62 protein-coding genes (2 of these 62 only partly in view) are annotated in these 53839 nt (G+C 65.5%); 39 read left to right on the top strand and 23 right to left on the bottom strand.

Annotated features, from left to right (window positions below; genetic code table 11):
* The 5 genes in view from ccmA to SCD90_RS08335 are tightly spaced (at most 44 nt apart) and all read left to right on the top strand, a layout consistent with a single transcriptional unit that may run on beyond the window.
* On the top strand, nt 1-79 hold the end of the coding sequence (gene ccmA / locus SCD90_RS08315) for a heme ABC exporter ATP-binding protein CcmA (protein ID WP_319844197.1). 527 nt of this gene lie to the left of the window's left edge; only the last 79 of its 606 coding nucleotides appear in the window; its start codon lies beyond the left edge, outside the window; its stop codon occupies nt 77-79.
* On the top strand, nt 76-744 hold the full coding sequence (gene ccmB, locus SCD90_RS08320) for a heme exporter protein CcmB (protein ID WP_319844198.1): 669 nt from the start codon (nt 76-78) through the stop codon (nt 742-744). Before ccmA ends, ccmB begins: the two co-directional genes overlap by 4 nt.
* A 44-nt stretch (nt 745-788) precedes the next feature.
* Nucleotides 789-1514, top strand: coding sequence for a heme ABC transporter permease (locus tag SCD90_RS08325; RefSeq protein WP_319844397.1), 726 nt, complete (start codon nt 789-791; stop codon nt 1512-1514).
* Complete coding sequence (gene ccmD / locus SCD90_RS08330; protein ID WP_319844199.1) at nt 1511-1660, top strand: heme exporter protein CcmD; 150 nt, start codon at nt 1511-1513, stop codon at nt 1658-1660. The genes SCD90_RS08325 and ccmD overlap by 4 nt, the downstream gene beginning before the upstream one ends.
* Nucleotides 1657-2244, top strand: a complete 588-nt coding sequence (locus SCD90_RS08335; protein ID WP_319844200.1) for a DsbE family thiol:disulfide interchange protein — start codon at nt 1657-1659, stop codon at nt 2242-2244. Before ccmD ends, SCD90_RS08335 begins: the two co-directional genes overlap by 4 nt.
* 268 nt (nt 2245-2512) lie before the next feature.
* On the opposite strand, the gene SCD90_RS08340 is transcribed toward SCD90_RS08335, so the two are convergent.
* The 6 genes from SCD90_RS08340 to SCD90_RS08365 are packed head-to-tail and all read right to left on the bottom strand — an operon-like array spanning nt 2513 to nt 8301.
* Nucleotides 2513-3109: a septation protein A gene (locus SCD90_RS08340; RefSeq protein ID WP_319844201.1), complete on the bottom strand. Its 597-nt coding sequence runs from the start codon at nt 3107-3109 to the stop codon at nt 2513-2515.
* A complete protein-coding gene (ftsY, locus tag SCD90_RS08345) occupies nt 3106-4371 on the bottom strand; it encodes a signal recognition particle-docking protein FtsY (protein ID WP_319844202.1) in 1266 nt (421 codons plus the stop codon). Before ftsY ends, SCD90_RS08340 begins: the two co-directional genes overlap by 4 nt.
* On the bottom strand, nt 4371-5618 hold the full coding sequence (gene mtaB, locus SCD90_RS08350) for a tRNA (N(6)-L-threonylcarbamoyladenosine(37)-C(2))-methylthiotransferase MtaB (RefSeq protein WP_319844203.1): 1248 nt from the start codon (nt 5616-5618) through the stop codon (nt 4371-4373). Before mtaB ends, ftsY begins: the two co-directional genes overlap by 1 nt.
* Entirely contained in the window at nt 5615-6466 is an 852-nt protein-coding gene (gene dapF / locus SCD90_RS08355; RefSeq protein WP_319844204.1) for a diaminopimelate epimerase, read from the bottom strand. The genes mtaB and dapF overlap by 4 nt, the downstream gene beginning before the upstream one ends.
* 33 nt (nt 6467-6499) lie before the next feature.
* Nucleotides 6500-7564: an MBL fold metallo-hydrolase gene (locus SCD90_RS08360; RefSeq protein ID WP_319844205.1), complete on the bottom strand. Its 1065-nt coding sequence runs from the start codon at nt 7562-7564 to the stop codon at nt 6500-6502.
* Between the two features lie 35 nt (nt 7565-7599).
* The gene (locus SCD90_RS08365) at nt 7600-8301 is read right to left on the bottom strand and encodes an alpha/beta hydrolase (protein WP_319844206.1); all 702 of its coding nucleotides are present in this window, start codon (nt 8299-8301) and stop codon (nt 7600-7602) included.
* On the opposite strand from SCD90_RS08365, the gene SCD90_RS08370 reads away from it, so the two are divergent.
* Nucleotides 8300-8455 (top strand): hypothetical protein, encoded by a 156-nt coding sequence (locus tag SCD90_RS08370; protein ID WP_319844409.1) that lies wholly within the window; start codon nt 8300-8302, stop codon nt 8453-8455. The two genes, SCD90_RS08365 and SCD90_RS08370, sit on opposite strands and share 2 nt — an antisense overlap.
* Here SCD90_RS08370 and SCD90_RS08375 read toward each other — a convergent pair.
* Nucleotides 8409-8723, bottom strand: a complete 315-nt coding sequence (locus tag SCD90_RS08375; protein WP_319844207.1) for a GIY-YIG nuclease family protein — start codon at nt 8721-8723, stop codon at nt 8409-8411. The two genes, SCD90_RS08370 and SCD90_RS08375, sit on opposite strands and share 47 nt — an antisense overlap.
* Before the next feature lie 282 nt (nt 8724-9005).
* Between SCD90_RS08375 and ffh the strand changes: the two genes are divergently transcribed.
* The 5 genes from ffh (at nt 9006) to rplS (ending at nt 12834) form a co-directional block, all read left to right on the top strand.
* Nucleotides 9006-10562, top strand: a complete 1557-nt coding sequence (gene ffh, locus SCD90_RS08380; RefSeq protein ID WP_319844208.1) for a signal recognition particle protein — start codon at nt 9006-9008, stop codon at nt 10560-10562.
* Nucleotides 10563-10646: 84 nt separating this feature from the next.
* Nucleotides 10647-11024: a 30S ribosomal protein S16 gene (gene rpsP, locus SCD90_RS08385; RefSeq protein WP_319844209.1), complete on the top strand. Its 378-nt coding sequence runs from the start codon at nt 10647-10649 to the stop codon at nt 11022-11024.
* 69 nt (nt 11025-11093) lie between these two features.
* Nucleotides 11094-11633, top strand: coding sequence for a ribosome maturation factor RimM (gene rimM / locus SCD90_RS08390; protein ID WP_319844210.1), 540 nt, complete (start codon nt 11094-11096; stop codon nt 11631-11633).
* Nucleotides 11630-12352, top strand: coding sequence for a tRNA (guanosine(37)-N1)-methyltransferase TrmD (gene trmD, locus SCD90_RS08395; protein WP_319844211.1), 723 nt, complete (start codon nt 11630-11632; stop codon nt 12350-12352). Before rimM ends, trmD begins: the two co-directional genes overlap by 4 nt.
* An 83-nt stretch (nt 12353-12435) precedes the next feature.
* Nucleotides 12436-12834 carry a 50S ribosomal protein L19 gene (gene rplS / locus SCD90_RS08400; protein WP_319844398.1) on the top strand — a complete coding sequence of 133 codons (399 nt, stop codon included), beginning with the start codon at nt 12436-12438 and terminating at the stop codon, nt 12832-12834.
* Nucleotides 12835-12894: 60 nt separating this feature from the next.
* On the opposite strand, the gene SCD90_RS08405 is transcribed toward rplS, so the two are convergent.
* Nucleotides 12895-13227 (bottom strand): hypothetical protein, encoded by a 333-nt coding sequence (locus SCD90_RS08405; RefSeq protein ID WP_319844212.1) that lies wholly within the window; start codon nt 13225-13227, stop codon nt 12895-12897.
* A gap of 409 nt (nt 13228-13636) precedes the next feature.
* On the opposite strand from SCD90_RS08405, the gene leuC reads away from it, so the two are divergent.
* A complete protein-coding gene (gene leuC, locus SCD90_RS08410) occupies nt 13637-15046 on the top strand; it encodes a 3-isopropylmalate dehydratase large subunit (protein WP_319844213.1) in 1410 nt (469 codons plus the stop codon).
* Between the two features lie 55 nt (nt 15047-15101).
* On the opposite strand, the gene SCD90_RS08415 is transcribed toward leuC, so the two are convergent.
* The gene (locus SCD90_RS08415; RefSeq protein ID WP_319844214.1) at nt 15102-15404 is read right to left on the bottom strand and encodes a hypothetical protein; all 303 of its coding nucleotides are present in this window, start codon (nt 15402-15404) and stop codon (nt 15102-15104) included.
* Nucleotides 15405-15526: 122 nt separating this feature from the next.
* On the opposite strand from SCD90_RS08415, the gene SCD90_RS08420 reads away from it, so the two are divergent.
* Nucleotides 15527-15949: a metallopeptidase family protein gene (locus tag SCD90_RS08420; protein WP_319844215.1), complete on the top strand. Its 423-nt coding sequence runs from the start codon at nt 15527-15529 to the stop codon at nt 15947-15949.
* Nucleotides 15950-16005: 56 nt separating this feature from the next.
* Nucleotides 16006-16611, top strand: coding sequence for a 3-isopropylmalate dehydratase small subunit (gene leuD / locus SCD90_RS08425; protein ID WP_319844216.1), 606 nt, complete (start codon nt 16006-16008; stop codon nt 16609-16611).
* 81 nt (nt 16612-16692) lie between these two features.
* On the opposite strand, the gene SCD90_RS08430 is transcribed toward leuD, so the two are convergent.
* A complete protein-coding gene (locus SCD90_RS08430) occupies nt 16693-16887 on the bottom strand; it encodes a CsbD family protein (RefSeq protein WP_319844217.1) in 195 nt (64 codons plus the stop codon).
* A gap of 87 nt (nt 16888-16974) precedes the next feature.
* Complete coding sequence (locus tag SCD90_RS08435) at nt 16975-17574, bottom strand: GNAT family N-acetyltransferase (RefSeq protein WP_319844218.1); 600 nt, start codon at nt 17572-17574, stop codon at nt 16975-16977.
* 95 nt (nt 17575-17669) lie between these two features.
* Here SCD90_RS08435 and SCD90_RS08440 point away from each other — a divergent pair, with 95 nt between their 5' ends.
* Nucleotides 17670-18056: a RidA family protein gene (locus tag SCD90_RS08440; protein WP_319844219.1), complete on the top strand. Its 387-nt coding sequence runs from the start codon at nt 17670-17672 to the stop codon at nt 18054-18056.
* A gap of 87 nt (nt 18057-18143) precedes the next feature.
* The gene (gene leuB, locus SCD90_RS08445; RefSeq protein ID WP_319844220.1) at nt 18144-19256 is read left to right on the top strand and encodes a 3-isopropylmalate dehydrogenase; all 1113 of its coding nucleotides are present in this window, start codon (nt 18144-18146) and stop codon (nt 19254-19256) included.
* Between the two features lie 70 nt (nt 19257-19326).
* Here leuB and SCD90_RS08450 read toward each other — a convergent pair whose 3' ends face one another.
* Complete coding sequence (locus SCD90_RS08450; protein ID WP_319844221.1) at nt 19327-19638, bottom strand: hypothetical protein; 312 nt, start codon at nt 19636-19638, stop codon at nt 19327-19329.
* Between the two features lie 200 nt (nt 19639-19838).
* Between SCD90_RS08450 and SCD90_RS08455 the strand changes: the two genes are divergently transcribed.
* A complete protein-coding gene (locus SCD90_RS08455; protein WP_319844222.1) occupies nt 19839-20864 on the top strand; it encodes an aspartate-semialdehyde dehydrogenase in 1026 nt (341 codons plus the stop codon).
* Nucleotides 20865-20871: 7 nt separating this feature from the next.
* Here the strand turns inward: SCD90_RS08455 and SCD90_RS08460 are convergent, their stop codons facing one another.
* Complete coding sequence (locus SCD90_RS08460; RefSeq protein ID WP_319844223.1) at nt 20872-21531, bottom strand: carbonic anhydrase; 660 nt, start codon at nt 21529-21531, stop codon at nt 20872-20874.
* A gap of 126 nt (nt 21532-21657) precedes the next feature.
* On the opposite strand from SCD90_RS08460, the gene SCD90_RS08465 reads away from it, so the two are divergent.
* The 6 genes from SCD90_RS08465 to SCD90_RS08490 all read left to right on the top strand — a co-directional run bounded on the left by SCD90_RS08465 (nt 21658) and on the right by SCD90_RS08490 (nt 27027).
* Nucleotides 21658-22545 carry an HpcH/HpaI aldolase/citrate lyase family protein gene (locus SCD90_RS08465; RefSeq protein WP_319844224.1) on the top strand — a complete coding sequence of 296 codons (888 nt, stop codon included), beginning with the start codon at nt 21658-21660 and terminating at the stop codon, nt 22543-22545.
* A 96-nt stretch (nt 22546-22641) separates the two neighbouring features.
* The gene (gene sdhC, locus SCD90_RS08470; RefSeq protein ID WP_425265664.1) at nt 22642-23055 is read left to right on the top strand and encodes a succinate dehydrogenase, cytochrome b556 subunit; all 414 of its coding nucleotides are present in this window, start codon (nt 22642-22644) and stop codon (nt 23053-23055) included.
* A gap of 3 nt (nt 23056-23058) precedes the next feature.
* Entirely contained in the window at nt 23059-23439 is a 381-nt protein-coding gene (sdhD, locus tag SCD90_RS08475) for a succinate dehydrogenase, hydrophobic membrane anchor protein (RefSeq protein WP_319844225.1), read from the top strand.
* A gap of 4 nt (nt 23440-23443) precedes the next feature.
* Nucleotides 23444-25258, top strand: coding sequence for a succinate dehydrogenase flavoprotein subunit (gene sdhA, locus SCD90_RS08480; protein WP_319844226.1), 1815 nt, complete (start codon nt 23444-23446; stop codon nt 25256-25258).
* 31 nt (nt 25259-25289) lie between these two features.
* The gene (locus tag SCD90_RS08485; RefSeq protein WP_319844227.1) at nt 25290-26072 is read left to right on the top strand and encodes a succinate dehydrogenase iron-sulfur subunit; all 783 of its coding nucleotides are present in this window, start codon (nt 25290-25292) and stop codon (nt 26070-26072) included.
* 127 nt (nt 26073-26199) lie between these two features.
* Entirely contained in the window at nt 26200-27027 is an 828-nt protein-coding gene (locus tag SCD90_RS08490) for a hypothetical protein (protein ID WP_319844228.1), read from the top strand.
* Between the two features lie 4 nt (nt 27028-27031).
* Here SCD90_RS08490 and SCD90_RS08495 read toward each other — a convergent pair whose 3' ends face one another.
* Nucleotides 27032-27889 (bottom strand): trypsin-like peptidase domain-containing protein, encoded by an 858-nt coding sequence (locus SCD90_RS08495; protein WP_319844229.1) that lies wholly within the window; start codon nt 27887-27889, stop codon nt 27032-27034.
* 157 nt (nt 27890-28046) lie between these two features.
* On the opposite strand from SCD90_RS08495, the gene zapE reads away from it, so the two are divergent.
* The 6 genes from zapE (at nt 28047) to SCD90_RS08525 (ending at nt 35712) form a co-directional block, all read left to right on the top strand.
* Nucleotides 28047-29153: a cell division protein ZapE gene (gene zapE / locus SCD90_RS08500; RefSeq protein ID WP_319844230.1), complete on the top strand. Its 1107-nt coding sequence runs from the start codon at nt 28047-28049 to the stop codon at nt 29151-29153.
* A 69-nt stretch (nt 29154-29222) separates the two neighbouring features.
* On the top strand, nt 29223-30188 hold the full coding sequence (gene mdh, locus SCD90_RS08505) for a malate dehydrogenase (RefSeq protein WP_319844231.1): 966 nt from the start codon (nt 29223-29225) through the stop codon (nt 30186-30188).
* Between the two features lie 180 nt (nt 30189-30368).
* Nucleotides 30369-33317 (top strand): 2-oxoglutarate dehydrogenase E1 component, encoded by a 2949-nt coding sequence (locus tag SCD90_RS08510; RefSeq protein ID WP_319844232.1) that lies wholly within the window; start codon nt 30369-30371, stop codon nt 33315-33317.
* A gap of 42 nt (nt 33318-33359) precedes the next feature.
* The gene (gene odhB, locus SCD90_RS08515) at nt 33360-34652 is read left to right on the top strand and encodes a 2-oxoglutarate dehydrogenase complex dihydrolipoyllysine-residue succinyltransferase (RefSeq protein WP_319844233.1); all 1293 of its coding nucleotides are present in this window, start codon (nt 33360-33362) and stop codon (nt 34650-34652) included.
* Nucleotides 34653-34671: 19 nt separating this feature from the next.
* Nucleotides 34672-35307, top strand: coding sequence for a LysE family transporter (locus SCD90_RS08520; protein WP_319844234.1), 636 nt, complete (start codon nt 34672-34674; stop codon nt 35305-35307).
* A 12-nt stretch (nt 35308-35319) separates the two neighbouring features.
* Nucleotides 35320-35712, top strand: a complete 393-nt coding sequence (locus SCD90_RS08525) for an MAPEG family protein (protein WP_319844235.1) — start codon at nt 35320-35322, stop codon at nt 35710-35712.
* A gap of 68 nt (nt 35713-35780) precedes the next feature.
* Here SCD90_RS08525 and SCD90_RS08530 read toward each other — a convergent pair whose 3' ends face one another.
* Nucleotides 35781-37448, bottom strand: a complete 1668-nt coding sequence (locus tag SCD90_RS08530; RefSeq protein WP_319844236.1) for an L-lactate permease — start codon at nt 37446-37448, stop codon at nt 35781-35783.
* 213 nt (nt 37449-37661) lie between these two features.
* On the opposite strand from SCD90_RS08530, the gene lpdA reads away from it, so the two are divergent.
* A complete protein-coding gene (lpdA, locus tag SCD90_RS08535) occupies nt 37662-39062 on the top strand; it encodes a dihydrolipoyl dehydrogenase (RefSeq protein ID WP_319844237.1) in 1401 nt (466 codons plus the stop codon).
* A 116-nt stretch (nt 39063-39178) separates the two neighbouring features.
* Here lpdA and SCD90_RS08540 read toward each other — a convergent pair whose 3' ends face one another.
* From SCD90_RS08540 to fsa, 3 genes are all read right to left on the bottom strand, one after another.
* A complete protein-coding gene (locus SCD90_RS08540) occupies nt 39179-39313 on the bottom strand; it encodes a hypothetical protein (protein WP_319844238.1) in 135 nt (44 codons plus the stop codon).
* Between the two features lie 31 nt (nt 39314-39344).
* Nucleotides 39345-40301, bottom strand: coding sequence for a tyrosine recombinase XerC (locus SCD90_RS08545; RefSeq protein ID WP_319844239.1), 957 nt, complete (start codon nt 40299-40301; stop codon nt 39345-39347).
* 91 nt (nt 40302-40392) lie between these two features.
* On the bottom strand, nt 40393-41049 hold the full coding sequence (fsa, locus tag SCD90_RS08550; RefSeq protein WP_319844240.1) for a fructose-6-phosphate aldolase: 657 nt from the start codon (nt 41047-41049) through the stop codon (nt 40393-40395).
* A 156-nt stretch (nt 41050-41205) separates the two neighbouring features.
* On the opposite strand from fsa, the gene SCD90_RS08555 reads away from it, so the two are divergent.
* From SCD90_RS08555 to tenA, 9 genes are all read left to right on the top strand, one after another.
* Complete coding sequence (locus tag SCD90_RS08555) at nt 41206-43374, top strand: primosomal protein N' (protein WP_319844241.1); 2169 nt, start codon at nt 41206-41208, stop codon at nt 43372-43374.
* Nucleotides 43375-43570: 196 nt separating this feature from the next.
* Nucleotides 43571-44131 carry a F0F1 ATP synthase subunit delta gene (locus SCD90_RS08560; protein WP_319844242.1) on the top strand — a complete coding sequence of 187 codons (561 nt, stop codon included), beginning with the start codon at nt 43571-43573 and terminating at the stop codon, nt 44129-44131.
* Nucleotides 44131-45660, top strand: coding sequence for a F0F1 ATP synthase subunit alpha (atpA, locus tag SCD90_RS08565; RefSeq protein ID WP_319844243.1), 1530 nt, complete (start codon nt 44131-44133; stop codon nt 45658-45660). Before SCD90_RS08560 ends, atpA begins: the two co-directional genes overlap by 1 nt.
* 23 nt (nt 45661-45683) lie before the next feature.
* Nucleotides 45684-46559 (top strand): F0F1 ATP synthase subunit gamma, encoded by an 876-nt coding sequence (locus SCD90_RS08570; protein ID WP_319844244.1) that lies wholly within the window; start codon nt 45684-45686, stop codon nt 46557-46559.
* Between the two features lie 22 nt (nt 46560-46581).
* Nucleotides 46582-46983, top strand: a complete 402-nt coding sequence (locus SCD90_RS08575; RefSeq protein ID WP_319844245.1) for an organic hydroperoxide resistance protein — start codon at nt 46582-46584, stop codon at nt 46981-46983.
* Between the two features lie 26 nt (nt 46984-47009).
* Entirely contained in the window at nt 47010-48455 is a 1446-nt protein-coding gene (gene atpD / locus SCD90_RS08580; RefSeq protein WP_319844246.1) for a F0F1 ATP synthase subunit beta, read from the top strand.
* 210 nt (nt 48456-48665) lie between these two features.
* Nucleotides 48666-49085, top strand: a complete 420-nt coding sequence (locus tag SCD90_RS08585) for a F0F1 ATP synthase subunit epsilon (protein ID WP_319844247.1) — start codon at nt 48666-48668, stop codon at nt 49083-49085.
* A gap of 96 nt (nt 49086-49181) precedes the next feature.
* Nucleotides 49182-49889, top strand: coding sequence for a phosphatase PAP2 family protein (locus SCD90_RS08590; RefSeq protein ID WP_319844248.1), 708 nt, complete (start codon nt 49182-49184; stop codon nt 49887-49889).
* Complete coding sequence (tenA, locus tag SCD90_RS08595; RefSeq protein ID WP_319844249.1) at nt 49873-50538, top strand: thiaminase II; 666 nt, start codon at nt 49873-49875, stop codon at nt 50536-50538. Before SCD90_RS08590 ends, tenA begins: the two co-directional genes overlap by 17 nt.
* Here the strand turns inward: tenA and SCD90_RS08600 are convergent.
* The 5 genes from SCD90_RS08600 to SCD90_RS08620 form a co-directional block, all read right to left on the bottom strand.
* Nucleotides 50535-51050, bottom strand: coding sequence for an RNA pyrophosphohydrolase (locus SCD90_RS08600; RefSeq protein WP_319844250.1), 516 nt, complete (start codon nt 51048-51050; stop codon nt 50535-50537). The genes tenA and SCD90_RS08600 overlap by 4 nt on opposite strands.
* Nucleotides 51047-51553, bottom strand: a complete 507-nt coding sequence (locus SCD90_RS08605; RefSeq protein WP_319844251.1) for an RNA pyrophosphohydrolase — start codon at nt 51551-51553, stop codon at nt 51047-51049. The genes SCD90_RS08600 and SCD90_RS08605 overlap by 4 nt, the downstream gene beginning before the upstream one ends.
* Before the next feature lie 77 nt (nt 51554-51630).
* Nucleotides 51631-51885: a hypothetical protein gene (locus tag SCD90_RS08610; protein WP_319844252.1), complete on the bottom strand. Its 255-nt coding sequence runs from the start codon at nt 51883-51885 to the stop codon at nt 51631-51633.
* A gap of 135 nt (nt 51886-52020) precedes the next feature.
* Nucleotides 52021-53451 (bottom strand): S41 family peptidase, encoded by a 1431-nt coding sequence (locus SCD90_RS08615; protein WP_319844401.1) that lies wholly within the window; start codon nt 53449-53451, stop codon nt 52021-52023.
* Nucleotides 53451-53839, bottom strand: partial view of a murein hydrolase activator EnvC family protein gene (locus SCD90_RS08620; RefSeq protein WP_319844253.1) — the 3' portion only. Its footprint extends 913 nt past the window's final position; only the last 389 of its 1302 coding nucleotides appear in the window; the start codon falls outside the window, past its right edge — the gene reads right to left on this strand; the stop codon is at nt 53451-53453. The genes SCD90_RS08615 and SCD90_RS08620 overlap by 1 nt, the downstream gene beginning before the upstream one ends.

Genomic DNA, 53839 nt, shown 5'->3' on the forward strand with positions numbered 1-53839 from the left:
CGGCATTGTGGTGGCCGCGACCCATGCCGATCTTGGCTGGCCGGGCGAGACCCGCATGGTTCTGGGTCAAGCCGTATGACGGGCGTGCTCTTGGCCGTCATGCGGCGCGATTTCCTGCTGCTGCTCCGCTCGGGAGGCGGCTTCGGCCTGCCGCTCGTGTTCTTCCTCAGCGTCGTCGCCGTCACGCCCTTCGCCATCGGCCCGGACCTTGTCCTGCTGGCGCGTATCGGCCCGGCCATCCTGTGGATTGCGGCGCTGCTGTCCACGCTCATCGGGCTCGACCGGCTGTTCGGCGCGGATGCGGAAGACGGCTCCCTCGATCTGCTGTTCGCAGCACCGGCCCCCCTGCCTCTCATCGTGCTGGCCAAGATCGCCGCGCACTGGCTGGCGACCGGCCTGCCGCTCGCGGTTGCGGCGCCGCTGCTCGGCCTGCTGCTGAACCTCCCCGGCCCTACGCTTGGGGCTGTCACCCTGACGCTGTTGATCGGCACGCCGGCGCTGACGCTTCTTGGTGCTGTCGGCGCAGCCCTGACCGTGGGGCTGAAGCGCGGCGGACTGCTGCTGCCCGTGCTGGTGATGCCACTGACCGTGCCGGCCGTCATCTTCGGAGTTGCGGCCACGGAGAACGCCGTCTCCGCAAACCCAGTGTTCGCTCCCATGGCACTCCTGCTCGGCGTGACCCTGGCCAGCCTTGTGCTGGCGCCGATCGCCGCAGCCGCCGCGCTACGGGGGGCGCAGGGGTGAGCGCGCCATTGCCAGCCCCCGGAGGCGCCGCTACACCGCAGGGCATGATCTCGCTCGCCAACCCTGCCCGGTTCGGGGCCATCGCGGCACGGCTGCTGCCCTGGCTGTGGGGCGCGACCGGGCTGCTGCTGGCTGTCGGCATGTGGCAGGCCTTTTTCGTGGCGCCGGCGGACTACCAGCAGGGCGACACCGTCCGCATCATGTTCATCCACGTGCCGGCTGCGTGGCTGTCGCTGATGGCCTGGACCATCATGTCGGCGGCGAGCCTCGGCGTGCTGGTCTGGCGGCATCCGCTGGCCGATGTCGCAGCCGGAGCCGCCGCACCTTTGGGCGCTGCCTTCACCCTGATCGCGCTCGTCACAGGTTCGCTTTGGGGGCGCCCGATGTGGGGAACCTATTGGGTGTGGGACGCGCGGCTGACTTCCGAGCTCGTCCTGTTCCTGATGTATCTCGGCGTCATCGCGCTTCGCGCTGCGATGGACGAGCCGGCCCGCGCCGCACGCCTTGTTGCGATCCTGACCTTGGTCGGGTTCGTCAACATACCCATCGTCAAGTTCTCGGTGGACTGGTGGAACACGCTGCACCAGCCGGCCTCGGTGTTCCGGGCCGGCGGATCGACCATCCACCCGTCCATTCTCGTTCCGCTGCTGGTGAACGCCATCGCCTTCACGCTGCTGTTCTTCAGCCTGCATCTCTCCGGGATGCGGACGGAATTGATCCGGAGGCGGCTGCGCGGCCTGCGGCTGCGCGCGGCAAGGAGCGGCGCGTGACCCATGCCGGCTTCATCGTCGCCGCCTATCTGTTCACCGGCGCGGTGCTGACCGCACTCGTGGTCTGGAGCGTGGTGGAACATCGGCGCCAGCGTTCCGCGCTCGCAAAGCTCGAGGCCCGTCTGGGACGGAGCGACGCGGAATGAGCGGCCGACGGCTTCTGCTCGCCGTGCCGGCGCTGATCGTTCTCGGCCTCTGCGTGCTTTTCTATGTCAGGCTCTTCGCGGGCGATCCCTCGGCCATTCCGTCGGCGCTGATCGGGCGGCCGGCGCCGGAGTTCACGTTGCCCCCGTTGGAGGGGCTGACGGAAAAGGACGGCACGCCCGTTCCCGGCCTGTCCCGCGCAGATCTCGGCAATGGCCGCATCACCATCGTCAATGTGTGGGCCTCATGGTGCGCACCGTGCCGTCAGGAGCATCCCCTGCTGATGCGGCTGTCCGAGCTCGGGCGGGCCCGCATCGTGGGCATCGCCTACAAGGACGAGCCGGACAATGCGCGGGGCTTCCTGCAGGAGCTGGGCAACCCGTTCGCCGCCATCGGCATGGACAAGGCCGGCCGCGCCGCCATCGATTGGGGCGTCTATGGCGTGCCTGAGACCTTCATCATCGGGAAGGACGGCCGCATCGCCTACAAGCATATCGGCCCGTTGAGCGAGGCCGCGCTGACGGAGATCATCCTGCCGGAGATCGAGAAGGCGGAACGCGGCACGGCGCAGGCGGGTCTGCGCTGAAGCGCACCAAGTGAGTGCCTCATCCTGAGCTTGTCGAAGGATGCTCGCCGGGCGCTGCTATGCGCTCTTCCCGAAGATCCTTACAGGCTTACCAATAGCCGCGAGGACACGGCGTATGGGTCCCGGCCTTCGCCGGGACGCGCGGAAGTTCAACATCGGCGTCCCGGCGTAGGCCGGGACCCATACCCTCCGCTTCTCCGCCGGAACTCCGATCCATCATCCTTCGACAAGCTCAGGATGAGGGTGAGAATCCTGTAACCGCGAAACCCTACAGGTGCTCCGGCGCAGTGCCTTCCGGCGCGGCGTGGCGCTGAAGCAGCGGGAACTGCGACGCGGCGAAGATGAAGGTCAGCGGGAACACGCCCCAGACCTTGAAGCCGACCCAAAAATCCGTCGAGAAATTGCGCCAGATGATCTCGTTCAGAATGGCGAGGAAGACGAAGAACAGGCCCCAGCGGAAGGTCAGCTTGCGCCAGCCCTCTTCCGTGAGGTTAAACGCGGAATCGAAGACCACGGCGAGGAACGACTTGCCGAAGAAGAGGCCACCCAGAAGCACCACGGCGAACAGTGTGTTCACGATGGTCGGCTTCAGCTTGATGAACAGCTCGTCGTGCAGATAGAGCGTCAGCCCGCCGAACACGAGAACCACCACGCCCGTGACCAGCGGCATGGTTGGCACGCGGCGGATCAGGATCCACGAGACGATCAGCGAGACTGCCGTCGCGGCCATGAACAGCGCAGTGGCCATGAACAGGCCGGCACGGCCATTGCTGAGGAAGAAGACCGCGAGCGGCCCCAACTCCAGCGCCAGTTTCAGCAGCGGATTGATGTGGCGCGGGGCTGTGGGTGTCACGGGTTCGGTCATGATTCCAGTCCCACAAGGGCGCGCGCAAAATCACGCGGAGCGAAAGGTTCGAGGTCGCCAACGCTCTCGCCGACGCCGATGAAATGGATCGGCAGGCCGAACTTCTCGGCGACCGCCACGAGGATGCCGCCGCGCGCAGTGCCATCCAGCTTGGTCATCACGAGACCGGTGACGCCCGCGGTCTTGCGGAACGCATCCACCTGGCTGAGCGCGTTCTGCCCGACGGTCGCGTCGAGCACGAGCAGAACCGCATGCGGCGCCGTCGCATCGACCTTGCGGATGACGCGGGTGATCTTTTCCAGCTCCTGCATCAGCTCCGTGCGGTTCTGAAGGCGGCCGGCCGTGTCGATCATCAGCACATCGGCCCCCGCCTCGCGCGCGCTCTCCATGGCCTCATAAGCAAGGCCCGAGGCATCGGCTCCGACCGGCTTGGTGACGATGGGCACGCCCGTGCGTTCCGCCCACACCCGCAACTGCTCCACCGCCGCCGCGCGGAAAGTGTCGCCGGCCGCGAGCCACACGCTCTTGCCCTCGGACCTGAATTTCTGCGTCAGCTTGCCGATCGTCGTCGTCTTGCCCGAACCGTTGACGCCCACCATCAGGATCACGAACGGCTTCTGCGCGGCGTCCACCACGAGGGGCTGCGCCACCTTCTGCAACGCCTTCTCGACTTCCGAAGCCACGACCGCGCGCACGCCCTGTGCGTCCAGACCACGCTCATGGCGCTGCCGGCCCACTTCCTCGGTGATGCGCATCGCCGTGTCGACGCCCAGATCGGCCTGGATCAGCAGGTCTTCCAGCTCGTCCAGCGTGGTCGCGTCGAGGCGCGACTTCGTGAATAGGTCCGTGATGCCGGTGCCCAGCCGGTCGGACGTGCGCTGAAGCCCTTCGCGAAGGCGGCCCAGCCAGCCGAACGAGCGCGCCTCAGCCGCAGGATCTTCCTGCAGCGGCTGCGGCGCGACCGCAGGCGCGAACAGTTCCGGCTCGGGCGCTGGGTGGGCCGGCTCAAAGCTCGCGTCGAGAGGCTCGGGCACTGGCTCGGGCTCGAACTCCTCTACCTCCGTTTCGGCAGGCTCCGGCATGGCGACGACATCCGGGATGTCCAGCGGCAGCGGCGTCTCGGGTACGCCGCCGGTCTCCGGGGCGGAGGGCTCCGGCTCGCGTTCGAACCGTTCGTCGATCTGCGGCTCCGGATCGTGCTCCGGCTGGACGGGAATGCCGAGAAGCCGGGAGAAGAAGCCGCGTTTTGGTGTCTCTGCCATCAGGCCGCCAAGAGATGTGCGCCGTCATGCCCGGCGATGGTGATGGGGATAAGGCTTCCGGTTTCCACCGGCCGGGCCAGCTTGACCACCGCAAAGCCCTCCGTGCGGCCGGTGTTCGGGTTCTCCGCGAGCACCCTCCGGCGCTGGCCGATTTCACCCGCAAGATGCCGGTGCAGGGCCTCGGAACCACGAATGCGCAGCCGCGCCGCGCGTTCGCGCGCGAGTTCGGTTGGCAGTTGCGGCATGCGGGCAGCAGGCGTGCCGGGGCGCGCCGAAAACGGGAACACATGCAGATGCGTCAGCCCGCATTCCTCCACGAGGTCCAGCGTTCGGCGGAAGGCCGCGTAGCTTTCGGTCGGGAAGCCGGTGATGAAGTCCGCCCCGAATACCATTCCAGGCCGCAGCCGCCGCAGCTTGGCGCAGAAGGCGATGGCATCCGCACGCAGATGGCGCCGCTTCATGCGCTTGAGAACGAGGTCGTCGCCGGCCTGCAGGGACAGATGGAGATGCGGCATCAGCCGTTCTTCCTCGGCGAAGGCGGCGAGCAGGTCATCGTCTGCTTCCACAGCGTCGATGGAGGAGATGCGCAGGCGCGGCAGTTCCGGCACGAGGCGCAGGATGGTGCGCACAAGGGTGCCGAGCGCAGGCCCGCCCGGCAGGTCAGCGCCATAGCTCGTGAGATCGACACCGGTCAGCACCAGCTCGGCGCAGCCATTGCGGGCGATGTGGCGAACCTGCTCGACCACCGCGCCCATCGGCACGGAGCGCGAAGGGCCGCGGCCATAGGGGATGATGCAGAACGTGCAGCGGTGGTCGCAGCCGTTCTGCACCTGCACGAAGGCGCGCGGCCGCCCTCCCCAGCCGTCGATGAGGTGCAAAGCGGTCTCGCGCACGGACATGATGTCGTCCACGCGCACCCGCTCCACGGCGTCGAGGCCGAAGGGCTGCTCCCACGTCCTGCTTTCGGCCTTGGCCGCGTTGCCCAACACCCCGGAGACTTCCGGCATGGCGGCATAGGTCTGCGGCTCGGTCTGTGCCGCGCAGCCGGTGACGACGATCTCCGAATGCGGGTTCAGCCGGCGCAAACGGCGGATGGCCTGCCGCGCCTGTCGCCCGGCTTCGGCGGTCACGGCGCAGGTGTTGACCACGATGAGGTTCTCGCGCCCGGCCTCTTCCGCCGCACGGCGGATGGCCTCGGACTCGTTCATGTTGAGCCGGCAGCCAAAGGTGACGACTTCAACGCTCACGCGGCGGTGCCCGCGAAGATGGCCGGATCGAAGGTGCCGGTGAACTCCGTCTCGGCCGGCCCCGTCATCAGGATGTGGCCGTCCTCGCGCCAGAGGACGTGCAGCGGGCCGCCGGGTAAAGTCACGGTGACCGAGCGCCCGGTGCGTCCGGTGCGTGCCGCCGAAACCGCCGTAGCGCAGGCGGCTGTGCCGCAGGCGCGCGTCAGGCCCGCACCGCGCTCCCACACCTTCAGGGTGATGGCGTCCGGTGCGGTGACGTGGGCCAGCGAAATGTTCGCCCGCTCGGGAAACAGCGCATCGAACTCGGCCACGGGGCCGAGCGTCAGCAGATCGTGTTCCTCAACGTCATCCACCCAGAAGATGGCGTGGGGATTTCCGACATTCGCCACGGAGGGGTTGTGCAGCGGCCCGATCTCGAGCGGCACCGCTCGGGTGTCCTCCACCTCGTGGGCCAGCGGAATGCTCTGCCAGTCGAAGCGTGGCACCCCCATGTCCACGGTGACGAGGTCGGGCGCGGAGCCGGCCGTCGCGATCAGCGTGCCGCCCGCCGAGCCGATTTCGAGGCGCCTTTTGCCCGTCTCCTGCATCACCAGCAGGGCGATACAGCGCGTGCCGTTGCCGCAAGCGCCCGATTCCGAGCCGTCGAGATTGAGGATTCGGGTGCGGAAGTCCTCGTCGCCGGTCGGCGGCTCCAGCGTCATCAACTGATCGAAGGTCAGGCCGGAGGCATAGATGGCGCGCGTCTCGTCCGGAGTGGGCGCAGGCGCGCCGTCCCGCAGGTCCACGACCAGAATCTCGTTGCCGAGGCCGTTCATCTTGACGAAGGGGCGGTTCGCGAGCGCGCTCATGGTCCGCATATAGGACGTAAGACGCGCAATGCGCTAGATTTTCAGCACCTGCCCGGGCCGGAAGGCCGTGAAGCGCTCATCCTCCACGCCATGCAGCGTGCGGGCTTCGGCAAGCGCCTGTTCCGGCGCATCCACGGCTTCCGCCGTCAGCTGGAACGTACCCCAGTGATGGCCGATGGCCTGCTGCGCTCCCAGCGCGAGGAACGCCCGCACCGCTTCATCGGGATTCATGTGCACATGCTTCATGAACCAGCGCGGCTCGTAGGCGCCGACCGGCAGGATCGCTAGGCGGAACGGACCATGCTCGCGGCCGTGACGCGAGAAGTTTTGGTCGTCGGCGAAGGCCGTGTCCCCAACATGATAGACCTTGCCCGCTGGCGTCTCGAACACGAAGCTGGCCCACAAGGCCTTGCGCCGGTCCCCCAGCCAGCGCGCCGACCAGTGCGCCGTCGGCACGAGCGTCACCGCCAGTCTTGGCGCGATCTCGACGCGGTCACCCCAGTCATAGGCTTCCGCGCTGATGGCCGGGTCATGCGTGCGCATGATCGTGTCATTGCCCAGCGGCGTAATGACACGCGGATTGTCGCGCTTCGCAAGCCGCGAAAGCGTGTTCGTGTCCATGTGGTCGTAGTGGTTGTGCGTCACGAGCACGGCGTGGATCTTGGGCAGGTCGTCGAAGAGGATGCCGGGCGGATTGTGCCGGGTCGGACCCACCACATCGAAGGGCGAGGCCCGGTCCGAGAACACCGGATCGACCAGCATGTTCATGCCGGCTGTCTGGATCAGGAACGAGGCATGGCCGATGAGGGTGACCCGCAGTCCCGCCCCCGTGACGGAAGCGGGCGGCACATCACGGAAGGGGCTGGAGTAAAGTTCCGGCCACTCGGCCTTCGGCGTCAGCACCACCGCCCGGAAGGTCACCCAGGCTGGCCTGTCCGGCGGGTTGCCGGGATTGAAGAACCGCACGCCGTCGAAATGATCGGAGACGGGGCCGGAATAATAGTCGTTGCGGCCTCGCGCCCTCATCGACCAGGCGGTGCCGCCGGCGGCCAGAAGTGCGGGAATGGCGGCGGCTTTCAGAAGGGTGCGGCGCTTCATGCTGGAGCCTAACGCGCGAGCGCGCGTTTCAGCGCCTAGCCCTTCGGCGGATAATTCAGGAAATACCTCACCGCCACCGCGACGATCGGCGGCTGGGACGCATGCGGCCCGTCATATTCCAGGTAGGTGACGTCGTAGCCCGCAGCCTTCAGCTTCTGGGCATGATCGCGCCCTGCCGTCTCCACCGGCGTCTTCTCGTCCTTGGAGCCGTGCGCGATGAAGATGTAGGGCGTGCCTTCCTGATGCAACGCGGCCATGAACCCTGCGGACATCGCCAGGATGTGGGTCACGAAGTCACCGTTGGCGACGCCGTTCGACAGCGAATAGGAGCCGCCATCGGAGTGGCCGGCGAAAGCCAGCTTCGACGGGTCCAAGGTGTAGCGTGCGGCCACGAAGGCCAGCGCCTTTTCCAGCCGCTCGCGGTCCGGCCCGTTGCCGGCGATGACAATATCCCAGGTCGGGAAGGTGGATTGCGGCACCAGCAGCAGGAAGCCGTGCTCGTCGGCATGCTTCTGCATGATGGGGAAGATGCGTTCGAAACTGCCGCCGCCGCCATGGAACAACACCATCAGCGGCGTGGGCCGGCTGGCATCCACGCCCTCGGGCACGTACAGATAGGTGTCGCGCTCTTCCGACTGCCCCAGAGCGTGGCGGCCGGGCGGCAGCGGCTCCTTAGTAGGCGTGGTGTGCTGGAAGGCGATGCGGCCGGTGAGGCTCGTGGTCTCGAAATCGGTCATGCCGGGGTTTTTGCCATCCGCAGTCGTACGGGGCAACCCGTTCTGCCTCATCCTGAGCCTGTCGAAGGATGCTTCTGAAGCAGCACTGCCGCAATCCTTCGACAAGCTCAGGATGAGGTCTGTGGGGATGAAGGGCACGGAGATCGACTTCTAGCGAGTTCCTGCAACAGCGCAAAATCGCCCTTCATCAAGGCTTCCTTCTTCGCTCGGCTCCAGCCCTTGATCTGGCGCTCGGCAGCGATGGCATCCGTGATCCGATCGAATGGCTGGGCAAAGCGCAGTTCCACCGGGCGGCGGAGAAAGGTGTAGCCTCGGAATGTGCCGCTGTTGTGCTGAGCAACGCGCATGTCGAGGCTGTTCCGCGTAGTGCCCGTATAGTAGGAGCCGTCCGAGCACCGAAGGATGTAAAGCCAAGCGTTCACAGCAGCCGATCCATACGCAAAGCCTCATCCTGAGCTTGTCGAAGGATGCTTGTGAAGCACCACCTGCTGCCATCCTTCGACAAGCTCAGGATGAGGCTTGGACAAGCTCCGAAATCAACAAAATGTTGACTTCGCAACCTCTCATGCGTATTCGCCTCGGGTTCTCTCACGCCTAGATACGTGAGCAGCCGACCAGCCCTCGAGGCTGGAGGTCAACGCCCGACAGCGCGATGCGCCCTCGGGCGCACTTCGTGTTGCGTGCTTGAGAGAGTTGGAAAAGCGATGTTCGACAATCTTCAGGACCGCCTAGGCGGCATTCTCGACAAGCTTCGCGGACGCGGCGCCCTCTCAGAGGCCGACGTGGGCGAAGCCATGCGCGAAGTGCGCCGCGCGCTGCTGGAAGCGGACGTGGCGCTGGACGTGGTGCGCGGCTTCACCGACCGGGTGCGCGAGCGCGCCGTCGGCGCCGAGGTCCTGAAATCGGTCAAGCCCGGCCAGATGGTCGTCAAGATCGTCCATGACGAGCTTGTCGCAACGCTCGGTTCGGACGCCCAGTCCATCTCGCTGGCGGCGGCAGCCCCGGTGCCGATCCTGATGGTCGGTCTTCAGGGCTCGGGCAAGACGACGACCACGGCCAAGATCGCCAAGCGCATGCAGGACCGCGACAAGCGCAAGGTCCTGATGGCCTCGCTCGACACCCGCCGTCCGGCCGCGATGGAGCAGCTGGCCATTCTCGGCACGCAGGTGGGCGTCGCCACCCTGCCCATCGTGGCGGGGCAGAGCGCGGTGCAGATCGCGCAGCGCGCCATGCAGGCCGGCCGTCTCGGCGGCTACGATGTCGTGATGCTCGACACCGCGGGCCGCACCACGGTGGACGAGGCCCTGATGGCCGAGGCCGCCGAGGTCAAGCGCGTCGCCAATCCGCACGAGATCCTGCTCGTGGCCGACGCCCTCACCGGCCAGGACGCGGTGCAGACAGCCCGCGCCTTCGATGGCGCACTCGGCGTCACCGGCATCGTGCTGACCCGCGTTGACGGCGATGGCCGTGGCGGTGCGGCGCTCTCCATGCGCGCCGTCACCGGCAAGCCGATCAAGCTTATCGGCGTCGGCGAGAAGATGGACGCGCTGGAGGAGTTCGACCCCTCCCGCATTGCCGGCCGCATCCTCGGCATGGGCGACGTGGTCGCGCTGGTCGAGCGCGCGGCCGAGCAGATGGACGCCGAGAAGGCGGCCAAGACGGCCGAGCGCATGCGCAAGGGCCAGTTCGACCTGAACGATTTGCGCGACCAGCTGATGCAGATGCAGCGCATGGGCGGCATGTCCGGCGTCATGGGCCTGCTGCCCGGCATGGGCAAGATGAAGGCTCAGCTGGAAAACGCCAATCTGGATGACCGCGTGCTGAAGCGGCAGACCGCCATCATCGGCTCCATGACTGCCGCCGAGCGCCGCAATCCGGACCTGCTGAAGAACTCCCGCAAGAAGCGCATTGCCGCCGGTTCCGGCACCAAGGTCGAGGACATCAACCGGCTGCTCAAGATGCACCGGCAGATGGCCGACATGATGAAGCTGATGGGCAAGGGCGGACGCGGTGGCCTTGCCTCCATGGCGGGCAAGCTCGGCATTCCCGGAATGGGCGGCATGGGCGGCGGCATGCCGGGCGGTCTTCCGCCGGGCGTCACGCCCGAAATGCTGGAGAAGATGGGCAAGGGCGCGGGCGGCATGCCGCAACTGCCCCCTGGAGGCATGCCCGGCCTACCCCCGAATTTCCCCGGTGCGCCGGGTGGATTGCCGAAGCTCCCGGGCCTCGGCGGCTTTCCCGGTTTCGGGAAGAAGAAGTGAACACCGCCTCCTCCACGCCGGTCTGCATCGCAGCCGTCGAGGGTGAGGCACCGAGATTTCGATTTGAGTGATTAGGAGAAGACAATGTCCCTGAAGATCCGTCTGTCCCGTGGTGGCGCCAAGAAGCGTCCGTTCTACCGCATCGTCATCGCCGACTCGCGCTCCCCGCGCGATGGCCGCTTCATCGACAAGGTCGGCACCTACAACCCGATGCTGGCCAAGGATGCCGAGCGCGTGACGCTCGACGTCGAAAAGGTGCAGGAGTGGTTGACCAAGGGCGCGACCCCGACCGACCGCGTCGCCCGCTTCCTCGACGAAAAGGGCGTGTCCAAGCGCGACGCCCGCAACAACCCGAACAAGGCAAAGCCGGGCAAGAAGGCCCAGGAGCGTCTCGACGCCGAGGCCGCCAAGGCTGAAGCCGCAGCCGCTGCCGCCGCTGCACCGGCTGAAGCCGAAGCCTGATCGGACCGCGCCCTCCGGCACCACCGGAGGGCATCTGCCCCGACGCGAGCTGGGCATGACGGAGACGGCATGGCTTCTTCCCGCATTCTTGTCGGCGTTTTCGGCGCGCCCCATGGCGTGCGGGGAGAACTGCGCCTGAAGGCCTACACGGCCGATCCTCTGGCGGTGAAAGCCTACAGCCCACTCGAAAGCGAGGACGGCAAGCGGCGCTTTACGCTGACCAGTGCGCGCCTCCAGGGCGACATGGTGGTGGCGAGGGTGGATGGCATTGCCGACCGCGATGCTGCGGCCGCTCTTACCAATCTGAAGCTTTACGTCCCGCGCGAGCGCCTTCCGCAGGCGGCAGACGAGGATGAGTTCTACCAGGCCGACCTGATCGGCCTGCGCGTCGAAAACGCTTCCGGCGAAGAACTCGGCACCATCACTGCGGTGCATGATTTCGGCGCGGGCGACGTGCTGGAGATCAAGCTCCCGGCGTCCGGCACCGCCTACCTGCCCTTTACCAAGGCCATCGTGCCGACGGTCGAGGTCAGTGCCGGCCGCGTGATCGCCGACCCGCCGGCGGATTGGCTGGACGAAGGCACGCCCGAGGACGCAGACGCGCCGTGACCTGGCGCGCAACGATCGTCACCCTTTACCCCGAAATGTTCCCGGGCACGCTCGCCCACAGCCTCGCGGGCCGTGCCGCGGCTGGCGGCCAGTGGTCGCTCGACAGCGTGAACCCGCGCGATTTCGCGACGGACCGACACCGCAGCGTGGATGACACGCCGTTCGGCGGTGGGCCCGGCATGGTTTTGCGGCCCGACGTGCTGGCGGCCGCAATCGAAAGCACGGGGATGGACCGCCCTCGCCTGCTGATGACCCCGCGCGGACGTCCGATCTCTCAGGCCCGCGTGCGAGAACTTGCGGCTGGCCCAGGGCTAGTCGCCATCTGCGGCCGATTCGAAGGCTTCGACGAGCGGCTCATCTCCGGCTGCGATCTTGAGGAAGTCTCTGTTGGGGATGTGATCCTATCGGGCGGCGAACCGGCGGCGCTGCTGATTCTGGACGCCTGCGTGCGCCTGCTGCCCGGCGTGATGGGGCACGACGAATCCGGCAGTGACGAGAGCTTCGAGGGCGGGCTGCTGGAATATCCGCACTACACGAAGCCGTCCGAGTGGCGGGGCGCCGGCGTGCCCCCGGTTCTCACCTCGGGCGATCACCGGGCCATTGCACACTGGCGAAGGATGGAAGGCCTGCGCGCCACGCGCGAACGCCGCCCCGATCTGTTCGCGAAATATGTCGCCGCGCTGTCATCGGGCGTCGACAAGGGCCCCAAGATCGGGTAATAGCCGCCGCTCTACAGCATTTTAAGGTGCGTGTGCGCCCCCGTTTGCTCGGGCGCGGCGCCGCGGAGAAGGTGTCAATGGCCATCAACATCATCGAACAGCTCGATCGCGAGCAGATGGAAGTCGTCGCTGCACAGCGCGTGATCCCGAGCTTCGCTCCGGGCGACACCGTGCAGGTGAACGTGAAGGTTCGCGAAGGCGAGCGTTCGCGCGTTCAGGCCTATGAGGGCGTGGTCATCGCCAAGTCCGGCGGCGGCGTGAACGAGAACTTCACCGTCCGCAAGATCTCCTACGGTGAAGGTGTCGAGCGCGTGTTCCCGCTCTATTCGCCGATCATCGACTCGCTGAAGGTTCTGCGTCGCGGCAAGGTGCGGCGCGCCAAGCTCTATTATCTGCGCGAGCTGCGCGGCAAGAAGGCCCGTATCGCCGAGAAGAAGACCGATCGTTCGTCCGCAGCGGCGGCGCCGGCCGCTACGGCCTGATCGCATCGATCTGCAAGGTTTTGAAAAGCGCGGCCTCGGCCGCGCTTTTTTCGTTGGCTCCTAGAGAATGGTCATGCGCGCCATGACGGCCTGTCCGGTCTGCTCCATCCACCACACCGCGAAGCGACGGCCGGGTGCCAGGTCGACGATGAGCAGCGGCGAGGAGGTCATGGCATCGGCCAGCGCACTGTCCTCGCGGATCGCGTCCGAATTCACCCTCATCGCTATGCTGTGCGCGACCACGGCGGAGTAGCCAAGCGCATCGCACAACGCTCCCGTGCCGAAGATGCCCATCGTGCACCTACTGCTCCCCCGGCTCGTTGGCGCTATCACCGCGCTTCCCAGCAGCAGCACCCCGGCAAGGCCGAGCCAGACCAGATTTCTTGCGGACACCGATGCTCTCCCTTTAGGTGCCCGCACTCTTCCGGTCGGATCACCTGGGCCATCGTGCGCATGTTCGGGGTCACGCGCAATCGCAGCGGTTGATGCCCGCCATCTTGCGCCCGCAATCGCCGCGCTTATTTACCGGGTCGTCTTGGAAATGTTATAAGGCAGCAATGAAGCCGGCCCTGTCACAGCACAGCACATGCGCCCGCCCCTGCCGGGGTGCGATGCCGCGCGTGCGCTCGACGCTGGACTTCGCCTCGCTGCACGATCACGCGCGGATGCCGGCACGGTTCTTCGGCCGGCTGACCGCTGCCAGCGCGGCGCACCTTCTGTCCATCTGATACTCGGCCAATCGGCCGCTCCGCAGCCTTCGCGGCTGCACAGCTCAGATGATGACGACATGCAAGGAAATGTCATGACCCAGGCGCGCACCCTCTACGACAAGATCTTTGACGACCACGTGGTCGAACGGCAGGACGACGGCACATGCCTGCTCTACATCGACCGGCACCTCGTCCATGAAGTGACGAGCCCGCAGGCCTTCGAAGGGCTGCGCGTCGCCGGCCGCAAGGTCCGTGCCCCGCACAAGACGCTCGCGGTGGTGGACCACAACGTCCCGACTTCCGACCGTTCGCTGCCGAACCCGGATCCGCAGAGCTCCGTGCAGATCGCGGCCCTGGCCGAGAACACGCGCGAATTCGGCATCGAGTACTACAACGAGTTCGACTCCCGTCAGGGCATCGTCCACATCGTGGGCCCTGAGCAGGGGTTCACCCTGCCCGGCACCACCATCGTGTGCGGCGACAGCCACACCTCCACGCACGGCGCGTTCGGTGCGCTGGCGCATGGCATCGGCACGTCCGAGGTGGAGCATGTGCTCGCCACCCAGACGCTGATCCAGAAGAAGGCCAAGAACATGCGGGTCACCGTCGACGGCAAGCTGCCGGACGGCGTGACGGCCAAGGACATCATCCTCGCCATCATCGGCGAGATCGGCACCGCCGGCGGCACGGGCTCCGTGCTGGAATATGCCGGCGAGGCGGTGCGCGACCTGTCCATGGAAGGCCGCATGACGATCTGCAACATGTCGATCGAGGGCGGTGCGCGCGCCGGCCTGATCGCGGCGGACGAGAAGACCTTTGAGTACATCAAGGGCCGGCCCCGTGCGCCGAAGGGCGCAGACTGGGATGCGGCACGCCGCTACTGGGACACCTTGGTTTCTGACGAAGGCGCTTATTTCGACCGCGAAGTGCGGCTGGATGCCTCGAAGCTCCCCCCCATCGTCAGCTGGGGCACCAGCCCGGAGGACGTGGCTTCCATCGCCGGCACCGTGCCGGACCCGGACGCCATCGAGGACGAGAACATCCGCGCCGCCAAGTGGCGCGCGCTGCAATATATGGGCCTCGTCCCCGGCACCAAGATCACGGACATCAAGCTCGACCGCATCTTCATCGGCTCCTGCACCAATGGCCGCATCGAGGATCTGCGCGCGGTGGCAAAGGTGGTCGAGGGCAAGGCCGTTCATCCGGACGTCAGCGCGATGATCGTTCCCGGTTCGGGTCTCGTGAAGATGCAGGCCGAGGCCGAGGGCCTGGACCGGATCTTCAAGGCCGCGGGCTTCGACTGGCGTGAGCCGGGCTGCTCCATGTGCCTGGCCATGAACCCGGACAAGCTGCGGCCGGAAGAGCGTTGCGCGTCAACGTCGAACCGCAACTTCGAAGGCCGCCAGGGCTATAAGGGTCGCACGCACCTGGTCTCGCCCGAGATGGCGGCGGCTGCTGCCGTGACCGGCCGGTTCGTCGACATCCGCGACTGGGGCTACTGAACAAGGAAAAGGCCGCCCTCCCCCGGGCGGCCTTCTCCAATGTCAGCCGGTTCGCTTAGCGGCAGGTGCGGATCTTGCGGACGATCCGCTCACCGCCACGGCGGGTAATGACCGTCTTCGTGCGGCAACGCTGCTCGCGGACGACACGCACCGGGCGACGCTCTTCGCGAATGACGCGACGCTCGACGTGACGCTCGCCACGATAGTCGCGACGGTCATAGTCGCGATAGTCACGACGGTCGTAATCGCGAGCGCGCTCGCCCACGCTGATGCTGACGCCCTGAGCCGATGCCGGCACGACGAACGAGCCGACAGCAATAGCTGCGGCAAGAGCTGCGGATGTGAAAATCTTGATCATGGTCCCGTCTCCAAGATGTTATGCAGCTACAACGGCGGCAGCGCGATACGGTTTCATGACGGAGCAAGAATTCCATGGGAACGGCGAATAAATCTCGTGTTAACACTTAACGGGCCCGGTCTATGAACAATCATTCATCCTCAAAGTGGGCCGAGCAGCTTGCGCCGACTCTCGGAGACTTCGAGACATTGGCCCTCGATGCCTTCGCCGCTCTACCCGAGCGGTTCCGTTCCCTGAGCGGAGATGTGCCGATCATCATCGAGGACTTTGCCGAAGAGGACGTGCTGCAGGAGCTCGGCATCGAGCACGAGTTCGATCTCCTGGGGCTGTTCCAGGGCGTTGGCCTCGCTCAGGAAGGCGCAGTGCCGCAGACCGGGCAGATGCCCAATCGCGTGTTCCTCTACCGCCGGCCGATTCTCGAGTACTGGCTGGAGAACGAGGAAGCCCTCGGCGACATCATCACCCACGTCCTCATCCACGAGATCGGCCACCATCTCGGCCTCTCGGACGAGGATATGGAAGCCATCGAAGCCGAAGTGGAATAACCGGCCGATCGACATCACGGCGCAGCAGCGCCCCAGGGAAAAAGCGGAGAAGCAGCATGCAGCCATTCACGAAACTGACCGGGATCGCGGCCCCGCTGCCGCTGGTCAATATCGACACCGATATGATCATCCCCAAGGAGTACCTGAAGACCATCAAGCGGACGGGCCTCGGCGCCGGACTGTTCGCCGAAATGCGCTTCGACCAGCAGGGCAACGAGAACCCGGACTTCGTGCTGAACAAGCCCGCCTACCGGGGTGCGGAAATCCTGGTGACGGGCGAGAACTTCGGCTGCGGGTCATCCCGCGAGCATGCGCCTTGGGCGCTGCTGGACTACGGCATCCGCTGCGTGATCGCGACGTCCTTCGCGGACATCTTCTACAACAATTGCTTCCAGAACGGCATTCTGCCGATCAAGGTCACGCCGGAAGAGCTCGAGAAGCTGATGGACGACGCGGAGCGTGGCTCGAACGCGCGCCTTACCGTGGACCTTGAAGCGCAGGAAATTCGGGGCCCTGACGGCGGCGTGATCCATTTCGATCTCGACCCGTTCAAGAAGCATTGCATGCTGAACGGCTTGGACGGCATCGGCCTCACCATGGTGAAGGCAGACCAGATCACCGACTACGAGACCAAGCTGGCCTCCGAGCGCCCCTGGGCCTGAGCGCTCCACAACAAGAAGCCCGTTCCGGTGGCGCCGGAACGGGCTCTCGATCAGTTGAAATTCCGGGGCATCAGCCAGGCATCAGAGATGCTTGTTTGCTGCGTCCTTGACGGTGTTTTTGGTGTCGCCCACCGCCTGCTGGGCTTCGCCCTTCAGTTCCTGCACCTTGCCGTCCGCCTTCAACTTCTCGTCGCCGGTGACGTTGCCGACGCCCTGCTTGATGTTGCCGGTGGCCTCATTGGCAAGGCCCTTGATCTTGTCGGTCGTGCCGCTCATCGCGAGATCTCCTAAAGGGGACAGGGACGCTCCCTGTTCGTACGATATCAACCGTTCGAGGCCTGACATCGTTCCATCGGACGCCGCTCACCGTGCGGTCGATAAAGCTGCCAGCCTCACATCGAGCCTCTCCCGGACGGCAGGCCATTCGCCATCGAGAATGGAGAAGACAACTGAGTCGCGGCGTACGCCACCGGGCAGGATCATGTGCGAGCGCAGCACGCCCTCCCGGACCCCGCCCAGCTTCGCGACGGCAGCCTGGCTGCGCAGGTTTGCGTGGTGGATCTTGAACTCCACCCGCCGCGCGCCCCAGGCTTCGAAGGCGTGGCCAAGCAGAAGCCGCTTCGCCTCAGGGTTCACGGCGCTGCCCCAGACCTCGGGCACGTACCAGGTGTATCCAAGCTCCAGCCGGCGGTGTTCGGGCGCCATGTCGAACAGGCGCGACATCCCCACCAGACGGTTCTCCGCGAGGAGCCGGACGGCGAAGGGCAGTTGCCGCCCGTTTGCCAGCCCGTCCTGTGCTGCCTTGAGGTAGTCACCGATGTCGCCGCGTACCGAATAGCCCCAGATGCGCTCGTCGCCCGCCGCCTTCGCAAGTTCGGCGATATGGCTGTCCGTCAGGGGCTCGAGCCGCACGAAGCGGCCGGCAAGCGGAAGGATCGGCAGTTTTTCCGGATAGTTTTCCACCGGCGGGGCTTACCACCCGGCAGCGCGCTACAACAAGGCTTGCGCCGGGACGCGGATTGCGCATTTTGCAAGCCGAACCACGCAAGGGACCAATCATGTCGCGCCGCCTCATCTCCTCCGGGTCAGAGTTCGAGAAAGTGGCGGGCTATTCGCGCGCGGTCGTCCAGGGTGATTGGGTGTTCGTGGCCGGCACGACAGGTCCGGACCCGGAGACCAAGACCTTTCCCGCCGATGTGGAGCAGCAGACGCGAAATGCGTTTGCCATCATCGCCAAGGCGCTCGAAGAGGCCGGCAGCAGCCTGGCAGATGCCGTGCGCGTGCAGTATTTCGTGACCAGCCGCGAAGACGCGGAAAAGGTGTTCCCGATCTGTGGTGAGTATCTGGGCGAAGCTCGTCCCGCCGCCGGCATCTACGTGGTTTCGGGGCTTTACCGTCCGGAAATGCTGATCGAAATCGAACTCACCGCCCTCAAGCAGGGCTAGCCGCGTACAAGCCTCCGTCTTCTCTCAGAGCTTGTAGACATACCGGGCGGCTTCCGCCGTCTTTGAACAGCAACAAGGACTTCGCACATGGCCACGCACAAGCTCCTCCTCCTGCCGGGCGACGGCATCGGCGTCGAGGTTATGGAAGAGGTGAAGGGCCTCATGAAATGGCTGGAGGCCCGCGGCCTTGCGAGCTTCGCCATCGAAGAGGATCTGGTTGGCGGCGCGGCGTTCGATGCCCATGGCGAGGCGATCTCCGACGAGACCATGGCGCGCGCGCAGGCCGCCGATGCCATCATCTTCGGCGCGGTCGGCGGTCCGAAGTGGGATAAGGTCTCCTATGACAAGCGCCCTGAAGCAGGCCTTCTGCGGCTGCGCAAGGACCTCGACCTGTTCGCCAATCTGCGGCCCGCGATCTGCTATCCGGCACTGGCGGATTCTTCGTCGCTGAAGCGCGAGATCGTCGAAGGGCTCGACATTCTCATCGTGCGCGAGCTGACCGGCGGCACCTATTTCGGCGAGCCGAAGGAGATCGTGACGCTGGAGAACGGCCAGCGCCGCGCGGTGGATACGCAGGTCTACACGACCAGCGAGATCGAGCGCATCGCCCGCGTCGCCTTCGAGCTTGGCCGCCTGCGCAAGAACCGCGTCCATTCCGCCGAGAAGCGCAATGTGATGAAGAGCGGCCTGCTGTGGAACCAGGTGGTCACCGCCCTGCACGCTGCCGAGTACAGCGACGTGAACCTCGAGCACATCCTGGCGGACAATTGCGCCATGCAGCTCGTGCGCAATCCCAAGCAGTTCGACGTGCTCGTCACCGACAACCTGTTCGGAGACATCCTGTCGGACGCAGCCGCGATGTTGACCGGTTCGCTGGGCATGCTGCCTTCCGCCTCTCTGGGCGCCGAAGACCCCGTGACCGGCAAGCGCAAGGCGCTGTACGAGCCCGTCCATGGCTCCGCTCCGGATATCTCCGGCAAGGGCCTCGCGAACCCGATCGCGGAGCTGGCCAGCTTCGGCATGGCACTCCGCTATTCGCTGGATCTCGGCGACATAGCGGACGCGCTGGACCGCGCGATCGCGCGCGTGCTGTCGCAGGGCTTCCGCACCGGTGACATCGCAGCACCCGGCGAGAAGACGGTCGGCACGGTCGAGATGGGCCAGGCGGTCATCACCGCGCTGGAACACGAACTCGGCTGAGGCGCACGTCTCCAGACAAAGAAAAAGCCCCGCTCAGGCGGGGCTTTTTTATTCAACGTCGGAAGAACGATCAGCGAACCCGGTCAGGCGCGCGCAGCACATAGATCATCGGATTGCTGGGCAGGTCCAGCTGGTCGTGGAACGGGAATCGCTGGAAGCCCTCGACGCCCGAATAGTTCGAGGACAGGAACTGGTTGCCAGTGAGGTTCGACAGCTCGTAATCTCGCGCGGTGCGGGGCGCCTGTGCAGTGCCAGGGTCCATGAAGCTCGGGCCGATGGTGACACGGACGCCCGGAAGGTTGCGATCTTCCTGAGCCGAGGCCGGCAGGGCAGCGCCCGCGAGGACGAGGGCGGCAACGGCCGCGGCGGACAGGATGCGCATGTTGTTTGCTCCGACCGAATAAAAGACTCTTCGGTAGGGCAATGTGCGACGCCGCGCGAAGGTTCCGCAAGCGCATTCCGGCGGCACCGCCTTTAACTTTCCACGGTGTTGCCCTATAGCCAGCCGTCTTGATCACGGGCTGGCTCAACGCCACTTCAGGCCCGGCCGCGCTGAGCAGCGCCGCAACAGAGGAACCCCTTATGGGCTACAGGATCGCCGTTGTCGGCGCCACGGGCAATGTGGGCCGCGAAATGATGAACATCCTCGCCGAGCGGGAGTTTCCCGTCGACGAGCTGGTTCCCCTTGCCTCGCGCCGGTCGCAGGGCACCGAGGTGTCGTTCGGCGACCGCACCCTGAAATGCCAGACGCTCGACAATTTCGACTTCTCGAAGACCGATATCTGCCTGATGTCGGCCGGCGGCGACGTGTCCAAGGAGTGGTCCCCGAAGATCGCGGCACAGGGCGCCATCGTCATCGATAACTCCTCGGCCTGGCGCTACGACGCCGACGTGCCGCTGGTGGTGCCGGAAGTGAACGCGGACGCGGTCGCCGGCTACACCAGGAAGGGCATCATCGCCAACCCGAACTGCTCGACCGCCCAGCTCGTCGTGGCGCTGAAGCCGCTGCACGACGCGGCGACGATCAAGCGCGTCGTGGTCGCCACCTACCAGTCCGTCTCCGGCGCCGGCAAGGATGCCATGGACGAGCTGTGGAACCAGACCAAGGGCATCTTCGTCAACGACGAGCCGACGCCCCAGAAGTTCACCAAGCGCATCGCCTTCAACGTCATTCCCCACATCGATTCCTTCATGGACGATGGCTACACCAAGGAGGAATGGAAGGTGATGGTCGAGACCAAGAAGATCCTCGACCCCAAGATCAAGCTGACCTGCACGGCCGTGCGCGTGCCGGTCTTCGTCAGCCATTCGGAAGCCGTGAACATCGAGTTCGAGCGTCCGATCTCGGCCGACGAGGCGCGCGACATCCTGCGTGAGGCGCCGGGCTGCCTTGTTGTCGACAAGCGTGAGCCGGGTGGCTACGTCACGCCTTACGAGGCGACGGGCGAGGACGCGACCTATATTTCCCGCATCCGCGAGGATTTCACGGTCGAGAACGGCCTGTCGATGTGGATCGTGTCCGACAATCTGCGCAAGGGCGCGGCCCTCAACGCCGTCCAGATCGCGGAGTGCCTGCTCAATCGCGGGCTGCTGAAGAAGGCGGCCTGAGCCGCTTCTACGCGATCAGCTGACTTCCGAGAACGGGCGCGAAAGCGCCCGTTTCTTCATCCAGCACCGTCAGTTGTCCGTTCGCTATGTCGAGATGGGCGCCGTGCACGGTCAGCGTGCCTTCGGCTTCGCGGCGGGAGACTTCCGGGAAAGTGCGAAGGTGGCGGATGGACAGCCGGATGGCCGCCTCCTCGGTCGCCAGTTCCAGCGCACGCCCGAGAAGGCCCGGCTCGCGGGCCAGGGCATCCTCCTTGGCGCCTTCGATCAGGTCCATCCAGTGCCCGATGAAGTCGCCGCGCGAACCGGCGTTCTCGTCGAAGCTGGACTGAAGATAGGCTTTCACGCCTCCGCAATGGGAATGGCCCATCACAACGATATGCGGCACCGCGAGCCCGAGCAGCGCGAACTCGATGGCGGCGGAGGTGCCATGGTGGCGCCCGTCCGGCTGATAAGGCGGCACCACGTTCGCGACATTGCGCATCACGAACAGTTCGCCGGGGCCGGATGAGAACACCGTCTCGGGCGACATCCGGCTGTCACAGCAGGCGATGATGAATGCCTGCGGTGCCTGTCCAAGGGCAGCGAGCTGTGCCAGACGGCCGCGTTCCTGCGGAAGCCGTGCCTCGCGCCACAAACGATATCCGTCGACCAGTCCACTCGGCAGCATGCGTGTTCTCTCCTGCTCGCTGCGTCCTAAGAGTTCGAGGCGTCCGGGTCCAGAGCTTTGACGCAAGGCAGCTGCAGCAACACTGCGCACTTGGCAGCAGCCCTGATGGATGCTTAGGGTCTGGCCATGTCGAACCTCCGCCCGCGCCGCAGCGTCCTCTACATCCCCGGCTCCAACACCCGTGCCCAGGCCAAGGGCCGAACGCTGCCGGTCGATGCGGTGGTTTTCGACCTCGAAGACTCGGTGGCCTCCGAGGTGAAGAAGGCGGCTCGCGAGCAGGTCATCGAGACCATCCGCGAGGGCGGCTACGGAAACCGTGAAGTGGTGATGCGCGTCAACGCCGCCCGCACGGAGTTCTACGAGGACGACATGACGGCCGCCGTCGCGGCGCGGCCGGACGCCGTCCTCCTATCCAAGGTGGAGAGCGTGGCGGAGATCTTTGCGGCGGAGCGGCATCTTCGCGGCCGTCCGGAAACGCACGGTATCGCCCTCTGGGCCATGGTGGAGACGGCGCGTGGCCTGCAGGACATCGCCAACATCGCCGCATCCGTGCGCACGCCGGAGGGCCACCGCCTCGCCGGGCTCGTGCTCGGCACCAACGACATCCTGCGCGAGACCCGCGTAAAGCTGGTCGACGAGAACCGCGGACCTGTCGCGGCCTGGCTCAGCTTTGCCGTGCTTGCCGCACGCGCGGAGGGCCTGTTCATCCTCGACGGCGTCTACAACGACTTCTCGAACACCACCGGCTTCGAGGCCGAGTGCGAGGAGGCGCGCGCCCTTGGCATGGACGGCAAGACCATCATCCACCCCAATCAGGTGGAGCCGGCCAATCGCATCTTCGGACCGTCCGAGGCGGAGCTGGAAGATGCCCGCGCTGTCATCGAGGCCTTTTCACGCCCCGAAAACGCCGCGCGAGGCGTTCTTTCGCTGAACGGCCGCATGATCGAGCGCATGCACATCGAAGTGGCACAGCGTGCCCTGGACATGGCAGCGCAGATCGACGCGCTAAAGTGAATGCAATCATGACAGGGGCGAGGGGCTGACCCGCACCCGGCAGCATTGCCAGCCTGCATGCTGTCTACTACGTTTCCAAAGTCAGCAGGGGAACGCGTGATTTTGGCAGACATTCGCCCGGCCCGAACACTGCCGCAGCGGCCCACTTCGCCGCACCTCGAAATCTACCGGTTCACCTGGACGATGGCCATGTCCATCGCCCATCGCATCAGCGGCATGGCTGCCTATTTCGGCATCATCCTTCTGGTTGTCTGGCTTGGAGCGGCCGCATCCGGCCCGGAGAACTATGCTCTCGTCGCCGGCCTGTTCGGTTCGTGGATCGGCATCCTTGTTCTGGTCCTGCTGAGTTGGGCCATCATCCACCACGCGATCGGAGGCGTCCGGCACATGGTCTGGGACACCGGCCGCAGTCTGGACCGCACAAGCCGTATGCTGTGGGCGCAGGCGACACTTGCCGGATCGGTCTCGCTGACCATCCTTCTGTGGCTCCTGATCTATCTGGGAGCTTGAGGGATGGTTTCACGCACCACGCTTGCCCGGGTACGGGGACACGGCGCGTCCGGCAGCGGCACGCGCGAATACTGGCACATGAAGGTGACGTCGTACGCGCTCTTGCCGCTGACGGTGTTCCTCATCGGCCTGCTGGTCACCCTGGCCGGGGCCGACCATGCCACCGTAGTGGCGACGCTCTCCTCCCCGGTGTTCGGCCTGCCGCTCTTCCTCTTCATCCTGTGCAATGCCGTCCATATGCAGGTGGGCATGCAGAACGTGATCGACGATTACGCGGCACGTGGCCCGTGGCGGAAGCCGGCCGTGCTGGCCAACATCTTCTTTTCCTATGGAGCATCGGCGGCGGCCGCCTATTTCCTCCTCAAGCTCAGCCTGGGACAGTGACCCGATGAACGCTTCGGCACGGCCGACGCCTGCCTACGAGATCCACGACCACACCTATGACGTGGTGGTGGTGGGAGCCGGCGGCGCCGGGATGCGCGCTGTGCTGGGCTGCGCACAGGCCGGGCTCCGCACAGCCTGCATCACCAAGGTGTTCCCCACCCGCTCGCACACCGTGGCGGCGCAGGGCGGCATGTCGGCGGCACTTGGCAATATGTCGTCGGACGAATGGCGCTGGCACATGTTCGACACCATCAAGGGGTCGGACTGGCTGGGCGACCAGGACGCCATCGAATATCTGTGCCGCAACGCGCCCGCCGCCGTCTATGAGCTGGAGCACTGGGGCGTGCCCTTCTCCCGCACCGAAGCCGGCCGCATCTACCAGCGTCCGTTCGGCGGCATGACGACGGAATATGGCGAGGGCGGCCCGGCCCAGCGCACCTGCGCGGCGGCAGACCGCACCGGCCACGCCATCCTGCACACGCTCTACGGCCAGTGCGTGAAGCACAAATCCGAGTTCTTCATCGAGTATTTCGCGCTCGACCTCATCATGGACGAGGAAGGCCAGTGCCGTGGCGTCATCGCCATGCGGATGGACGACGGCACCATCCACCGCTTCCGCGGGCACATGACCATCCTCGCCACCGGCGGCTATGGACGCGCCTATTTCTCCTGCACCTCCGCACATACCTGCACGGGCGATGGCGGCGGCATGGTGCTGCGCGCCGGACTGCCGCTGCAGGACATGGAATTCGTGCAGTTCCACCCCTCCGGCATCTACGGCGCTGGCTGCCTCATCACCGAGGGCGCGCGCGGCGAAGGCGGCTACCTCACGAATTCCGAGGGCGAGCGCTTCATGGAGCGCTATGCCCCCCACGCCAAGGACCTCGCCTCCCGCGACGTGGTGTCCCGCGCCATGACCATCGAGATCCGCGAGGGGCGTGGCGTCGGCAAGCTGAACGACCACATCATGCTGCATCTCGAGCACCTCGATCCCGAAGTGCTTCACGAGCGCCTGCCCGGCATCTCCGAGAGCGCGCGCATCTTCTCGGGCGTCGACGTGACGCGCGAGCCGATCCCGGTGCTGCCGACGGTGCATTACAATATGGGCGGCATCCCTACGAACTATCACGGCGAGGTCGTGACCAAGCGGAACGGCGATCCCGACTTCGTGGTGCCGGGCCTGATGGCGCTGGGCGAAGGCGCCTGCGTCTCCGTGCACGGCGCCAACCGCCTCGGCTCCAATTCGCTGACCGACCTCATCGTCTTCGGCCGCGCCGCAGGGCAGCGCTGCGCGGACATCATCAAACCGGGATCGCCGCAGCCGGAGCTTCCGGCCGGCGCTGTCGAGAAGTCGCTGGGGCGGCTCGATCGCCTGCGCCACGCCAATGGCGGGACGCCGACCGCCGAACTCCGCCTTCGCATGCAGCGCACCATGCAGTCGAACTGCGCCGTGTTCCGCACCGGCGAGGTGCTGAAGGAAGGCCAGGAGTTGATCCACGAGGTTTGGGCCGCAAGCGACGACATCAAGGTCACCGACCGTTCGCTGGTGTGGAATTCCGACCTGATCGAGACGCTGGAATTCGACAACCTGATCGGTCAGGCCGTCGTCACGGTGGAAAGCGCGCTGAACCGCGAGGAAAGCCGCGGCGCCCATGCCCGGGAGGACTTCCCGGATCGCGACGACCTGCACTGGATGAAGCACAGCCTGGCCTCCGCCGACCCAGAGGCGCGCACGGTCAGCATCGACTATCGACCCGTCCATTCCTACACGCTGACGGACGAGGTCCAGTACATCGAGCCGCGCAAGCGGGTTTACTGAGAGAGAAGGCTGCCCGGAGGGCACCAGGTCCATGGCCGAATTCAGACTGCCGAAGAACTCCCGCCTCAAGCCGGGCAAGACCTGGCCGAAGCCGGAGGGTGCCACCAAGACGACCGAATTCCGCGTCTATCGCTGGAACCCGGACGATGGCGAGAACCCGCATGTCGACACCTATCATATCGACCGCGAGCATTGCGGGCCGATGATCCTGGACGGCCTGCACTACATCAAGAACGAGATCGACCCGACCCTGACCTTCCGGCGATCCTGCCGCGAGGGCATCTGCGGCTCGTGCTCCATGAACATCAACGGCGCGAACACGCTCGCCTGCACCAAGGGCATGGACGAGGTGGGCGAGGACGTCATCAAGATCTATCCGCTGCCGCATATGCCGGTGATCAAGGATCTGGTGCCCGACCTCTCGACCTTCTACCAGCAGGTCAACCTCATCGAGCCTTACCTGAAGACCGACACGGCCCTGCCGGACAAGGAATGGCAGCAGACGCCCGAGGACCGCGAGAAACTGGACGGCCTCTACGAGTGCATTCTGTGCGCGTGCTGCACCACGTCCTGTCCGTCGTACTGGTGGAACGGCGACAAATATCTCGGCCCCGCCGCCCTTCTGCAGGCCTATCGCTGGATGATCGACAGCCGCGACGAGGGCCTGGGCGAGCGGCTCGACAATCTCGAGGACCCGTTCCGCCTCTACCGCTGCCACACCATCATGAACTGCGCCAATGTCTGCCCCAAAGGGTTGAACCCGGCTGCGGCCATCGTGGAAATCCGCAAGCTGATGGCGGAGCGGAACGTCTAGAAAGCGCACGCACCGGGCACCCGCAGCGGTTGCCGTCGTTTGGCCGGATTTCACCGCCATAACCTGGGGAAAGGCGGTCCGTCGCGCGGGCCGGCACCTTCACCATGGTCAGCCTCGGGAACCGGATATGCGCCGACGCAATGTCATGCTGCTCGCATGCCTTGGATTGGGGATCAGCTTTGCTGCCGCTCCAGTAACGATCAACGGGCTCTCGCTCGAACAGGCAGAAGCCGCCGCCGCTTCGAAGAAGCCGAAGTCCAAGTCATCGGTGGCAAAGCGCAAGGCGACCACGAAGAAGGCGACTAAGAAGGCCGCCTCGAAGAAGTCCACCAAGTCTGCTGCCGTGAAGACCGGCCGCGCAGCGGTGGTGGCGCTCTCTCCGCGAGACATGATCGACAGCGAGCAACTGGCTCCCGGCCTCGTCGACAGCGCCGCGACTAAAACGCCCGTTGAACTCCTGACGGACTACAAGACCAGCCTTCAGGAAGGCGATCTCGAAACGGCTGCGGCGGTGCTCCGCCTCGCGGTCGGTCATCGTCCGGACCAGGCGACCATGCTGACCGCCAACGAACTCGTGGGCGTCACGCTGGATGCGACGGACACCGAGGTTGTGCTCACCCTGGGCGGATCGGAGAAGGCAAAGGCCGTGGAAGCCATCGCGGGCCGTTCTTCCGGCAGCGCGGACACGGATTCCGGCAGCCGCATCGGCAGCGCACATGCCGCCATTGCCCACGGTCCGCAAATGTCGCCGCTGGCGTGCCTTACATCGTACCGTATCGCGGTTCGGCACAGGGACCCGGAGTCCGCGGCCTTCTCGCTGAACTGCGCGACCGGCGGCAAGGTGGACGAAACGGCCGTGGAGCGAACGAACGCTCTCCTGAACATCACGGCCGACCGCCTGCCCGTGGCCGGCCTCGCGGCATTGGCCAGCGGCACCAGCCTTCCCCTGCGCTGATCGATCAGCGCGTCGTGGACGCGCCCTGGGTGGCCGCCGCCGCAATCGGCTGAGCGGGATCCGGCAGCGAGCTCGCGGCGATCACGGCGTTCCGGAACTCGCCTTCGATCGCGATGCCGAAGTTCATGTGCGTCGACGAATAGGGTCCAGCCGTCTCCGGGTGGGTGCTGCGCCAGCCGACATAAATGCCGACGATGGAGCCCCCGTCTCCCGGTGTCATGATCGCGCTTCCCGACGCTCCCTCACCGGCGCTGCAGTCGATGCCGATCTCGCGGGGATCGCCGCTTGCCGCAGTCCGCTCGGCGCGCACCCGGCAACCCTCGATAGCCTTGCTGCCGTCATGGACCCAGCCGCGATGCCTGTGCGCAAGAAGGACGATCTCCGAGCCTGCGGCGACGTTCTTCCCCAGCATGTAAGGCCGTGCTTCCGGCACTGGCGCTGCGAGCTGCACCACCGCCCAGTCATAGGCCGGTGCAACGGCATAGGGATTGCGAGATCCCACCCGCAGCGAGGTTGCGATCAGCGGCAGGTGGTGGACGACGCCTTCGACATCGATGGCGAAGACGCACGAGGACAGGTTACCGCGCGGATTGCCTTCCGGATCGTAGAAGGCGTGGGCGGCAGTCGTCACCAGATCGTTGCGGATGGTGAGTTGCGCCGTGGAGTACACGCCTGCGCAGATCATCATGCCTGTCGCGGCGTAGCGCTTTTCGAAGGTCGACAGCGGCTGGCCGGTTTTCGCGGCGAATTCCGGAAGCGTCAGGCGGGCATCACCGCCGATGGTGACGGCGCCGGCCTCTCCTCCACCGAACGCAAACCCGCAGATCAGCGCAAGCGCTGCAAAGATCCATCTCTGTCGCACGATCTCTCACCCCCGCACTGCACACAGGATGAGCTCGCCTGAATTTTCGTCAAGCGGGCAAAACGCGTATGTCGCCAACTGGTTCCCCACCGTTACAATTTTGTTGCACTTCCTTTGTGGGGAAGACTTTTGCCCTCCGCGCTCTAAGATGCAGCGCATGAGCAGCGTCTCAGCCGCCTATTGCGAGCGCGTCACGTCCGGCGATATCGAGAGCGATCCCGCGCAAATGCGGATCGTGCAGCGCCTCGACACCTTGGCTGTCGATCTGGCCAGGCCCATTTCCGGGGGAGGATTGCTCGGCCGCCTGTTCGGCCAGCAGCGCGCCGAGCCGGGAGGCGTCTACATCTGGGGGGGCGTCGGGCGGGGCAAGTCCATGATCATGGACCTGTTCTTCGACGCCGTTCCCGGGCTGCAAAAGCAGCGCGTCCATTTCCATGCCTTCATGGTCGACATGCACGCCCGCGTGCATCAGCGCCGGGCCGCAGGAGTCGGTGCCGACGATCCCATCCGGTCCGTGGCCGACGATTTCGCGGCCGAAACACGGCTGCTGTGCCTTGACGAGATGCAGGTCACGGACATCGCGGACGCCATGATGCTGTCTCGCCTGTTCGGCCGCCTGTTCGAACGCGGTCTGGTGCTGGTCACCACGTCCAACGCGCCACCCGACGGTCTTTATGCCGGAGGGCTCAACCGGGACCGGTTCCTACCCTTCGTCCATCTCCTCAACAGCCGCCTGGACGTGATGGAGCTGGACGCTCGCACCGATTACCGTCGCGAGAAGGAGGAAGCGGCCGCACGCGTCTGGCACGTTCCGCTGAACGGAGCATCGGCGGCTGCGCTGGACCGCGCCTTTGCCGCGCATGGTGGCGGCAGCACACCCGAAACGCTGCGGGTTCAAGGTCGGGACGTCGTGGTGCCGAAATCCGGCAAGCGCGTCGCCCGTATCACCTTCGATGAACTTTGCCGAACGGCTCGCGGGCCCGCTGATTTCGGGGCCATCGCCCGGCGATTTCCGGTGCTCGTCATTGACGGCATACCTCGGCTGGAGGGCATAGGAGAGGACGTGATCCGCCGCTTCGTGCTGCTGGTGGACGAGATTTACGACAATCGCGTGCGGCTGATCGCGTCAGCCGAAGCGCAACCTGCGGACCTCCTGAACGGGGGTCGGCAGGCCTGGGTGTTCCAGCGCACGGCATCGCGCCTTGTCGAGATGACCTCGGCTTCATGGCCCGACGCGGAGCGCGCGGACACGCAGGCTTCTTGAACGGGTGCGACCATCCGCGCTAGGTCAGAACCCCTTTTCCAACTTTTGCCCATGCTGAAGGACAACAAGATGGCCCGCAACAAGATCGCACTGCTGGGCGCCGGACAGATCGGCGGCACGCTCGCCCTGCTCACCGGCCTCAAGGAACTCGGCGACATCGTGCTGTTCGACATCGTGGAAGGCACGCCGCAGGGCAAGGCGCTCGACCTCGTCGAGGCGTCTCCCATTGAAGGCTTCGACGCGAAGATGCGGGGCACCAACTCCTACGCCGACATCGAAGGCGCGGATGTGGTCATCGTCACCGCCGGCGTGCCGCGCAAGCCGGGCATGAGTCGCGACGATCTTGTGGGCACCAACCTCAAGGTCATGGAGCAGGTCGGCGCCGGCATCCGCAAATATGCGCCCGATGCCTTTGTGATCTGCATCACCAATCCGCTCGACGCCATGGTCTGGGTGCTCCAGAAGGCCGCGGGCCTGCCGCCGGAGAAGGTGGTCGGCATGGCCGGCGTGCTGGATTCGGCCCGGTTCCGGTATTTTCTGGCCGAAGAGCTCGGCGTTTCGGTGAAAGACGTGTCGGCCTTCGTGCTCGGCGGGCATGGCGACGACATGGTCCCGCTGGTGCGGTACTCGTCCATGGCGGGCATTCCCCTGCCCGACCTCGTGCGCATGGGCTGGACCACGCAGGCAAAGGTGGATGCCATCGTGGACCGCACCCGCAAGGGCGGCGGCGAGATCGTGGGCCTGCTCAAGACCGGCTCGGCCTTCTACGCCCCGGCATCTTCGGCCATTGCGATGGCGGAGAGCTATCTGCGCGACAAGAAGCGGGTCCTGCCCTGCGCGGCCTTCCTCACGGGCCAGTATGGCGTGGACGGGCTCTATGTCGGCGTGCCCGCGGTGATCGGCGCGGCCGGCGTGGAGCGCATCGTCGAGGTGGAGCTGAACTCCTCGGAGCGCGGCATGTTCGAGAAGAGCATCCAATCCGTGCGCGGCCTGGTCGAATCCTGCCAGCAAATCGCACCGCATCTGGGCGCCTGACGTAAGTCTGCCGCAAACAGACACGATAATTCCGGAAAAGGACGCGTGGGGGTGTTGAACTCCGGCGCGTCCTGAATGACCTTAGGCGCCGGGGCCGGATCACTCCGGCGGGGCGCCTTTTTTATCACGTCGGCGGTTCGGCATGGGGCCGGCCTGCCGTCGAACGCGCCGGAACACGACATGTCACGCCAAGCGGCGAACCAAGCCTTCCTGAACACCGCCTTCCTCTACGGCGGAAATGCATCCTACCTCGACGATCTCTACGCGGACTTCCAGCGGGATCCTGAGCTCGTCGCCGCCGAGTGGCGGGAGTTCTTCAGGGGGCTTGGCGACAGCGCGGCCTCGGTCGAAAAGAACGCCAAAGGCGCATCCTGGACACAGGAGAACTGGCCAAAGCCGATGAACGGCGAGCTGGTCTCCGCGCTGGACGGCAATTGGCCCGTTGCCGAAAAGGCAATCCAGACGCAGCTGAAGGCCAAGTCCGCCGCAGCCGGTCACGAGATCACCCCGGAGATCGCAACCCGTGCCACGCGGGACAGCGTGCGCGCCCTGATGATCATCCGTGCCTATCGCATGCGCGGCCACCTGGCGGCCGATCTCGACCCGCTGAACATGCGCGCGACCGGCTCCCTCGAAGAGCTCGACCCCGCGACCTACGGCTTCGGCGACGAGGATCTCGACCGCAAGATATTCCTCGACCACGTGCTCGGCATGGAATTCGCGACCATGCGCGAGATCCTCGCCGTGCTGCGCCGCACCTATTGCTCCACGCTCGGCGTCGAGTTCATGCACATCTCGGAGCCGGCCGAGAAGGCCTGGATCCAGGAGCGCATCGAGGGTCCGGACAAGTCGATCGAGTTCACGCGGGAAGGCAAGCGCGCCATCCTGAACAAGCTTGTGGAGGCCGAGGGCTTCGAGAAGTTCCTCGACGTCAAATACACCGGCACAAAGCGCTTCGGCCTCGACGGCGGCGAAAGCCTGATCCCGGCCCTCGAGCAGATCATCAAGCGCGGCGGGAATCTCGGCGTCAGCGAGATCGTGCTCGGCATGGCTCATCGCGGCCGGCTCAACGTGCTGACGCAGGTGATGGGCAAGCCGCACCGCGCGCTGTTCCACGAGTTCAAGGGCGGTTCCGCCGCGCCCGAGGATGTCGAGGGCTCCGGTGACGTGAAGTACCATCTCGGCGCTTCGTCCGACCGCGAGTTCGACGGCAACAGCGTGCATCTCTCGCTGACCGCCAATCCCTCGCATCTCGAGATCGTCGATCCAGTTGTGCTCGGAAAGGTCCGCGCCAAGCAGGACCAGCTAAACGATGCGGAGCGCACGCGCGTGCTGCCGCTGCTGCTGCACGGCGATGCATCCTTTGCCGGCCAGGGCGTGATCGCAGAGTGCTTCGGGCTTTCGGGCCTGAGTGGTCATCGCACGGGCGGCTCCGTCCATTTCATCATCAACAACCAGATCGGCTTCACGACCAGCCCGCGTTATTCGCGCTCCTCGCCCTACCCGTCCGACGTGGCGAAGATGGTGGAGGCGCCGGTCCTGCACGTGAACGGCGACGACCCGGAAGCTGTCACCTACGCTGCCAAGATCGCGGTCGAGTTCCGGCAGAAATTCAAGAAGCCGGTCGTGGTGGACATGTTCTGCTACCGCCGCTTCGGCCACAACGAGGGCGACGAGCCGTCCTTCACGCAGCCGCAGATGTACAAGATCATCCGGCAGCATCCGAGCACGCTGGAGCTTTACTCCAAGAAGCTGATCGAGGAAGGCGTCGTCACGCAGGACGAGATCGACGCCATGAAGGCGGAATGGCGCGCCCGCCTCGACACCGAGTTCGAGGCCGGCACGGGCTATCTGCCGAACAAGGCGGACTGGCTGGACGGCCGCTGGGCGGGGCTAAAGCCGGCCGGCAAGGACATCGACGACCCGCGCCGTGGCAAGACCGGCATCGAGCTGGACGTCCTCAAGGAAATTGGCGAGCGCATCACGCAGGTGCCGGAGGGCTTCAACCTCCACCGCACCATCGGTCGCTTCATTGAGGCGCGCCGCACAGCGATCGAGACCGGCCAGGGGATCGACTGGGCGACCGGCGAGGCTTTGGCGTTCTGCTCGCTGCTCAAGGAAGGCCACCCGGTTCGCCTGTCTGGCCAGGATGTCGAACGCGGCACCTTCTCGCAGCGCCATTCGGTGCTGACCGACCAGGAAACCGATGGCCGCTACAAGCCCTTCAACCATCTGGGCGAGGGTCAGGCGCGCTACGAGGTCATCAACTCCATGCTCTCGGAAGAGGCGGTGCTCGGCTTCGAGTACGGCTACTCGCTGGCGGAGCCGGACGCCCTGACGCTCTGGGAAGCGCAGTTCGGCGACTTCGCGAACGGCGCGCAGGTGGTGATCGACCAGTTCATCACCGCCGGCGAGAAGAAGTGGCTGCGCATGTCCGGCCTCGTGATGCTGTTGCCGCATGGCTATGAGGGCCAGGGGCCGGAGCATTCCTCGGCACGACTGGAGCGCTATCTGCAGATGTGCGCCGAGGACAACATCCAGGTCTGCAACATCACGACGCCCTCGAACTACTTCCACGTCCTGCGCCGGCAGCTGAACCGCGACTTCCGCAAGCCGCTGGTCGTCATGACGCCGAAGAGCCTGCTGCGGCACAAGCGGGCTGTTTCGCCGATCGACAAGTTCGGTCCCGGCACTTTCTTCCACCGCTGGCTGCACGACGACCTCGACCAGCGCATGGGTGGCTCGGGCCTGGTCTCCGAGGACAAGATCCGCCGCATCATCCTGTGCTCCGGCAAGGTCTATTACGACCTGTTCGAGGAACGGGAGCGCCGCGGCATCGACGACGTGTACATCCTGCGCATCGAGCAGCTGTACCCCTTCCCAGCGCGCTCGCTGGCTCAGGAGCTGTCGCATTTCCGCAATGCGGAGATCGTCTGGTGCCAAGAAGAGCCGCGGAATATGGGCGCCTGGTCGTTCGTGGATCAGTACATCAGCTGGGCGTCTGGCAAGGCGCCGGGTGAACGCCGCGCGCGCTATGTCGGCCGCCCGCCGGCAGCCTCCACGGCCGTGGGCCAGATGCCCAAACATCTGGCCCAGCTCAAGGCCATGATGGACGAAGCCTTCGCCTGAAACAGGACAGCGCCGGAGAGCGGCGCGCAATTGAGGTAGGAAATGGCAACCGAGATCCGCGTTCCGACGCTAGGCGAGTCCGTTACTGAAGCCACGATCGGCAAGTGGTTCAAGAAGGCCGGCGACAGCGTGCGTGCCGACGAGCCGCTGGTGGAGCTGGAGACGGACAAGGTCACCGTCGAGGTGCCTGCCCCGGCTGCGGGCGTGCTCTCCGAGATCACGGTCAAGGAAGGCGAGACGGTCGAGGTCGGTGCCCTGCTCGGCGCCATCGGCGAGGGCAATGGCGCGGCTGCAAAACCTGCTGCCGCTGCCGCTCCTGTGAAGTCGGAAGCGACCGGCACCTCGCAGCCCTCGCAGAAGACCTCGACGGCGCAGCCCATCAACGCCGCCGACGAGGAACCGAAGGAGCGCCCCGTCGAGAAGGCGGAAGCACAGACCCCAAAGGCCGCCCCTGCCGATGCCGGCCTTGCACCTTCCGTGCGGCGAATTTCCGCCGAGAGCGGGATCGATCCCTCGAACGTTCCCGGCACCGGCCGCGACGGCCGCGTGACTAAGGGCGACATGCTGGAGGCGCTTCAGGTGCCCACGGCCAAGCCCGCGCAGCAGACACGCGCTCCATCCGCACCGGAGCAGGCGCAACTGGAAGAGCGCGTGAAGATGACGCGCCTGCGCCAGACCATCGCCCGGCGCCTCAAGGACGCGCAGAACACCGCCGCAATGCTGACCACGTTCAACGATGTGGACATGGGCGCGGTGATGGACCTGCGCGCGCAGTACAAGGACACCTTCGAGAAGAAGCACGGCGTGAAGCTGGGCTTCATGGGCTTCTTCGTGAAGGCCTGCGTACAGGCGCTGAAGGAGATCCCCGCCGTCAATGCCGAGATCGACGGCGATGAGGTGGTCTACAAGAACTACTACAATATCGGCGTGGCCGTCGGCACCGACCGTGGCCTCGTGGTTCCCATCGTCCGCAATGCCGAGACGATGACGATCGCCGCGGTCGAGAAAGCCATCGGCGGCCTCGGCAAGAAAGCGCGCGACGGCCAGCTCGGCATCGAGGATATGCAGGGCGGCACGTTCACCATCACCAATGGCGGCGTCTACGGTTCGCTGATGTCGACGCCGATCCTGAACGCCCCCCAGTCCGGCATTCTCGGCATGCACCGCATCGAGCAGCGCCCCATCGCAAAGAACGGACAGGTCGTCATCCGGCCGATGATGTATCTCGCCCTTTCCTACGACCACCGCATCGTGGACGGCCAGGGCGCGGTTACCTTCCTCGTCCGCGTCAAGGAAGCCCTCGAAGATCCGGCACGCCTGATCCTCGATCTTTGACGCCGTCGGTCTCCCCTCGGTGAACGCGGCCGAACTGGCGACATTGTGGACGGTGTTCACGGTGTCGCTCATCGTGCCCGGCGCGGATTTCTTCTGCGTCGTGCGCGAGAGCGTGGCCTTCGGCCGCCGGGCGGGCATGCTGTCCGCTCTTGGCGTGGCGACGGCGCTGATGATCCACACGGGCTACACCGTGCTGGGGATCGGTCTGCTCGTCTCTCAGTCCATCCTTCTGTTCAACCTGATCAAATGGGCCGGCGTGGCCTATCTGGTCTTCATCGGGTGGAAGTCGCTGCGGTCAGCTACGATTGCCGATGCCGACCTCAGCGAACCGGGCCTAACAGATGCCAAATTCCGGCCGGCCTACCGCTCGTTCGGGATCGGCTTCCTCACCAACCTGCTCAATCCCAAGGCGACCCTTTTCTTCGTCGCGCTGTTCACGGCCATCGTCTCGCATCAGACGCCTCTTGCGTGGCAGGCAGGATATGGGGCGATCCTCGCAGCCTGCGCGGCTTTCTGGTTCACGCTGGTCGCGGTGTTCTTCACCACGCCCGCCATACGTTTGGGCTTCGTGCGATTTGGCCACTGGTTCAGCCGCATCACGGGCCTCATCTTCATCGGGCTCGGCATTCGCCTGGCTCTGCAACGCGCACCCTAGGAAAGCTCGCCCATGCCGCAGGAGATCGTCGTCCTCTGCCTGTCCGTCATCCTGCTGTTCGTCCATATCGGGCTGCAGGGCATATTGGCGACGCAGGAACTCGGAACGAGCTGGAACGCCGGCCCACGCGACGAGGGGCTAGAGCCCAAGGGGGTCATGGCGGGCCGTGCCGACCGGGCGCTCAATAATTACAAGGAGACATGGCCCGCGCTTGGCGTGCTGGCGCTGGCGCTCGTTGTCACCGGGCAGGCTGGCGGATGGGGCGCGGCGGGCGCGTGGATCTGGTTTGCAGGCCGGCTGGCCTACATCCCGCTCTACCTGATGGGCGTGCCCTATATCCGCTCGCTGGCCTGGATCGTGGCGGCGGTCGGCCTCTTCATCATGGTCGTCGACATCCTCGTCTGACTGCTTCTTCGGATGCAAAAAGGCCGCGGCTCCGTTAAGAGCCGCGGCCTTTTTGTTGAAACCCGCCGCTAGTGGATGACCATCAGCGTGAAGGGATAGACATAGGCCTGCAGCATCACGAAGCCGCCGACCATGCAGGCCAGCACGATGGAGTGCCAGAACACGAAGCGCAGGATGGTGCCCTCATGCCCGAACCATCCCGTGGCCGTGGAGGCGACGACTATGGACTGCGCGTCGATCATCTTGCCCATGACGCCGCCGGACGAGTTCGCCGCCCCCATCAGGATGGGTGAAAGCCCCAACTGCTCCGCGGTGATCTTCTGCAGGCCGCCGAACAGCACGTTCGACGCCGTGTCAGAACCTGTCAGTGCCACGCCGAGCCAGCCCAGCAGGGTGCCGAAGAACGGATAGAGCAACCCCGTGCCCGCGAAGGCGAGGCCCAGAGTGGCGTCCACGCCCGAATAGCGGGTGAGCGTGCCGATCGCGAGCATCGCCGCGATGGTCAGGAGCGATGCCCGGAGCAGCACGATGGTGCTGCCGTATTCCTTCAGCATGCGCCAGAGCGAGAACCGGGCCACGATGAGGCCGAAGATCAAAGCGGCGAACAGCATGCCCGTGCCTGTGTAGGACAGGTAGGTGAAGGCGAACACGGCCGCTTCCTTGGCCGGCGCCGCCACCACCGGAGGCACCTTCTCCACCACGTTGTGAAGGCCCGGAATGGGATAGCTCCAGGTGAAGATCGGGTTGACCAGCGACTTGAACCAGCCCGAGCCCCAGACCAGCAGGATGGCGCAGACGATGATCCACGGCGTCAGCGCGCTCCAGACCTCGTCACGCGTTGGCTTGAGTGCATCTTCCACGGAGGACACCGGCACCGTTGCGGCCGAATCGTCCCTCGTCCGAAGCTTCGGCGAGAGCCACAGCTCCTTCGGCTTCCAGACCCGCATGAAGCTGATCAAGGCCGCCATCGAGATCAGCGAGGCGCCGATATCGACGATCCACGGATTGATGAAGTTCGAGATCAGGTATTGCGGCACCGCGAAGCTGACCGCGCACACGAGGATGGCCGGCCACACCTGCACCATGCCGCGCCAGCCGGCGAAGGCCCACACCACCCAGAACGGCACGATCATGGAGAAGACCGGCAATTGCCTCCCGACCATGGCGCCCAGAAGATAGGGATCGAGACCCGTGACGCTGGCAAGACCCGCGATGGGGGTGCCGAGCGCGCCGTAGGCGACCGGCGCGGTGTTGGCGATGAGCGAAAGGCCCGAGGCCGCGAGAGGCGAGAAGCCGAGACCGATGAGGATGGCGCCCGTAACCGCAACGGGAGTGCCGAAGCCCGATGCTCCTTCGAAGAACGCGCCGAACGAGAACGCGATGAGCAGGAGTTGGAGACGCCGGTCGGGCGTCACGCCGCCGATGGCGCGTTCGAGGATCTTGAAGCGGCCCGTCGCGACGGTGAGCCGGTACAGGAAGATGACGTTCAGAACGATCCAGCCGATGGGGAAGAAGCCGGTGACGACGCCAAGAGCCGCCGCGCGCAAGGCCACGCCGGTTGGCATGGTGAACACAAGGATCGAAATGAGAATGGCGGCGATCAGTGCGATGATGGCGGCGATGTGCGCCTTCACCTTGCCCGATGCGATCATCCCCAGCAGCATCACAACGGGAATGGCCGCCGCAAGCGTCGACCAGACCATATTTCCGAACGGGTTGTAGACCTGACTCCACATGACGTTGCCTCCAACATTTCTTGTTTTCGTTGGGCGTAGTCCGTGTCCCTCCCGTGGGAAAGACACTGTAGACGAAAGGCTAATTCGCACAGCTTCGCAAGCGCCTGCACCGGACGCTGGTGACAACCCCGAAGCCGCCGGGCTAGCTTCGGGGATCGAACGTGCCCATCTGTTGCCGGCACACCTCTCCACCACCCTGCGAGTAACCTGCGCATGTCCTACGATCTCATCGTCATCGGCACCGGCCCCGGCGGCTATGTCGCGGCCATCCGTGCGGCACAGCTCGGCCTGAAGGTCGCGGTGGTCGAGAAGCGGGCGACGCATGGCGGCACCTGCCTGAATGTGGGCTGCATCCCTTCGAAGGCGCTCCTCCACACCTCCGAGCTTTTCGAGGAGGCCGGCCACGGCTTCGCCGGCATGGGCATCAGGGTCGGCCAGCCGGAGCTCGACCTCGCAGCCATGCACGCCTTCAAGGACAAGGGCGTCGACGGCAATGTGAAGGGTGTCGAGTTTCTGCTGAAGAAGAACAAGGTGGACGCCTTCCACGGCACGGCCTCGATACCTTCGGCAGGTAGGGTGCTGGTGACGCCAGAAAGCGGCGAACCGCAGACGCTCGAGACGAAGAACATCCTGATCGCCACCGGGTCCGACGTTGCCCGCTTGCGCGGCGTCGAGATCGACGAGCAGCGCGTGGTCTCGTCCACGGGAGCGCTGACACTTCCCGAAGTACCGAAGCGCCTACTGGTCATCGGAGCCGGCGTGATCGGGCTTGAGCTCGGCTCGGTCTGGAAGCGTCTGGGTGCCGAGGTGCTGGTGGTCGAATATCTCGATCGCATCCTGCCCGGGCTGGACGGGGAAACCTCCAACGCCTTCCAGCGCGTGCTGGGCAAGCAGGGCTTCAGCTTCAAGCTTGGCACCAAGGTCACCGGGGTGGACACGTCCGGGCCTGTACTGAAGGTCACCGTTGAGCCATCCGCGGGCGGCGAGGCCGAAGTGCTGGAGGCCGATGTGGTGCTGGTCGCCATCGGCCGTGTGCCCTACACCGCCGGCCTTGGCCTCTCGGAGGTCGGCGTCGAGGTGAACGCGCGCGGGCAGGTCGTCACGGACGGCCACTATAAGACCAATGTGGACGGCATCTACGCCATCGGCGACGTGATCGCCGGCCCGATGCTCGCGCACAAGGCAGAGGACGAGGGCATGGCCGTGGCCGAGATACTTGCCGGCCGCGCCGGGCATGTGAACTACGGCGTCATCCCGAGCGTGGTCTACACCGCCCCCGAATTGGCCTCAGTCGGGCAGAACGAGGAAGAGCTGAAGGCCGCGGGCGTGGATTACGTGGTCGGCAAGTTCCCGTTCACGGCCAATGGACGCGCCAAGGTCAACAACACCACCGACGGCTTCGTGAAGGTGCTTGCCGACGCGAAGACGGACCGGGTTCTCGGCGTCCACATCCTTGGTGCCGACGCCGGCACGCTGATCGCGGAAGCGGCGGTGGCCATGGAGTTCGGCGCGTCGTCGGAGGACATTGCCCGCACCTGCCACGCCCACCCCACACTCTCGGAAGCGGTCAAGGAAGCCGCGCTCGCGGTCGAGAAGCGCGCGATCCACATGTAAAAAAAAGCCCCGCCAGAGGCGGGGCTTAGTGAAATCTCGAGGGTCTCGAGTCCTGGAGATTGAGCAGTCGGCGCCATCTATCGGCTGCGCATGACAGCCGGATGGCGAATGGTAGACTAGTCCTGAGCCTGCGCTTGCGCGACCAGTCCGCTGGAGGTGGAGCCGCCCTCGATGAGGGAGAACGGCAGGGCCATCAGGGTCAGTGCCACAAGGTAGCCGGCGAAAAGATAAAGACTGCGCTTCAGTGACATTGAGCCCCCTCGATGCACCGACTTTCCAAGTTCAAGCTCGCGGATGGGTTGCGGCGTGAACGGCTAGAAGGCGGTCTGCATCAACTTCCGTGTAGATCTGTGTCGTAGAAAGGCTTGAGTGGCCTAAAAGTTCCTGGATCGATCGAAGATCTCCACCACGCGCCAAGAGGTGTGTTGCAAACGAGTGACGCAGGGCATGTGGGGTAGCTGTATCCGACAGGCCGAGCGCGCCCCGCAACTGCTCCATGGCACGCTGGATCATGCGCGGCGACAGCGGCCCTCCCCGGGTTCCCACGAAGAGCGGACCACCGGGCTTCAGGCTCCACGGGCAGAGTTTGAGGTAATCCTCGATGGCCTGCCCCACAACGGGGATGACGGGAACGGTCCTGGCCTTGCCGCCCTTGCCCGTCACGGTAACCGCCCGGCGGCCTTCGATGGGAGCCTCTTCCCGGGTCAGCGAGAGCGCCTCGGCTATGCGCAGCCCGCAGCCGTAAAGCAGGGCCAGCACGGCGGCGTCGCGTGCGAGGACCCAGTCGGGACGCTCGTCGCCGGCACGCGAATCGACATCCACCACCTGACGGGCCAGTGCGGCTGAAATAGGCTTGGGCAGGCTGCGCGGCAGTTTCGGGCCGCGGATCGCCGTCAATGCCGATGCGCCGCCGTGGCCGTTGCGCTCAAGGAACCGGGAGAAGCTTCGGGCGGCAGCCAGAGCGCGCATCAGGGAACGGCTCGAAAGCCCTTCGGTGCGTCGCCGCGCGAGGAATGCCCGGACGTCTCGCGGGCCGAGCCCGGCGAGATCCACCAAAGTCGGTGGCGCGCCGAGATGCCCCATCATGAAGCGAAGAAAGAAACGGACATCGCGGCCATAGGCCTCGACGGACTTTGGAGACAGGCGTCGCTCATGCGCCAGATGGGACAGCCATTCGCGATAGGCGGCCTGCACATCGGCGGCGGCAGGCAGGATGATGGCGTCGAGCGGCTCCGTCATGCCCCTGATCCTGCACCAGCAGGCGTTAAGCCGTCGTAAGCCATGCGGCCGGAAAGCCCCTCCCCCGAGGCGAAGGAGGAGGGGCGAAGCATCAGGCGATGGTCTGGCCGGTCTTCTTCCAGTCCTCGACAAAGGTCGCGAGACCCTTGTCGGTCAGCGGATGCTTGATCAGGCCCTTGATGACAGAGGCCGGGCAGGTGCAGACATCGGCGCCGATGAGGGCCGCCTGCTTGACGTGGTTGGCCGTGCGGATGGATGCCGCGAGGATCTCGGTTTCGATGCCGGGATAGTTGTCATAGATCTGGCGGATCTCCTCGATCAGGTCCATGCCGTCGAGGTTGATGTCGTCGAGCCGACCCACGAAGGGCGAGATGAAGGTTGCGCCGGCCTTTGCGGCCATCAGCGCCTGGTTCGCCGAGAAGCACAGCGTGACGTTGACCATGGTGCCTTCCTCGCGGAAAGTGCGGCAAGCCTTGAGGCCTTCGAGCGTCAGCGGCACCTTGATGACGATGTTCTCGGCGATCTTCGCGAGATAACGGCCTTCCTTCAGCATGCCGTCGACATCAATGGATGCGACCTCGGCTGAAACCGGGCCCGACGTTACCTTGCAGATGTCCTCGAGAATTTCGCTGTAAGGACGGTTGGCCTTCAGCACCAGCGAAGGATTCGTGGTCACGCCGTCGATCAGGCCGGCCTCGGCCAGTTCGCGAATTTCGCCGATATCGGCGGTGTCAGCGAAGAACTTCATGGATAGATATCTCGCGCGTTGTGCCGCGTCGTCCCGCTGGATGGCGCAGCTGTTCCTGAGGGAAACCGATGTTCTCCGAATATATAGGGGATGTGGATTGCGATTGTGACGGTCGGCTCGGATTTTCTACGGCTGTCCGCCGCCCCGGATTTGCCCATGCCCGCTGAGAGCGTTGAAGTCCTGTTGCCGGTCGCCCTGGATCGCAGCTTCACCTACAGCCTGCCCGAAGACATCATTGCCCCGCCGGGATCCTTCGTCGAAGTGCCCCTCGGCCCACGGGCGGTCGCGGGTGTTGTGTGGGGACCCGGCGATCCCGAGGTTCCGGCTGGGAAGCTGAAGGCCGTCCGCCAAAAGCTGGAACTGCCGCCTCTCGGCGACGAACTGCGCGCCTTCGTGGACTGGGTTGCGCGCTACACTTTGGCGCCTCGTGGCATGGTGCTGCGCATCGCGGTCAGGGGCGCGCGCAATCCGGGCGACGAAACACCGAGGTCTGCCGTGATCGCCACCGGCAGCGCACCCGGCCGTGCCACGCCGGCAAGGACACGCGTGCTGGCGACCGCGTCGGACGGGGTTCCGCGCAGCAAATCGGACCTGGCACGCGCCGCCGCTGTGTCTCCGGGCGTGATCGACGGCCTTGTCGCCGACGGCGCCCTGCGCATCGTCGAGGTGATCGCGGAGCCCATCGGCAGCGGCCTCCAACCCGACCTCGGCAGGCCGGAGTTGAGCGAGGCGCAGGCGGACATCGCAGCCCTGCTCCAGGCTGCTGTGCGCGACAGGACTGGATCTACGCATCTGGTGGAGGGCGTCACCGGCTCCGGCAAGACGGAGGTGTATCTGGAGGCTGTGGCGGAGGCGCTGCGCACGGGCCGGCAGGCTCTCATCCTCCTCCCGGAAATCGCGCTGACACAGGCGGTGCTCGACCGCGTCACCCGCCGTTTCGGCGGTGCTCCCGGTGAATGGCATTCTACCGTATCGGCCAAACGTCGCGCGCGGATCTGGACGGGCACCGCCAGCGGTGAGACGCGAATCGTCGTCGGCGCGCGTTCGGCGCTGTTCCTGCCCTTCCGCGATCTCGGAATCATCGTCGTCGACGAGGAGCACGACGCCGGCTTCAAGCAGGAGGATGTGCCCGTCTACCACGCCCGCGACATGGCTGTGGTGCGCGGGAAGCTGGCCGAGGCGCCGGTCGTCCTCGTATCGGCGACGCCGTCGCTGGAGAGCCGGGTCAATGCCGATGCGGGGCGTTATCGCCATCACCTGCTGCCGGAGCGCTTCGGTGGGCGCACCATGCCCGAAATCGAACTGCTGGACCTGCGCGCCGATCCGCCGCCGCCCGGCCGCTGGATTGCACCGCGCCTGGAAGAGCAGGTTCGCGACACCCTCGCCCGCGGCGAGCAGGCGCTGCTCTTCCTTAACCGCCGGGGTTTCGCGCCGCTGACTTTGTGCCGGGCCTGCGGGCACCGCTTCGCCTGCCCCAATTGCTCGGCCTGGCTGGTGGAGCACCGATTCCGCCGCCAGCTTGCCTGCCACCATTGCGGCCACCACGAACCCGTGCCGCCCGCCTGCCCCAAATGCAGCACTACGGACAAGCTGGCGGCCGTCGGCCCGGGCGTTGAACGCATCCGCGACGAGGCGGCAGCCTTGTTCCCGGAGGCGCGGCTGGCCGTGCTGTCCAGCGACCTCGTGATCGGAGCCGACAGTATCCGGGCCGAACTGAAAGCCGTCGAGGACCACGCGGTGGACCTCGTGATCGGCACACAGCTCGTCACCAAGGGGCACAACTTCCCGCACCTGACCCTTGTTGGCGTCGTGGATGGCGATCTTGGGCTCGGCACCTCGGATCCGCGCGCCGCCGAACGCACCTTCCAATTGCTGGAGCAGGTGACGGGACGCGCCGGACGCGGCGCGATCGCCGGAAGGGGCATCGTGCAGACCACCGACCCCCTCCACCCCGTTATGCAGGCGCTGAAGAATCATGACGCCGCAGCCTTCTACGCCGCCGAGATCGATGCCCGTGCCGATGCGATGCTGCCCCCCTTCGGCCGGCTGGCAAGCCTCGTGGTCTCGGCGCCCGTCCGCAACGACGCCGAAGCATATGCCCGGGCCTTGGCACAAAGCTTCCCGGCGTCCGCTCCGGCGCGGCTGCTCGGACCTGCCGAGGCGCCTATCTCTCTTCTGCGAGGGCGGCATCGTTTCCGGCTGCTCCTGCGCGCGGACCGTACGGTGGACGTGCCGGGCCTCATCCGCGCATGGCTGGCCGAGGCTCCGCGTGCGCCAGCGAGCATCGGGCTACACACCGACGTCGACCCGGTGAGCTTTCTGTGAATTGGGACAGAAAAGTGTTCATTCCGCCGCATGCTGTCTCGTTGCACCGCTGATATACCTGTGTTAGTCAACGCCCGGCTTGGGGGGGTCACTCTCACGGGCCGGCCTTTCACGGCAACAATCACCCGATTTCTGAAGATTTGCAGGCGCTTGCCGCCTCCGGATCTGACAGAAGACAGACGAGAGACCGCTACCGGTGGCAGCAGACGACCAGACGCCGACGGGAATGGCCGGACGCTATGCGACGGCCCTTTTCGAACTCGCCAGCGAGTCGAACGCCGTGGACACGGTGCTCGGAGACCTGGACCGCTTCGGCGCCCTGCTGGACGAGAGCGAGGATCTCCGCCGGCTCGTCAACAGCCCCGTCTTCTCCTCCGAAGACCAGTTGGCGGCTGTCACGGCTGTGCTGGAACGGGCCGGGATCACCGGCATCTCCGCTAACTTCATCCGCCTCGTGGCGAAGAACCGCCGCCTGTTCGCGATCAAGCGCATCATCATCGGCTTCCGTGCCCTGGTCGCCCAGTCCCGCGGCGAGTTGACCGCTGAAGTGACGGTGGCCGAGCCGCTGTCCGAGGCACGCATGCAGGACGTGAAGTCCACGCTCCGCGAAATCACGTCCAAGGACGTGAAGATCGACGTCAAGGTCGATCCCAAGATCATCGGTGGCATCATCGTGCAGCTCGGCAGCCGCATGGTGGACGCCTCCGTTCGTACTAAACTTTCCGCCATCCAACATGCCATGAAAGAGGTGCGCTGATGGACATCCGCGCCGCTGAGATCTCCGCGATCCTCAAGGACCAGATCAAGAATTTCGGCCAGGAGGCCGAGGTCTCCGAAGTCGGACAGGTGCTGTCGGTCGGTGACGGCATCGCCCGCATCTACGGCCTCGACCAGGTTCAGGCCGGTGAGATGGTCGAATTCCCGGGCGGCATCCGGGGCATGGCGCTGAACCTCGAAACCGACAATGTCGGCGTCGTGATCTTCGGCTCCGACCGCGACATCAAGGAAGGCGACACGGTCAAGCGCACCGGCGCCATCGTGGATGTTCCCGTCGGCCGTGGCCTGCTCGGCCGCGTCGTGGACGCTCTCGGCAACCCGATCGATGGCAAGGGCCCGATCGAGTACACCGAGCGCCGCCGCGTCGACGTCAAGGCGCCGGGCATCATCCCGCGCAAGTCCGTGCATGAGCCGATGCAGACCGGCCTCAAGGCCATCGACGCCCTGATCCCTGTCGGCCGCGGACAGCGCGAGCTCGTCATCGGCGACCGCCAGACCGGCAAGACCGCCGTCATCCTGGACACCATTCTCAACCAGAAGCCCATCAATCAGGGCACGGACGAGAAGGCCAAGCTGTACTGCGTCTACGTTGCCATCGGCCAGAAGCGCTCGACGGTCGCGCAGTTCGTGAAGACGCTCGAAGAGAACGGCGCGATGGAATATTCCATCGTCGTGGCCGCCACCGCGTCCGATCCGGCCCCCATGCAGTTCCTGGCGCCGTTCGCCGGCTGCGCGATGGGCGAATTCTTCCGCGACAACGGCCTGCACGCCCTCATCACCTATGATGACCTGTCCAAGCAGGCCGTGGCGTACCGCCAGATGTCGCTGCTGCTGCGCCGCCCGCCGGGCCGCGAAGCCTATCCGGGCGACGTGTTCTACCTCCACTCGCGCCTTCTGGAGCGTTCGGCGAAGCTGAACGACGAGAACGGCTCGGGCTCGCTGACGGCTCTGCCGGTCATCGAGACGCAGGCGAACGACGTGTCGGCCTACATCCCGACCAACGTGATCTCGATCACCGACGGCCAGATCTTCCTTGAGACGGACCTGTTCTACCAGGGCATCCGCCCGGCGGTGAACGTCGGCCTCTCGGTGTCGCGCGTCGGCTCCTCCGCCCAGATCAAGGCGATGAAGCAGGTGGCTGGCAAGATCAAGGGCGAGCTCGCGCAGTACCGCGAGATGGCGGCCTTCGCACAGTTCGGCTCGGATCTCGACGCCTCGACGCAGCGCCTCCTGAACCGCGGCGCGCGTCTCACCGAGCTCCTGAAGCAGGCGCAGTTCTCGCCGCTGAAGGTCGAGGAGCAGGTCGCGGTGATCTATGCCGGCACCAACGGCTATCTCGACAGCCTTCCGCTGGATCGGGTTCGCCCGTTCGAGCAGGGCCTGCTGTCCTATCTGCGGACGCAGGCGGCGGAGGTGCTCGACACCATCCGCACGTCTAAGGAACTGTCGAAGGACACGACCGAGAAGCTGAAGGCAGCAGTCGACGCCTTCGCGAAGAACTTCGCCTGATCAGGCGCTGAAGGCGGTACGGCATGGCCTCTCTTAAAGATCTGCGCAATCGCATCGCCTCTGTGAAGGCGACGCAGAAGATCACCAAGGCGATGCAGATGGTCGCCGCGGCGAAGCTGCGTCGCGCCCAGATGGCGGCAGAGGCCGCCCGTCCCTATGCCGAGCGCATGGAGCGGGTTCTTGCCAATCTCGCCAGCGGACTGGCCAACCAGCCCGATGCGCCCCTGCTGCTCAGCGGCACGGGATCGACGCAGCGCCACCTGCTGATCGTGGCGACAGCGGAGCGCGGCCTTGCGGGCGCGTTCAACTCCTCCATTGCCCGACTGGCGCGCGACCATGCCAACCGCCTCATCGCGGAAGGCAAGGACGTCACCATTCTTCCGGTGGGCCGCAAGGGCGCCGACGTGCTGCGTCGCCAGTTCGCGAACCGGCTGGAGGGCAATGTCGACCTGCGCGATGTCAAGCAGCTCGGCTTCGTGAATGCCGAAGCCATTGCGACGCAGGTGATCTCCCGGTTTGAAGCCGGCGAGTTCGATGTCGCGACCCTGTTCTTCTCCCGCTTCCGCTCGGTGATCCAGCAGGTCCCGACCGCGCAGCAGATCATCCCGGCGGTGATCCCGCAGGTTGCCGACACCGGCGCCTCGGCCCTGTACGAATTCGAGCCCGGCGAGGCGGAGATCCTCCAGGATCTTCTGCCGCGCAACATCGCCATCCAGATCTTCCGCGCGCTGCTGGAAAACGCGGCGTCCGAGCAGGGCGCGCGCATGAGCGCCATGGACAATGCCACCCGCAATGCGGGCGACATGATCAAGAAGCTGACGATGAACTACAACCGGACGCGTCAGGCGCAGATCACCAAGGAGCTGATCGAGATCATCTCCGGCGCCGAAGCGCTCTGATAACGGATAAGAGGAGTCGATCATGGCCTACAAGACCACCGCGACGACCACTGGCGGCCGCAATGGCCGCGCCATACTTGCCGATGGCGGCCTCGCGCTCGCCATGGCGGCTCCGAAGGAAATTCGCGGCGACGGCAACGGCCACAATCCCGAGCAGCTGTTCGCTCTCGGCTACTCGTCCTGCTTCGGCCAGGCCCTGCTCGGCCTCGGCAAGAAGCACAACGTGGATTCCAAGGAAGCCAGCGTCACCGCTGAGGTCACGCTCAACACCGATGGCGGCTTCTCGCTTGCCGTCGACCTGAAGGTGTCCATTCCCGGTGCCGACCGCGCTGCGGTCGAGGCGCTGGTCGAGGAAGCCCATCAGGTTTGCCCCTATTCCAAGGCGATCCGGAACAATGTTCCGGTGACCCTGACCGTCGTTTGACGGAACCGGTTCTCAAGGAGATCACTATGGCCACCACCACCGCGACCACGGGGCGCATTGCCCAGGTCATCGGCGCCGTCGTCGACGTCCAGTTCGACGGTGAGCTGCCGGAAATCCTGAATGCGCTCGAGACCATGAACAACGGCAACCGCCTTGTTCTGGAAGTGGCCCAGCATCTCGGCGAGAACACCGTCCGCACCATCTCGATGGACACCACCGAGGGCCTGACCCGCGGCCAGCCGGTGCGCAACACCGGCGGCCCGATCATGGTCCCGGTGGGTGAGGCTACCCTCGGCCGTATCATGAACGTCATCGGCGAGCCGGTCGACGAGCTTGGACCGGTGGTCGGCGAGACCACCCGCTCGATCCATCAGCCCGCGCCGTCCTACGCGGAGCAGGCGACCGAGTCGGAGATCCTCGTCACCGGCATCAAGGTGGTCGATCTGCTGGCTCCCTATTCCAAGGGCGGCAAGATCGGCCTGTTCGGCGGCGCAGGCGTCGGCAAGACCGTTCTGATCATGGAGCTGATCAACAACGTCGCGAAGGCACATGGCGGCTATTCGGTGTTCGCCGGCGTTGGCGAGCGTACCCGCGAGGGCAACGATCTCTACCACGAGATGATCGAATCCAACGTCAACAAGGACCCGCACGAGAATGGCGGCTCGACCGCCGGCTCCAAGTGCGCCCTTGTCTACGGCCAGATGAACGAGCCCCCGGGCGCCCGCGCCCGCGTCGCGCTGACTGGCCTGACCGTCGCCGAGCATTTCCGCGACCAGGGCCAGGACGTGCTGTTCTTCGTCGACAACATCTTCCGCTTCACGCAGGCCGGCTCGGAAGTGTCCGCCCTGCTGGGCCGCATCCCGTCCGCCGTGGGCTATCAGCCGACGCTCGCAACGGACATGGGCGCGCTTCAGGAGCGCATCACCACCACAACCAAGGGCTCGATCACGTCCGTGCAGGCCATCTACGTGCCGGCCGACGACCTGACCGACCCGGCCCCGGCCGCGTCCTTTGCCCATCTCGATGCCACGACCGTGCTGTCGCGCTCCATTGCGGAAAAGGGCATCTACCCCGCCGTCGACCCGCTCGACTCCACCTCGCGCATTCTCTCCCCGGCGGTTGTCGGCGAAGAGCATTACTCGGTGGCCCGCCAGGTGCAGCAGCTGCTTCAGCGCTATAAGTCGCTGCAGGACATCATCGCCATCCTTGGCATGGACGAGCTGTCGGAAGAGGACAAGCTGACGGTGGCGCGCGCCCGCAAGATCGAGCGCTTCCTGTCCCAGCCGTTCCACGTCGCGGAGATCTTCACCGGTTCGCCGGGCAAGCTCGTCGCGCTGGAAGACACGATCAAGAGCTTCAAGGGCCTGGTCGAGGGCAAGTACGATCACCTCCCCGAATCGGCCTTCTACATGGTCGGCACGATCGAGGAGGCCATCGAGAAGGCCCAGAAGCTGGCTGCCGAAGCAGCCTGATCCGGAGATCCCGGCGGCACCTCCCATGGGAGGTTCAGCAGGGATCAACGATCCGGGAATGAGTAACCAGATCACGGGCGAAGGACCGGCATCCAGTTTCGGAGCAAATCTCCGGCCAGTGATGGGACGGTCCGATCGCCCTGATCGGCGGCATCATCGGGCTTGGCCTCGGCTCTGTCGCCGATCGCCGCCGGTTCTGAGGACAACATAATGGCCAGCCTCCCCTTCGAACTTGTCTCCCCGGAACGTCTCCTGGTGTCCGAGCAGGTAGAGAGCGTCACCGCTCCGGGCCTTGAGGGCGATTTCACGGTGCTGGCAGGTCACGCGCCGCTGATCGCCCTTCTGCGTCCGGGCTTCGTGATCGTCACCCCGGCTTCAGGTGCCGTGCGGCGGCTTTACATCCGCGGCGGATTTGCCGAGGTGAATCCAGCCGGCCTGACCATCCTTGCCGACATGGCAATCCCTGCTGAAGAACTGGACAGCGCGCGCGTGAACGCGGAAATCCAGATTGCGCAGAACGCCGTCTCGCACACGCACGACGCGGATGCTCGTCTGCGTGCCGAGGAACGTCTGGCCTGGATCAAGGATCTGGCCGGCAGCACCGAGCCCGCGACCGCCACGAGCCACTAAGCCGCATTAAACTTTTGTTGACGCGGCTCCCGGGCCATCTCACTGTTCGTCTGCCCGATGCATGATCGGGCGATGCTCAGTTGGCGGCGGGGACGTATGCCGGTCACAGCGAAGATTTCGGCCGCCATTGGCCTGCTGTTCGCGCTCGTGCTGGGGGTGCGAAGCGACCTCGACATCGCGCTCACTGGGCTCTTCTACGACAGTGGAGTTCGCGACTTCCCGATCAGCGGCATCCCTTGGGTGCAGGATGTCCGGTGGGTCCTGATGCATGTTCCGCATCTGGTGACGCTGCTTGCGCTGGCCGCGTTGGTCGGCAAGGCGCTTCGCCTGCCTTTCCTGCAATGGCTGCCCACGCGCCACGCGTTCTTCCTCCTGTCCACCCTCCTCGTGATTCCCGGCCTCGTGGTCAATGCGGGGCTCAAGGAGAACTGGGGGCGCCCCCGCCCTCATGAGACCGTGCTGTTCGGCGGAACAACCGAATTCTATCCCTGGTGGAAGCTCGGTGGCCCTTGCGACGACAACTGCTCGTTCGTGTCCGGCGAAGTTTCAGGTGTTGCGTGGCTGTCTGCGGCGGCAGCGCTGACACCTCCCAACATCCGGCCGTTCGCCATCGCCGGGACGATCGCCGTAACCGCCGCTACCGCTCTCCTGCGGGTGGCATTCGGCGGCCACTGGTTCTCCGACGTGATGATCAGCGCGACCTTGACCTTCTTCCTCGTGGCGGTCATGCACAGGTTCTTCTTCGGGCCGGTTCGCCGGCGCCGTTTTCCCAAGCCGGAGGTTCTAGGTGCCGTTCAGCCGTGACGCGTGGGACGCCAATCTAGGGCTCTACGAGACAATCCGTTCGATGCCGTTCAACGAGGCGCTTGCCGCGGGAACACTGCCGGCCGAACGCTTCCAGCACTACATCATCCAGGATGCGCATTACCTGATCGCATTCGGACGGGCGCTTGCCGTCGCGGCGGCCAAAGCCGACGACACCGATGGCATCGTCCAGTTCTCGGAAGCGGCCAAGGTCGCGATCATCGTGGAGCGGGCGCTTCACGCCGATTATTTCCGCCAGTTCGGCGTCACAGCGGATGATTTCGCACGGGCGCCGCTGTCGCCGGCCTGCCATCATTATTCGAGCTATCTGCTGGCGACCGCCTGGGCCGAGCCGTATCCGGTGGCCCTGGCCGCCCTGCTGCCCTGCTTCTGGATCTACGCCGAGGTCGGTCGCGACATCCACGGGCGCGCTGCCGAACCGAACCCTTACAGGGCCTGGATCGACACCTATGCCGGCGAAGATTTCCACGCCGCCGTGAGAGGCGTCATCGCCACCACGGATCGGCTGGCCGCCAAGGCGTCGCCCGAGACACAAGGCGCGATGCATGTGGCGTTCACCCGCGCGACACAGCTCGAATGGATGTTCTGGGACTCGGCCTGGAACCTCGGTGACTGGCCGGTTCGCTAGTCTGGATAAGCCGGCCAGGCAAACGGGGCGAAGGCCTCCGCCACCTTCTCGTAGACGGGCCGACGGAACGGCACGACCAGCCTCGGAAGCAGGTCGAGCGGGAAGAAGCCCCACGCATCGAACTCTGGATCCTCGAGGCATTCCGGAAGGGCTACGTTGATCTCCTCCAGCGGCCCTTCCATCCGGAATGCCACCCATCGCTGCCGCTGGCCACGAAATGGCGCCAGCTTATGCGTCGAAGGGCCGTCATAGGCCGGGAAGTCGTAGGTCCACCACTCATCGGTCGCGCCAAGGAGTGAAACGGATGTCACGCCCGTTTCTTCCCACAGTTCCCGACGCGCAGCCGCAATGACGTCTTCGCCCTCATCCACTCCCCCCTGCGGCATCTGCCACTCGAAACCGGCGGGGATGATTTCCGGACCCGACGAGGCAAACCGGTGCCCGGCGAACACCAGCCCTCTTTGGTCGAACAGGGCAACGCCAACATTGGGGCGATAGGGCTTTTCCGTCATCGGCCGATCTTGGGAGCGAGTTCGGCCACCACCTCTTCATAGCTGGCGCGCTTGAAGGGCACGATCAGAGAGCACAGCTTGTCGACGCTCTCCCAGCGCCATTCGGAGAACTCAGGCTTGTGCTTTCCGCCGGCCGGCGTCGCGATGTCGATCTCGCCATCGTCGCCGGTGAAGCGCAGGGCGAACCATTTCTGGCGCTGCCCGCGATACCGTCCCTTCCAGGCGACGCCGACAAGCTCCGGCGGCAGGTCATAGGTCACCCAGCCCGCCGTCTCGGCGATCGGCTCCACCGAGCGAATGTTCGTCTCCTCCCACAGCTCCCGCAGCGCACCTTCGAAGGGCTCCTCCCCTTTGTCGAGGCCCCCTTGCGGCATCTGCCAGGCATGGTCCTCGCCGATGGGCGGCGCCATGCCGGAGCGCCGGCCCACGAAGACCAGCCCCTCGCGGTTGACGAGCATCACACCGACGCATGGGCGGTAAGGAAGACTGTCTGGGTCTGTCACGAGGGCACCATCTCCGAGCAATGGCGGCGTTCTAGCCTGCCGAACAGGCGGTGCGAAGCCACCACCCGCGAAAGACATCAGGGAGCGCGCGGCACCTTGATGATCAGCGGGCCGGATTCGGAGGTCTGAGGATCTATCACACGCCCGCGTGGCGGCGCTTCCTGCGGCGGCACCGCTCGCACTTCGTCGACCGGCGCCGGGATTGTCTCGGCGGATGTCCTCAGTGCAGGAGCGTCGTCGGCAGCCGCGACCCTCCCGCCGGGCACGGCATCTACGGTGAGAGCCGGCCAGAACGCCACGGAGGCCGCCACGACACATGCGGCCAGCAGCAATCCCGCCCCTGCAAGCACAGCCGTGCCCCGCCTGGCAGGCGGGCGCCTCAGGCCGAGAGGTGCTCTGAGTTCATCATCCACGCTGAAGCCCACTCAATGCCGTTCGGCGGCCCCGGGGGGCCGCCAATGCAGTGTTCAGTTGGTCTTCTTCTGGGCCTTGGCCGGAGCCTTGGCCATCTGCGAGCACTCGGCCGAGAGCTCGCCCGGCTTCGGCGGGAAGGCTGCGTCCGTGCGGGTGCCGCGCAGCAGCTCAAGAGCCGCCTGCAGCTGCACGTCGTCCTTGGCCTCAGGCGGCACATAGGCCGAAGAGCCGCCCTCGTCGTTTTCCTTCTTCTCCTCGGAGGAGATCTGGTCCTGCTCGACGGGGTCCGCCTGGCGCGGCTTCTCGCCGGCCCCGAGCAGATGGCCGCGCAGGCCGATCTCGCCCTCGGTACGGTCCTTGCCCTTCAGCTCGTCCGGGATCACGGGCTCGACCTTGATGTCCGGCTCTATACCCTTGGCCTGAATGGAGCGCCCGCATGGCGTATAGTAGCGTGCCGTCGTGAGCGAGAGGGCGCCGTTCGGGCCCATGTCCACAAGGCTCTGCACCGAGCCCTTGCCGAAGGAACGCGTGCCGAGAATGGTCGCACGCTTGTGGTCCTGCAGCGCGCCCGCCACGATCTCGGAGGCCGAAGCGGAACCGCCGTTGACGAGCACGATCACCGGCTTGCCGTCCGTCTGGTCGCCGGAGCGCGCGCTGTAGCGCTGGATGTCTTCAGGCTGGCGCCCGCGGGTCGAAACCACTTCGCCACGGTTGAGGAAGGTGTCGGTCACGCGAATGGACTGGTCGAGCAGGCCACCGGGATTGTTGCGCAGGTCGAGCACATAGCCCTTCAGCTGGTCGGCGGGGATCTGCTTCTTCAGGTCCTCGATCGCCTTCTGCAGGCCGTCGTTCGTCAGTTCGCTGAAGGAGGCGAGGCGGATATAGCCGACATCCTCGCCTTCCTTGCGGCTGCGCACGACGCGGATGCGGATCACGTCACGCGTCAGCTTGACGTCCAGCGGCTCGCTGTCCTTGCGCATGATCTTGAGCGTAATGGACGTGTTCACCGGGCCGCGCATCTTCTCCACGGCCTGCTGGAGGGTCAGGCCCTCGATCTTCTGGCCGTCGATATGCGTGATGATGTCGTTGGCGAGGATGCCGGCGCGCGCAGCGGGTGTCTCGTCGATGGGGCTTACAACCTTGATCAGGCTGTTCTCCATGGAGACCTCGATGCCGAGGCCGCCGAACTCGCCGCGGATATCGACCTGACGGTCGCGGTAGCGCTTGGCGTCCATATAGGAGGAGTGGGGGTCGAGGCCCGACAGCATGCCGTTGATGGCATCCTGCACGAGCTTGGAATCTTCCGGCTTCTCCACGTACTCGGAGCGCACGCGCTCGAACACGTCGCCGAACAGGTTCAGGTTCCGATACGTCTCGGCGCTGCCTGCGGCCCAGGCTTTGGTGAACAGGCCATGGTTCTGCACGAGGCCGACGGACGTGGCGCCCATCAGCGCGCCGACAAGAACAAGTGAAACCTTACGCATCATCCGCGTACCTTTTCGGCAGAACTGTTGGCCCACCACGGGCCGGGATTGATCGACTGACCGTCTTTCCGGAATTCAACATATAGCACCGGCTGCGATGCGCCGCCTCCGACCATGGAGGCAGTCTGGTTCGCAGCTTCGCCCATCTCCGCAATCGGCTCACCGGTCAGCACGAATTGGCCGAGCGCGACGTCAACCTTCTGCATCCCGGCCAGGAGCACATGGTATCCGCCGCCTGCGTTAAGGATCAAGACCTGACCATAGGAGCGGAACGGTCCCGCATACACAACCCAGCCATCGCACGGAGATGTGACCTGCGCACGGGATCGCGTCGAAATCGAGACGCCCTTCTGCGTGCTTCCGAACGCATCGTCCTGGCCGAACTGGG

The organism is Terrihabitans rhizophilus, assembly GCF_033898525.1.
In the GTDB taxonomy this organism is placed as follows: domain Bacteria; phylum Pseudomonadota; class Alphaproteobacteria; order Rhizobiales; family Methylopilaceae; genus Flaviflagellibacter; species Flaviflagellibacter rhizophilus.

Excerpts from the sequence above, each read along its gene's own strand:
- sdhD (WP_319844225.1), top strand. The coding sequence starts at position 23,059 with ATGGTTTCACGCACCACGCTTGCCCGGGTACGGGGACACGGCGCGTCC.
- ccmB (WP_319844198.1), top strand. The coding sequence starts at position 76 with ATGACGGGCGTGCTCTTGGCCGTCATGCGGCGCGATTTCCTGCTGCTG.
- SCD90_RS08490 (WP_319844228.1), top strand. The coding sequence starts at position 26,200 with ATGCGCCGACGCAATGTCATGCTGCTCGCATGCCTTGGATTGGGGATC.
- leuC (WP_319844213.1), top strand. The coding sequence starts at position 13,637 with ATGACCCAGGCGCGCACCCTCTACGACAAGATCTTTGACGACCACGTG.
- SCD90_RS08510 (WP_319844232.1), top strand. The coding sequence starts at position 30,369 with ATGTCACGCCAAGCGGCGAACCAAGCCTTCCTGAACACCGCCTTCCTC.
- SCD90_RS08525 (WP_319844235.1), top strand. The coding sequence starts at position 35,320 with ATGCCGCAGGAGATCGTCGTCCTCTGCCTGTCCGTCATCCTGCTGTTC.
- zapE (WP_319844230.1), top strand. The coding sequence starts at position 28,047 with ATGAGCAGCGTCTCAGCCGCCTATTGCGAGCGCGTCACGTCCGGCGAT.
- dapF (WP_319844204.1), bottom strand. The coding sequence starts at position 6,466 with ATGAGCGCGCTCGCGAACCGCCCCTTCGTCAAGATGAACGGCCTCGGC.
- SCD90_RS08530 (WP_319844236.1), bottom strand. The coding sequence starts at position 37,448 with ATGTGGAGTCAGGTCTACAACCCGTTCGGAAATATGGTCTGGTCGACG.
- SCD90_RS08600 (WP_319844250.1), bottom strand. The coding sequence starts at position 51,050 with ATGACGGAAAAGCCCTATCGCCCCAATGTTGGCGTTGCCCTGTTCGAC.
- SCD90_RS08575 (WP_319844245.1), top strand. The coding sequence starts at position 46,582 with ATGGCCTACAAGACCACCGCGACGACCACTGGCGGCCGCAATGGCCGC.
- SCD90_RS08365 (WP_319844206.1), bottom strand. The coding sequence starts at position 8,301 with ATGACCGATTTCGAGACCACGAGCCTCACCGGCCGCATCGCCTTCCAG.
- SCD90_RS08450 (WP_319844221.1), bottom strand. The coding sequence starts at position 19,638 with ATGCGCATCCTGTCCGCCGCGGCCGTTGCCGCCCTCGTCCTCGCGGGC.
- leuD (WP_319844216.1), top strand. The coding sequence starts at position 16,006 with ATGCAGCCATTCACGAAACTGACCGGGATCGCGGCCCCGCTGCCGCTG.
- SCD90_RS08590 (WP_319844248.1), top strand. The coding sequence starts at position 49,182 with ATGCCGGTCACAGCGAAGATTTCGGCCGCCATTGGCCTGCTGTTCGCG.
- SCD90_RS08340 (WP_319844201.1), bottom strand. The coding sequence starts at position 3,109 with ATGACCGAACCCGTGACACCCACAGCCCCGCGCCACATCAATCCGCTG.
- SCD90_RS08555 (WP_319844241.1), top strand. The coding sequence starts at position 41,206 with ATGCCCGCTGAGAGCGTTGAAGTCCTGTTGCCGGTCGCCCTGGATCGC.
- SCD90_RS08420 (WP_319844215.1), top strand. The coding sequence starts at position 15,527 with ATGAACAATCATTCATCCTCAAAGTGGGCCGAGCAGCTTGCGCCGACT.
- SCD90_RS08430 (WP_319844217.1), bottom strand. The coding sequence starts at position 16,887 with ATGAGCGGCACGACCGACAAGATCAAGGGCCTTGCCAATGAGGCCACC.
- SCD90_RS08465 (WP_319844224.1), top strand. The coding sequence starts at position 21,658 with ATGTCGAACCTCCGCCCGCGCCGCAGCGTCCTCTACATCCCCGGCTCC.
- SCD90_RS08455 (WP_319844222.1), top strand. The coding sequence starts at position 19,839 with ATGGGCTACAGGATCGCCGTTGTCGGCGCCACGGGCAATGTGGGCCGC.
- SCD90_RS08360 (WP_319844205.1), bottom strand. The coding sequence starts at position 7,564 with ATGAAGCGCCGCACCCTTCTGAAAGCCGCCGCCATTCCCGCACTTCTG.
- atpA (WP_319844243.1), top strand. The coding sequence starts at position 44,131 with ATGGACATCCGCGCCGCTGAGATCTCCGCGATCCTCAAGGACCAGATC.
- SCD90_RS08460 (WP_319844223.1), bottom strand. The coding sequence starts at position 21,531 with ATGCTGCCGAGTGGACTGGTCGACGGATATCGTTTGTGGCGCGAGGCA.
- SCD90_RS08540 (WP_319844238.1), bottom strand. The coding sequence starts at position 39,313 with ATGTCACTGAAGCGCAGTCTTTATCTTTTCGCCGGCTACCTTGTGGCA.
- SCD90_RS08415 (WP_319844214.1), bottom strand. The coding sequence starts at position 15,404 with ATGATCAAGATTTTCACATCCGCAGCTCTTGCCGCAGCTATTGCTGTC.
- ftsY (WP_319844202.1), bottom strand. The coding sequence starts at position 4,371 with ATGGCAGAGACACCAAAACGCGGCTTCTTCTCCCGGCTTCTCGGCATT.
- SCD90_RS08570 (WP_319844244.1), top strand. The coding sequence starts at position 45,684 with ATGGCCTCTCTTAAAGATCTGCGCAATCGCATCGCCTCTGTGAAGGCG.
- SCD90_RS08370 (WP_319844409.1), top strand. The coding sequence starts at position 8,300 with ATGCCGGGGTTTTTGCCATCCGCAGTCGTACGGGGCAACCCGTTCTGC.
- rimM (WP_319844210.1), top strand. The coding sequence starts at position 11,094 with ATGGCTTCTTCCCGCATTCTTGTCGGCGTTTTCGGCGCGCCCCATGGC.
- mdh (WP_319844231.1), top strand. The coding sequence starts at position 29,223 with ATGGCCCGCAACAAGATCGCACTGCTGGGCGCCGGACAGATCGGCGGC.
- odhB (WP_319844233.1), top strand. The coding sequence starts at position 33,360 with ATGGCAACCGAGATCCGCGTTCCGACGCTAGGCGAGTCCGTTACTGAA.
- SCD90_RS08325 (WP_319844397.1), top strand. The coding sequence starts at position 789 with ATGATCTCGCTCGCCAACCCTGCCCGGTTCGGGGCCATCGCGGCACGG.
- leuB (WP_319844220.1), top strand. The coding sequence starts at position 18,144 with ATGGCCACGCACAAGCTCCTCCTCCTGCCGGGCGACGGCATCGGCGTC.
- SCD90_RS08545 (WP_319844239.1), bottom strand. The coding sequence starts at position 40,301 with ATGACGGAGCCGCTCGACGCCATCATCCTGCCTGCCGCCGCCGATGTG.
- SCD90_RS08615 (WP_319844401.1), bottom strand. The coding sequence starts at position 53,451 with ATGCGTAAGGTTTCACTTGTTCTTGTCGGCGCGCTGATGGGCGCCACG.
- SCD90_RS08440 (WP_319844219.1), top strand. The coding sequence starts at position 17,670 with ATGTCGCGCCGCCTCATCTCCTCCGGGTCAGAGTTCGAGAAAGTGGCG.
- sdhA (WP_319844226.1), top strand. The coding sequence starts at position 23,444 with ATGAACGCTTCGGCACGGCCGACGCCTGCCTACGAGATCCACGACCAC.
- rpsP (WP_319844209.1), top strand. The coding sequence starts at position 10,647 with ATGTCCCTGAAGATCCGTCTGTCCCGTGGTGGCGCCAAGAAGCGTCCG.
- lpdA (WP_319844237.1), top strand. The coding sequence starts at position 37,662 with ATGTCCTACGATCTCATCGTCATCGGCACCGGCCCCGGCGGCTATGTC.
- SCD90_RS08335 (WP_319844200.1), top strand. The coding sequence starts at position 1,657 with ATGAGCGGCCGACGGCTTCTGCTCGCCGTGCCGGCGCTGATCGTTCTC.
- fsa (WP_319844240.1), bottom strand. The coding sequence starts at position 41,049 with ATGAAGTTCTTCGCTGACACCGCCGATATCGGCGAAATTCGCGAACTG.
- SCD90_RS08585 (WP_319844247.1), top strand. The coding sequence starts at position 48,666 with ATGGCCAGCCTCCCCTTCGAACTTGTCTCCCCGGAACGTCTCCTGGTG.
- ffh (WP_319844208.1), top strand. The coding sequence starts at position 9,006 with ATGTTCGACAATCTTCAGGACCGCCTAGGCGGCATTCTCGACAAGCTT.
- atpD (WP_319844246.1), top strand. The coding sequence starts at position 47,010 with ATGGCCACCACCACCGCGACCACGGGGCGCATTGCCCAGGTCATCGGC.
- SCD90_RS08485 (WP_319844227.1), top strand. The coding sequence starts at position 25,290 with ATGGCCGAATTCAGACTGCCGAAGAACTCCCGCCTCAAGCCGGGCAAG.